This is a genomic window from Streptosporangium sp. NPDC023615, from assembly GCF_040640155.1.
Lineage (GTDB): Bacteria > Actinomycetota > Actinomycetes > Streptosporangiales > Streptosporangiaceae > Streptosporangium.
Map to the genome: position 1 here is coordinate 19,698 of NZ_JBFABE010000032.1, position 55,536 is coordinate 75,233.

The 55,536-nt window shown below is 72.4% G+C and carries 54 protein-coding genes (1 of these 54 cut by a window edge); 14 read left to right on the plus strand and 40 right to left on the minus strand.

From position 1 onward, the window contains the following. Positions 1 to 358 precede the first annotated feature (358 nt). Together AB0G16_RS22120 and AB0G16_RS22125 are read left to right on the plus strand one after the other, a co-directional pair. Positions 359 to 1,363 (plus strand): sensor histidine kinase, encoded by a 1,005-nt coding sequence (locus tag AB0G16_RS22120; RefSeq protein ID WP_362807824.1) that lies wholly within the window; start codon positions 359 to 361, stop codon positions 1,361 to 1,363. Further along, positions 1,360 to 2,043 (plus strand): response regulator transcription factor, encoded by a 684-nt coding sequence (locus AB0G16_RS22125; RefSeq protein ID WP_362807826.1) that lies wholly within the window; start codon positions 1,360 to 1,362, stop codon positions 2,041 to 2,043. Before AB0G16_RS22120 ends, AB0G16_RS22125 begins: the two co-directional genes overlap by 4 nt. 150 nt (positions 2,044 to 2,193) lie before the next feature. On the opposite strand, the gene AB0G16_RS22130 is transcribed toward AB0G16_RS22125, so the two are convergent. The 8 genes from AB0G16_RS22130 to AB0G16_RS22165 all read right to left on the minus strand — a co-directional run bounded on the left by AB0G16_RS22130 (position 2,194) and on the right by AB0G16_RS22165 (position 10,101). Next, the gene (locus AB0G16_RS22130; protein ID WP_362807997.1) at positions 2,194 to 3,213 is read right to left on the minus strand and encodes a dipeptide ABC transporter ATP-binding protein; all 1,020 of its coding nucleotides are present in this window, start codon (positions 3,211 to 3,213) and stop codon (positions 2,194 to 2,196) included. A 77-nt stretch (positions 3,214 to 3,290) separates the two neighbouring features. Continuing rightward, positions 3,291 to 4,328, minus strand: coding sequence for an ABC transporter ATP-binding protein (locus AB0G16_RS22135; RefSeq protein WP_362807830.1), 1,038 nt, complete (start codon positions 4,326 to 4,328; stop codon positions 3,291 to 3,293). After that, the gene (locus AB0G16_RS22140) at positions 4,325 to 5,338 is read right to left on the minus strand and encodes an ABC transporter permease (RefSeq protein WP_362807834.1); all 1,014 of its coding nucleotides are present in this window, start codon (positions 5,336 to 5,338) and stop codon (positions 4,325 to 4,327) included. Before AB0G16_RS22140 ends, AB0G16_RS22135 begins: the two co-directional genes overlap by 4 nt. 78 nt (positions 5,339 to 5,416) lie before the next feature. Further along, positions 5,417 to 7,192 carry an ABC transporter substrate-binding protein gene (locus AB0G16_RS22145; RefSeq protein ID WP_362807837.1) on the minus strand — a complete coding sequence of 592 codons (1,776 nt, stop codon included), beginning with the start codon at positions 7,190 to 7,192 and terminating at the stop codon, positions 5,417 to 5,419. Positions 7,193 to 7,242: 50 nt separating this feature from the next. After that, a complete protein-coding gene (locus tag AB0G16_RS22150) occupies positions 7,243 to 8,244 on the minus strand; it encodes an ABC transporter permease (protein ID WP_362807840.1) in 1,002 nt (333 codons plus the stop codon). A gap of 264 nt (positions 8,245 to 8,508) precedes the next feature. Continuing rightward, positions 8,509 to 9,096 carry a cellulose synthase gene (locus AB0G16_RS22155; protein ID WP_362807843.1) on the minus strand — a complete coding sequence of 196 codons (588 nt, stop codon included), beginning with the start codon at positions 9,094 to 9,096 and terminating at the stop codon, positions 8,509 to 8,511. A 133-nt stretch (positions 9,097 to 9,229) separates the two neighbouring features. After that, positions 9,230 to 9,907, minus strand: a complete 678-nt coding sequence (locus AB0G16_RS22160; protein WP_362807845.1) for an HAD family phosphatase — start codon at positions 9,905 to 9,907, stop codon at positions 9,230 to 9,232. Continuing rightward, the gene (locus AB0G16_RS22165; RefSeq protein WP_362807848.1) at positions 9,904 to 10,101 is read right to left on the minus strand and encodes a hypothetical protein; all 198 of its coding nucleotides are present in this window, start codon (positions 10,099 to 10,101) and stop codon (positions 9,904 to 9,906) included. The genes AB0G16_RS22160 and AB0G16_RS22165 overlap by 4 nt, the downstream gene beginning before the upstream one ends. A gap of 96 nt (positions 10,102 to 10,197) precedes the next feature. Between AB0G16_RS22165 and AB0G16_RS22170 the strand changes: the two genes are divergently transcribed. Then, the gene (locus tag AB0G16_RS22170) at positions 10,198 to 10,656 is read left to right on the plus strand and encodes a universal stress protein (RefSeq protein WP_362807851.1); all 459 of its coding nucleotides are present in this window, start codon (positions 10,198 to 10,200) and stop codon (positions 10,654 to 10,656) included. Between the two features lie 64 nt (positions 10,657 to 10,720). After that, positions 10,721 to 11,575, plus strand: coding sequence for a PAC2 family protein (locus tag AB0G16_RS22175; protein ID WP_362807854.1), 855 nt, complete (start codon positions 10,721 to 10,723; stop codon positions 11,573 to 11,575). A gap of 60 nt (positions 11,576 to 11,635) precedes the next feature. On the opposite strand, the gene AB0G16_RS22180 is transcribed toward AB0G16_RS22175, so the two are convergent. From AB0G16_RS22180 to AB0G16_RS22210, 7 genes are all read right to left on the minus strand, one after another. Further along, positions 11,636 to 12,370 carry a CbiX/SirB N-terminal domain-containing protein gene (locus AB0G16_RS22180; RefSeq protein WP_362807857.1) on the minus strand — a complete coding sequence of 245 codons (735 nt, stop codon included), beginning with the start codon at positions 12,368 to 12,370 and terminating at the stop codon, positions 11,636 to 11,638. Next, positions 12,367 to 13,536 (minus strand): uroporphyrinogen-III synthase, encoded by a 1,170-nt coding sequence (locus AB0G16_RS22185; RefSeq protein ID WP_362807859.1) that lies wholly within the window; start codon positions 13,534 to 13,536, stop codon positions 12,367 to 12,369. Before AB0G16_RS22185 ends, AB0G16_RS22180 begins: the two co-directional genes overlap by 4 nt. A 66-nt stretch (positions 13,537 to 13,602) precedes the next feature. Next, positions 13,603 to 13,956 carry a nitrite reductase small subunit NirD gene (nirD, locus tag AB0G16_RS22190; RefSeq protein ID WP_362807862.1) on the minus strand — a complete coding sequence of 118 codons (354 nt, stop codon included), beginning with the start codon at positions 13,954 to 13,956 and terminating at the stop codon, positions 13,603 to 13,605. 133 nt (positions 13,957 to 14,089) lie between these two features. Then, on the minus strand, positions 14,090 to 16,537 hold the full coding sequence (gene nirB, locus AB0G16_RS22195; RefSeq protein WP_362808000.1) for a nitrite reductase large subunit NirB: 2,448 nt from the start codon (positions 16,535 to 16,537) through the stop codon (positions 14,090 to 14,092). A gap of 89 nt (positions 16,538 to 16,626) precedes the next feature. Then, a complete protein-coding gene (locus AB0G16_RS22200; protein ID WP_362807865.1) occupies positions 16,627 to 18,030 on the minus strand; it encodes an FAD-dependent oxidoreductase in 1,404 nt (467 codons plus the stop codon). Beyond that, positions 18,027 to 20,099, minus strand: a complete 2,073-nt coding sequence (locus AB0G16_RS22205) for a molybdopterin-dependent oxidoreductase (RefSeq protein WP_362807868.1) — start codon at positions 20,097 to 20,099, stop codon at positions 18,027 to 18,029. Before AB0G16_RS22205 ends, AB0G16_RS22200 begins: the two co-directional genes overlap by 4 nt. A gap of 158 nt (positions 20,100 to 20,257) precedes the next feature. Beyond that, entirely contained in the window at positions 20,258 to 21,580 is a 1,323-nt protein-coding gene (locus AB0G16_RS22210) for an MFS transporter (RefSeq protein WP_362807871.1), read from the minus strand. A gap of 235 nt (positions 21,581 to 21,815) precedes the next feature. On the opposite strand from AB0G16_RS22210, the gene def reads away from it, so the two are divergent. Both def and AB0G16_RS22220 read left to right on the plus strand, forming a co-directional pair. Then, complete coding sequence (gene def, locus AB0G16_RS22215; protein WP_362807874.1) at positions 21,816 to 22,292, plus strand: peptide deformylase; 477 nt, start codon at positions 21,816 to 21,818, stop codon at positions 22,290 to 22,292. Between the two features lie 214 nt (positions 22,293 to 22,506). Further along, complete coding sequence (locus AB0G16_RS22220; RefSeq protein WP_344903117.1) at positions 22,507 to 22,710, plus strand: cold-shock protein; 204 nt, start codon at positions 22,507 to 22,509, stop codon at positions 22,708 to 22,710. 352 nt (positions 22,711 to 23,062) lie between these two features. On the opposite strand, the gene mshC is transcribed toward AB0G16_RS22220, so the two are convergent. The 5 genes from mshC to AB0G16_RS22245 all read right to left on the minus strand — a co-directional run bounded on the left by mshC (position 23,063) and on the right by AB0G16_RS22245 (position 27,438). After that, on the minus strand, positions 23,063 to 24,286 hold the full coding sequence (gene mshC / locus AB0G16_RS22225; RefSeq protein ID WP_362807877.1) for a cysteine--1-D-myo-inosityl 2-amino-2-deoxy-alpha-D-glucopyranoside ligase: 1,224 nt from the start codon (positions 24,284 to 24,286) through the stop codon (positions 23,063 to 23,065). Between the two features lie 219 nt (positions 24,287 to 24,505). Next, positions 24,506 to 25,234: an NRDE family protein gene (locus AB0G16_RS22230; protein ID WP_362807880.1), complete on the minus strand. Its 729-nt coding sequence runs from the start codon at positions 25,232 to 25,234 to the stop codon at positions 24,506 to 24,508. A 162-nt stretch (positions 25,235 to 25,396) separates the two neighbouring features. Beyond that, positions 25,397 to 26,158 (minus strand): SCO1664 family protein, encoded by a 762-nt coding sequence (locus AB0G16_RS22235; RefSeq protein ID WP_362807883.1) that lies wholly within the window; start codon positions 26,156 to 26,158, stop codon positions 25,397 to 25,399. Next, positions 26,155 to 26,730: a DUF3090 domain-containing protein gene (locus AB0G16_RS22240; protein WP_362807886.1), complete on the minus strand. Its 576-nt coding sequence runs from the start codon at positions 26,728 to 26,730 to the stop codon at positions 26,155 to 26,157. Before AB0G16_RS22240 ends, AB0G16_RS22235 begins: the two co-directional genes overlap by 4 nt. Before the next feature lie 9 nt (positions 26,731 to 26,739). Next, the gene (locus AB0G16_RS22245) at positions 26,740 to 27,438 is read right to left on the minus strand and encodes a histidine phosphatase family protein (RefSeq protein ID WP_362807889.1); all 699 of its coding nucleotides are present in this window, start codon (positions 27,436 to 27,438) and stop codon (positions 26,740 to 26,742) included. A 65-nt stretch (positions 27,439 to 27,503) separates the two neighbouring features. On the opposite strand from AB0G16_RS22245, the gene AB0G16_RS22250 reads away from it, so the two are divergent. Beyond that, positions 27,504 to 28,448 (plus strand): aldo/keto reductase, encoded by a 945-nt coding sequence (locus AB0G16_RS22250; RefSeq protein ID WP_362807892.1) that lies wholly within the window; start codon positions 27,504 to 27,506, stop codon positions 28,446 to 28,448. 297 nt (positions 28,449 to 28,745) lie between these two features. Beyond that, positions 28,746 to 29,960, plus strand: coding sequence for a hypothetical protein (locus tag AB0G16_RS22255; protein WP_362807895.1), 1,215 nt, complete (start codon positions 28,746 to 28,748; stop codon positions 29,958 to 29,960). A 106-nt stretch (positions 29,961 to 30,066) separates the two neighbouring features. Here the strand turns inward: AB0G16_RS22255 and fabI are convergent, their stop codons facing one another. Then, complete coding sequence (gene fabI, locus AB0G16_RS22260; RefSeq protein WP_362807898.1) at positions 30,067 to 30,831, minus strand: enoyl-ACP reductase FabI; 765 nt, start codon at positions 30,829 to 30,831, stop codon at positions 30,067 to 30,069. A gap of 1 nt (position 30,832) precedes the next feature. After that, entirely contained in the window at positions 30,833 to 31,537 is a 705-nt protein-coding gene (locus AB0G16_RS22265; protein ID WP_362807901.1) for a beta-ketoacyl-ACP reductase, read from the minus strand. 76 nt (positions 31,538 to 31,613) lie between these two features. Here AB0G16_RS22265 and AB0G16_RS22270 point away from each other — a divergent pair, with 76 nt between their 5' ends. After that, positions 31,614 to 33,113: a TldD/PmbA family protein gene (locus AB0G16_RS22270; RefSeq protein WP_362807904.1), complete on the plus strand. Its 1,500-nt coding sequence runs from the start codon at positions 31,614 to 31,616 to the stop codon at positions 33,111 to 33,113. Between the two features lie 67 nt (positions 33,114 to 33,180). Next, positions 33,181 to 34,548, plus strand: coding sequence for a TldD/PmbA family protein (locus tag AB0G16_RS22275; protein WP_362807908.1), 1,368 nt, complete (start codon positions 33,181 to 33,183; stop codon positions 34,546 to 34,548). 64 nt (positions 34,549 to 34,612) lie between these two features. On the opposite strand, the gene AB0G16_RS22280 is transcribed toward AB0G16_RS22275, so the two are convergent. Both AB0G16_RS22280 and AB0G16_RS22285 read right to left on the minus strand, forming a co-directional pair. After that, entirely contained in the window at positions 34,613 to 35,440 is an 828-nt protein-coding gene (locus AB0G16_RS22280; RefSeq protein ID WP_362807911.1) for a linear amide C-N hydrolase, read from the minus strand. Positions 35,441 to 35,968: 528 nt separating this feature from the next. Continuing rightward, a complete protein-coding gene (locus tag AB0G16_RS22285) occupies positions 35,969 to 36,190 on the minus strand; it encodes a dodecin (protein ID WP_362807914.1) in 222 nt (73 codons plus the stop codon). Positions 36,191 to 36,301: 111 nt separating this feature from the next. On the opposite strand from AB0G16_RS22285, the gene AB0G16_RS22290 reads away from it, so the two are divergent. Next, complete coding sequence (locus AB0G16_RS22290; protein WP_362807917.1) at positions 36,302 to 36,577, plus strand: DUF3099 domain-containing protein; 276 nt, start codon at positions 36,302 to 36,304, stop codon at positions 36,575 to 36,577. Between the two features lie 192 nt (positions 36,578 to 36,769). Here AB0G16_RS22290 and AB0G16_RS22295 read toward each other — a convergent pair whose 3' ends face one another. Genes AB0G16_RS22295 through moaA form a run of 3 tightly spaced genes read right to left on the minus strand, consistent with a single transcriptional unit; the run spans position 36,770 to position 38,750 of the window. Beyond that, entirely contained in the window at positions 36,770 to 37,021 is a 252-nt protein-coding gene (locus AB0G16_RS22295) for a DUF6457 domain-containing protein (RefSeq protein ID WP_362808003.1), read from the minus strand. 26 nt (positions 37,022 to 37,047) lie between these two features. Then, the gene (locus AB0G16_RS22300) at positions 37,048 to 37,764 is read right to left on the minus strand and encodes an NTP transferase domain-containing protein (RefSeq protein ID WP_362807920.1); all 717 of its coding nucleotides are present in this window, start codon (positions 37,762 to 37,764) and stop codon (positions 37,048 to 37,050) included. Then, complete coding sequence (gene moaA / locus AB0G16_RS22305; RefSeq protein WP_362807923.1) at positions 37,761 to 38,750, minus strand: GTP 3',8-cyclase MoaA; 990 nt, start codon at positions 38,748 to 38,750, stop codon at positions 37,761 to 37,763. The genes AB0G16_RS22300 and moaA overlap by 4 nt, the downstream gene beginning before the upstream one ends. Positions 38,751 to 39,024: 274 nt before the next feature. Here moaA and AB0G16_RS22310 point away from each other — a divergent pair, with 274 nt between their 5' ends. Continuing rightward, positions 39,025 to 40,179, plus strand: a complete 1,155-nt coding sequence (locus tag AB0G16_RS22310) for an RtcB family protein (RefSeq protein ID WP_362807926.1) — start codon at positions 39,025 to 39,027, stop codon at positions 40,177 to 40,179. Between the two features lie 105 nt (positions 40,180 to 40,284). Here the strand turns inward: AB0G16_RS22310 and AB0G16_RS22315 are convergent, their stop codons facing one another. The 10 genes from AB0G16_RS22315 to AB0G16_RS22360 all read right to left on the minus strand — a co-directional run bounded on the left by AB0G16_RS22315 (position 40,285) and on the right by AB0G16_RS22360 (position 50,304). Further along, positions 40,285 to 41,148 carry an aspartate/glutamate racemase family protein gene (locus AB0G16_RS22315; RefSeq protein ID WP_362807930.1) on the minus strand — a complete coding sequence of 288 codons (864 nt, stop codon included), beginning with the start codon at positions 41,146 to 41,148 and terminating at the stop codon, positions 40,285 to 40,287. A 106-nt stretch (positions 41,149 to 41,254) separates the two neighbouring features. Then, entirely contained in the window at positions 41,255 to 42,577 is a 1,323-nt protein-coding gene (locus tag AB0G16_RS22320) for an FAD-dependent oxidoreductase (RefSeq protein WP_362807933.1), read from the minus strand. A gap of 33 nt (positions 42,578 to 42,610) precedes the next feature. Continuing rightward, positions 42,611 to 43,492 carry a family 3 encapsulin nanocompartment shell protein gene (locus AB0G16_RS22325; RefSeq protein WP_362807936.1) on the minus strand — a complete coding sequence of 294 codons (882 nt, stop codon included), beginning with the start codon at positions 43,490 to 43,492 and terminating at the stop codon, positions 42,611 to 42,613. Positions 43,493 to 43,559: 67 nt separating this feature from the next. After that, positions 43,560 to 44,411 (minus strand): methyltransferase domain-containing protein, encoded by an 852-nt coding sequence (locus AB0G16_RS22330; protein ID WP_362807939.1) that lies wholly within the window; start codon positions 44,409 to 44,411, stop codon positions 43,560 to 43,562. 155 nt (positions 44,412 to 44,566) lie between these two features. Next, on the minus strand, positions 44,567 to 45,397 hold the full coding sequence (locus AB0G16_RS22335; RefSeq protein WP_362807942.1) for an SDR family oxidoreductase: 831 nt from the start codon (positions 45,395 to 45,397) through the stop codon (positions 44,567 to 44,569). 42 nt (positions 45,398 to 45,439) lie between these two features. Then, positions 45,440 to 46,396 (minus strand): sulfotransferase, encoded by a 957-nt coding sequence (locus tag AB0G16_RS22340; protein WP_362807945.1) that lies wholly within the window; start codon positions 46,394 to 46,396, stop codon positions 45,440 to 45,442. Further along, positions 46,393 to 47,691 carry an MFS transporter gene (locus AB0G16_RS22345; protein WP_362807947.1) on the minus strand — a complete coding sequence of 433 codons (1,299 nt, stop codon included), beginning with the start codon at positions 47,689 to 47,691 and terminating at the stop codon, positions 46,393 to 46,395. The genes AB0G16_RS22340 and AB0G16_RS22345 overlap by 4 nt, the downstream gene beginning before the upstream one ends. A 2-nt stretch (positions 47,692 to 47,693) precedes the next feature. After that, on the minus strand, positions 47,694 to 49,031 hold the full coding sequence (locus tag AB0G16_RS22350; protein WP_362807950.1) for an aminotransferase class I/II-fold pyridoxal phosphate-dependent enzyme: 1,338 nt from the start codon (positions 49,029 to 49,031) through the stop codon (positions 47,694 to 47,696). 85 nt (positions 49,032 to 49,116) lie between these two features. After that, the gene (locus AB0G16_RS22355; protein ID WP_362807953.1) at positions 49,117 to 49,317 is read right to left on the minus strand and encodes a hypothetical protein; all 201 of its coding nucleotides are present in this window, start codon (positions 49,315 to 49,317) and stop codon (positions 49,117 to 49,119) included. Positions 49,318 to 49,734: 417 nt separating this feature from the next. Beyond that, positions 49,735 to 50,304 (minus strand): PadR family transcriptional regulator, encoded by a 570-nt coding sequence (locus AB0G16_RS22360; RefSeq protein WP_362807956.1) that lies wholly within the window; start codon positions 50,302 to 50,304, stop codon positions 49,735 to 49,737. A gap of 52 nt (positions 50,305 to 50,356) precedes the next feature. Between AB0G16_RS22360 and AB0G16_RS22365 the strand changes: the two genes are divergently transcribed. Next, positions 50,357 to 51,538, plus strand: coding sequence for an FAD-dependent monooxygenase (locus AB0G16_RS22365; RefSeq protein WP_362807959.1), 1,182 nt, complete (start codon positions 50,357 to 50,359; stop codon positions 51,536 to 51,538). Between the two features lie 356 nt (positions 51,539 to 51,894). Continuing rightward, positions 51,895 to 52,113, plus strand: a complete 219-nt coding sequence (locus tag AB0G16_RS22370; RefSeq protein WP_362807962.1) for a hypothetical protein — start codon at positions 51,895 to 51,897, stop codon at positions 52,111 to 52,113. 39 nt (positions 52,114 to 52,152) lie between these two features. On the opposite strand, the gene AB0G16_RS22375 is transcribed toward AB0G16_RS22370, so the two are convergent. The 3 genes from AB0G16_RS22375 to AB0G16_RS22385 all read right to left on the minus strand — a co-directional run. Further along, on the minus strand, positions 52,153 to 53,382 hold the full coding sequence (locus AB0G16_RS22375) for a cation:proton antiporter (protein WP_362807965.1): 1,230 nt from the start codon (positions 53,380 to 53,382) through the stop codon (positions 52,153 to 52,155). 210 nt (positions 53,383 to 53,592) lie between these two features. Then, complete coding sequence (locus tag AB0G16_RS22380) at positions 53,593 to 54,633, minus strand: PP2C family protein-serine/threonine phosphatase (protein ID WP_362807968.1); 1,041 nt, start codon at positions 54,631 to 54,633, stop codon at positions 53,593 to 53,595. 156 nt (positions 54,634 to 54,789) lie between these two features. Next, positions 54,790 to 55,536: the 3' portion of a UbiA family prenyltransferase gene (locus AB0G16_RS22385; RefSeq protein WP_362807971.1), read on the minus strand. 123 nt of this gene lie beyond the right edge of the window; 747 of the gene's 870 nt are visible here — the last part of the coding sequence; the start codon falls outside the window, past its right edge; the stop codon is at positions 54,790 to 54,792.

Sequence of the window (55,536 nt, forward strand, 5' to 3'; positions counted from 1 at the left end):
CGGAGGCCGCGCCGGGGACTGGACCGAGGAGCGCCGTGAGGCCGCGCCGGGGACTGGACCGAGGAGCGCCGTGAGGCCGCGCCGGGGACTGGACTGAGGAGCGAAGGAGCGGAGCGGATGAGTGACGAGGGAAGGAGCCGGATTCGAGCGGCCTCACCACGACGCGACAGCGTCGCAGATAAGCAGGAGCGGAGCGGATGAGTGACGAGGGAAGGAGCCGGGTTCGAGCGGCCTCACCGCGACGCGACAGCGTCGCAGATAAGCAGGAGCGGAGCGGATGAGTGACGAGGGAAGGAGCCGGATTCGAGCGGCCTCACCGCGACGCGACAGCGTCGCCACCGACACAGCGTCACCATTGATGCGTCCGTCTCTCCTTCTTTTTCTGGTCTGTCTGGGGCAGGTGGGGCTGGCCGCGGCGGGGCCGGTCGCGGCGGGGTGGGCCTCGTGGCCGCTCCTGGGGGTGGCCCTGGCGCTGGTCTACGTGATCGCCTCCCGGCGGGGCCTGGCGCTCAGCCTGTTCGCGCCGGCGCTGGCGGTGACCGCCTATCTGCTGTCGTCCGTGGTGGACGGCGGGACCGGCCGGTGGAGCACCCACCTGCTGGTGGTCGTCCTCGCCGCCTCGCTCTGGGTGGCCGGGCGGAGCGTGCGGCTGCGCCGGGCCTACCAGGCGGAGCTGGGTGACCGGGACCGGCGGATGGAACGCGCCCGCGAGGCCGACACCCGGGCCGCCAGGGCCGAGGAGCGCTCCCGCATCGCCCGCGAGCTGCACGACGTGGTCGCCCACCACGTGAGCGTGATGACCGTGCAGGCCGCGGCGGCGCGGCGGGTGCTGGCCAGCGACCCCGACGGGGCCCGGGAGGCCCTGTCCGCGATCGAGCAGCTCGGCAGGACCGCGATGGCGGAGATGCGGAGCATCGTGGGGGTGCTGAGGACCGACGCCACCCCGGCCGAGCGCGGACCCCAGCCCGGGGTACGGGAGATCCCCGCACTGATCGTCCAGATGCGCGAGGCCGGGCTGCGGACGCAGCTGTCGATCGAGGGCGAGCGGGAGACGCTCTCCCCCGGGGTGGACCTGGCGGCCTACCGGCTGGTCCAGGAGGCCCTCACCAACAGCCTGCGCCACGCCGGGCCGCGGGCGCGGGCCTGGGTGACGGTGCGCCACGAACCGGACGCCCTGGCCGTCTCCGTCGCCGACGACGGCCTCGGCCCGGGGGCGGGCGGCGACGACGAGGAGGTGACCGGTCACGGACTGGCGGGCATCCGCGAGCGGGTCGCCCTCTATGGTGGACTCCTGAGGATCGGCCCGCGGCCCGGGGGCGGATTCGAGGTCGATGCCCGGTTTCCTCTCAAGGACACGCGATGACGATCCGAGTGCTGCTGGTGGACGACCAGCCGCTGTTGCGCACCGGTTTCCGGCTGATCCTGGAGGCCGAGGCCGACCTGACCGTGGTCGGCGAGGCCGGGGACGGCAAGGCGGCCCAGGACCAGTCGCGGGCGCTGCTGCCGGACGTGGTGCTGATGGACATCCGGATGCCCGGGGTGGACGGCATCGAGGCGACCCGCAGGATCGTGCGCGAGGCCGTCGGCGGCGCGCACGTGCCGCGGGTGCTGGTGCTGACGACCTTCGATCTCGACGAGTACATCGTGGAGGCGCTGCGCGCCGGTGCCAGCGGTTTCCTGCTGAAGGACGTGCCGCCCGAGGAGCTGGTCCAGGCGATCCGGGTGGTGGCGGCCGGTGACGCCATCGTCGCGCCGAGCGTCACCAGGCGCCTGCTGGACAGGTTCGGCGCCCACCTGCCCTCGGCCCACCGGCAGTCCACCCCGGCGCGTCTGGACCGGCTGACCGAGCGGGAGCTGGAGGTGCTCCGCCTGATCGCCAGGGGCATGTCCAATGCGGAGATCGCCGCCGAGCTGGTGGTGAGCGAGACGACCGTCAAGACGCACGTCGGCAACGTGCTCACCAAGCTGGGCCTGCGTGACCGTGTCCAGGCCGTCGTGCTCGCGTACGAGACCGGGTTGATCACGCCGGGCGCGCTGCCCTGAGGAGCCGGGCGCGAACGGGCCCGCGGGGTCGCGGGGGCCGTGGGGCTCGCGGGACCGAGGACCCGCGGGGCCCGCGAGCTCGCGGAGCTCGCGGGGCGCCCGCGGGTCGCCCCCGGTCCTTGAGACGCCTCACCGGCGCGACGGGGAGCCTCAGTCGGCGGCGAGGGGCCGCGCGAGGCCCTGCCCGTCGACGGACCCGGCGGGGGCGTTCTCCGGGAAGTGGCAGGCGACCTGGTGGCGGGGGGCCAGCTCGGCCAGGGGCGGCTCCACCGTCCTGCAGACCTCCTGCGCCTTCCAGCACCGGGTGTGGAACCGGCAGGCGGGCGGAGGGCTGAGCGGGCTGGGCACGTCGCCCTGCAGCCGGATGCGCTCGCGGTCGTTGCGCCGCTTGACGTCCGGGATGGGGACGGCGGACATCAGCGCGGTGGTGTACGGGTGCATGGGCGACTCGTACAGGTCCTTGCGGTCGGCCAGCTCGACGATCTTGCCGAGGTACATGACCGCCACCCGGTCGCTGATGTGCCGGACCACCGAAAGGTCGTGCGCGATGACCACGTATGTCAGGTCGAGCTCGTTCTGCAGGTCCTCCAGCAGGTTGACCACCTGGGCCTGGATGGACACGTCCAGGGCCGAGACCGGCTCGTCGGCGACGATGAGCTTGGGCTTGAGCGCGAGCGTGCGGGCGATGCCGATGCGCTGGCGCTGCCCGCCGGAGAACTCGTGGGGGTAGCGGTTGTAGTGCTCGGGGTTGAGCCCGACCAGGGCCAGGATGTCCTGGACCTCTTTCTTGACCCCCTTCTCGGTCTTGACCCCCTGGATGCGGAACGGCGCGCCGACGATGGCGCCGACCGTGTGGCGGGGGTTGAGCGAGGAGTAGGGGTCCTGGAAGATGATCTGCACGTCGCGGCGGAGCGGCCGGATCTTCGCCTGCGACATGTGGGTGATGTCGTGGCCCTCGAAGATGACCTTCCCGCCGGTCGGCTCGATGAGCCTGGTGATCATACGTCCGGTCGTGGTCTTGCCGCAGCCGGACTCGCCCACCAGGCCGAGCGTCTCGCCCTTGCGGACGTCGAAGCTGATCCCGTCGACCGCCTTGACCGCGCCGACCTGACGCTTGAGCAGCCCCTTGGTGACGGGGAAGTGCTTCTCCAGCCCCTGCACCGACAGCAGCGGCTCGCTCTCGGGCCCCTGGCGCTCCGGCCGTGCCGCCGAGGTGACCGGGGTGACGGGGTTGTCTGCTCGCTCGCTCACGAGGACTCCAGGTTCGCTTTGATCTCGTTCTCCCAGATGTCCAGCCTGACCTCGCGGGGCATGTGGCACCGGACCAGGTGACCGCCCTCGCTCTCCAGCAGTTCGGGCACCTCGGTGCTCGACCTCTGCCCGTTGCGGCCGGCGAAGGCGCAGCGCGGGTGGAAGGCGCACCCCGGGGGCACGTTGATCAGGGAGGGCGGCGCACCCTTGATCGGCATCAGCCGTTCGGTCCGCTCGCGGTCGAGGCGTGGCATCGACCCCAGCAAACCCCATGTGTAGGGGTGCTCGGGCCGCTCGAAGATGTCCTCGGCCGTGCCGTACTCGATGCCCTTGCCCGCGTACATCACCAGGATGTCGTCCGACAGCTCGGCGACGACGCCCAGGTCGTGGGTGATGACGATCAGCGCGGCGTTGAAGTCGCGCTGCAGGTCGCGCATCAGGTCCAGGATCTGGGCCTGGACGGTCACGTCGAGGGCCGTGGTGGGCTCGTCGGCGATCAGCAGCTCCGGGTCGCAGGAGAGGGCCATCGCGATCATCGCGCGCTGCCGCATGCCGCCGGAGAACTCGTGCGGGTAGCTGTCGACGCGCCTGTCCGGCTGGGGGATGCCCACCCGGCCCAGCATGTCGACGGCGTGCTTGCGCGCGACCTTCTTGCTGACCTGGTTGTGGATGCGGTACGCCTCCACGATCTGCGCGCCCACGGTGTAGAAGGGGTGCATCGACGACAGCGGATCCTGGAAGATCATCGCCATCTTCTTGCCCCGCAGCAGCCGGACGTGCTCGGCGGAGGCCGCGACCAGCTCCTCGCCGTCCAGCCAGATCTCGCCGGAGATCCTGGCGCGGCCGCCCTTGTGCAGCCCGAGGATGCCCAGCGAGGTGACGCTCTTGCCGGAGCCGGACTCGCCGACGATGCCGAGCGTCTTGCCCCGCTCCAGCTGGAACGACAGCCCGTCGACGGACCGGACCAGCCCGTCGTCGGTCGGGAAGTGGATCCGCAGGTCTCTCAGTTCGAGGAAGCTCGTCGGAGCGTTCATCCCAGCCTCACCCTCGGGTCGACCACCGCGTACAGCAGGTCGACGATCAGACTGGCCACCACCACGAAGAGCGCGGCGACCATGGTGACGCCCATGATCTTCGGAAGGTCGTTGGACACGATCGCCTGGACCGCGTAGTCGCCGATGCCCTTCAGCGAGAACGTGCTCTCGGTGAGCACCGCGCCGCCCAGCAGCAGGCCCAGGTCGAGACCGAAGATCGTCAGGATGGGGGTCAGCGCGGCGCGCAGGCCGTGCTTGACGACCACGCTGGACTCCTTCATGCCCTTGGCCCGCGCCGTGCGGATGTAGTCCTCCCCCATGGTCTCCAGCATTCCCGCCCGGGTCAGCCGCGCGTAGGACGCGGCGTAGAGGAAGGCGAGCGTGATCCACGGCAGCAGGAGGTTGTAGGCCCACTGCGCCGGGTTCTCCTGAAGGGGCGTGAAGCTTCCGCCCGGCGCGGTGATGCCGAGCCCGTAGCTGAAGACCACCAGGGAGACGATGCCGGTGAAGAAGATCGGCAGGGAGACCCCGGCGAGCGCGACGCTCATCGCCGCCCGGTCGAAGATCGAGCCTCTGCGCAGCGCGGACAGCACGCCGACCGAGACCCCGCCGAGCAGCCAGATCACCGAGGCGCCGGCGGCCAGGGACATGGTCACCGGGATGCGGTCGACCAGTTCCGGCCAGACCGGCTGTCTCTTGATGAAGGAGTAGCCGAAACAGGGGGCGGGGCACTGCTCGATGGCGGCGCCGGTGTCGAACTCGGAGCCGACGAAGACACCGCTGATCCAGCGTCCGTACTGCACGGGGATGGGGTCGTTGAACCCCAGCTTCTCCGCCGTGACCGAGATCATCTCCGAGCTGGCGGCCCTGCCCATGTACCTGCTGGCGAAGTCCTCCGACGTGGCGCCCGCGAGGCGGGGAACGACGAAGAAGATCGAGAACGTGACCATGCTCACGATGATGAGCATGAGCAGGGCGCCGATCAGGCGCCGGATGATGTAAGTGACCACAGTCCCCCCGGCTCCGGGGACCGGCCTCGTGAGCCGGTCCCCTCAAGCCTCTTCCTTGCTGAACAGGATCGCCGACGGTTACTGGACACCCAGGTTCAGGTAGTCGTACATGTCGAACGCGCCGGTGACGAAGACGTTGGTCGCGCCCTGGGGACGGACGAGGACGCTCTTGGACCAGACGCCGGGCAGCACGTAGGCCTGCTCCATGACCCTCTGGTCGATCTCGCCCCAGAGCGCGTCGCGCTCGGCGACCTCGGTCTTCGTGAAGATCTCGTCGATCTTCGCGTCGATCTCCTTGTCCTTGATGCTGAGGTTGTAGTTACCGCCCGACTCGCGGATGGTGCGGCTGTCGACGATCTGCGACATGAAGCCGAAGCCGTCGTTCCAGTCGGCGCCCCAGCCGTTGGTGGCCAGGCCGATGCCGTTCTTCTTCACGAAGTCCGGCTTGCCGGCGTAGAGCGAGAAGTAGTCACCGGTGGGGTAGCCCTTGAGGGTCAGCTTGATGCCGACCTTGGCCAGCGACTGCTGCAGCGACTCGGCGGTCGCCTTCTCCTTGGGACGGTCGGCGCGGTAGGCCATGATCGTCTCGAAGCCGTCGGGCTTGCCGCAGGCGGTGAGGGCCTCCTTGGCCTTGGCCGCGTCGCCGGTGCCGGTCGGGTAGAGGTCCAGCTTCTTCCAGCCGCCGAGGGTCGGGGGCATCAGGCCGGTCGCGATGTCGCCGCCGGCGAACTCGCCGCCGTAGGCGTTCTGCAGGCCCACCCGGTCCGCGCCGTAGATGATGGCCTTGCGGCAGTCGACGTTGTCGAGCGGGGGCACGTCACCGATGATCGAGGTGTACCAGGTCCGGGTGGCGGTGGGGTTGTCCGACCGGGCCTTCAGGGCCGGGTCGCTCAGCACGCGGCCGAGCGCGGCCGGCTGGACACCGGTGCCGGCGAGGTCGATGTGCAGGTCGCCGGAGAGGATCCGGTTGTCGAGGTCGTCGGCGTTGACGCCGAGGGAGATCTCGTAGCCGTCCGGCAGCGCCTTGCGGATCGGGTCGGTCGCGGGGTCCCAGTTCTCGTTGCGGACCAGCGTGTAGCGCTTGCCGGCCTCGACCTTGTCGAACTTGTACGGGCCCGAGGCGATCACGTGCTCGCGGTACTTGACGCCGGTGTCCTTGTCCTTGGGGATCGGGATCGTGCCGGGCAGGGCCGCGAAGTTGTCGAAGCCTCCGTAGGCCTTCTTCAGGTGGAAGACGATCGTCTGGTCGTCGGGCGTCTCGATCGCGGAGTCGGTGTTGACGTCCGGGGTCTTGTAGACGCTCTTGAAGTCCTTCGGCAGGTCCAGCCAGTCGTTGAAGTACGTCGGGCCGTTGACGAAGGTCTCCTTGTCCATGGACCGCAGGACGGCGTACTTCACGTCCTTGGACGTGATCGGCGTGCCGTCCTCGAACTTCAGGCCCGTGCGGAGCTTGTAGGTCCAGGTCTTGCCGCCGTCGCTCGCCTCGCCCAGGCTCTCGGCCAGGTCGGGGGCGAGCTTGCGGCCCTCGGCGCCGGGGGCCGGGGTGTAGGTCACCAGCGAGCGGCCGTAGATGCGGATCAGGTTCCAGGAGAGGCCGTAGTAGGTGTCACCCGGGTCGACCGAGTCCCAGTCCTCGGAGATGGCCATCTTCAGGATGCCACCCTTCTTGTCGGAAGGGTTGAACACCTTCTCCAGGCCGGCGTTGAAGGCGTCGGCGGCGGCGGGGGCACCCGAGCCGGAGGCGCCGCCACCGGCGGGGGTCGTCGGCGAGCTGCTGGTACCACCACAGGCGGCGAGCCCGAGGGAGAGAGCGGCACCCGTGGCCGCGAAGGCCAGTGCGGATCGCTTGTTCATTTACTGCACCCCTTGATGGGTAGGGACAACGGGAGACGGAAGATCGGAGATCAGCGGGACGACTTCGGGTCGAGCGCGTCGCGCAACCCGTCGCCGAAGAGGTTGAAGGCCAGCACCGTGATGAAGATCGCCATGCCGGGGAAGAACATGAAGTGCGGCACGTTGTAGAACTTGACCGCCTGCGAGAGCATGCCGCCCCAGGTCGCCGTGGGCGCCTGGATGCCGACCCCGAGGAACGACAGCGCCGCCTCGAAGAGGACGTTGGTGGGGATGAGCAGCGTCGCGTAGACGAGGATCGGGGCGATCAGGTTCGGCAGGATCTCGCGGAACAGGATGTACGGGCCGCGGGCGCCCAGGCTCCGGGCGGCGTCGACGAACTCCCGCTCCCGCAGTGACAGGGTCTGGCCCCGGATGATCCTGCCGATGTACGGCCAGTTGAAGAAGCCGATCACGAAGATCAGCAGACCGATGCGCAGCGTGTCCCCCGAGACCCCGAGGCTCTGCTCGAACTGCCCGAGGACCCCGACCAGCGCCATGGCGAAGACGAGGAGGGGGAAGGCGAGGAAGACGTCCATCGCGCGGCTGATCAGGGTGTCGACCCAGCCGCCGAAGTAGCCCGCCACCACGCCCATGACGGTGCCGATGACGACGGAGAGGAAGGTGGCGAGGACCGCGATCAGCAGTGAGATGCGCGCCCCGTAGATCACCCTGCTGAAGAGGTCACGGCCGTTGACCGGCTCCACGCCGAAGAGGAACTCCCCCCCGATGCCCGTGCCGCCCTTGGGCGTCATGGTGGAGGTGTCGATCATCTCCTGGTGGAACTCGTTCGGCGGGTGGCCGAAGACGCTGACGATCAGAGGCGCGAAGATCGCGGTGAGGATCAACAGGACGACCACGCCCGCACCGATGAGCGCGACCTTGTCGCGCTTCAGGTGCATCCACGCGATCTGTCCGAGCGAGCGGCCTTGGATGGCCTTGGCGTCCGACCCGGCGAGCACTGCCTCCGGCGGGACCTCGGCGGGCTTGCCGGGTGCGTCGAGCGGTGCGGTCATACAGGTGGCCCCCTGGATCCCAGACGACATTGTCCGTCGGCTCGCCGCCGGGTTCGGACGACGAGCCGTGAGTCTGTGGGCCAGTTTTCTTGGTCCCGTGCGCAGAATCTACGGGCTGAACTGCGATGACCAGTCCCCTGAGGCGCTATGTGGCTTAACTGTGATTCACGCGAAATTCATTTGTTTTGATCCCGCGAAAAATGTCCGGGCGCCGTTCCGCTTCTGTCTCGGAACCGTGACATTGAAACGGGCCGTCACCGTACGTCATCCGATTCCGCGGCGCTTGAGGATGTCCTCGATATCGGAGAAATCGTCGTCGGCGGCGGGCTTGCCGGCGGCGCGGGGCGTGCCGGGCCGGGCCGCGGGGGCCTGGGCGGGCGCGGCCTGGTCCCTGGGGGTGCGCTTGGGCAGCGGCTGGGTGGGGGCCGTCGCGCCGGGCAGCCCGGCCCGTTCCCGCCCGGCCGTGGCCGCCGCGGCCGAGGTTCCGGAAGTGGCCTGGGCGGCAGACGCCGACCGCCCGGAGGAGGCCCCCGACGCCGCGGCCTTGAGCCGCCGGCCGCGCAGGAACCCCGAGATCAGGAAGAGCAGCACGGACAGCCCGGCCACCCCCACCCCGGCCCACACCACGGGGTTGAGCGCCAGGCCGGTGACGAATCCGACGATCGCCGTGCCGATCTGCCACAGGGTGGGCAGCGCCCCGGTCAGGTAGGCCGCGACCGGCAGCAGCGACCAGGCCATCGCGCGCAGCCCGGCGGCGGCCCCCCGGCGCCGCATCAGCAGGAAACTCAGCACCAGCCCCACCCCGGTGATCCCGGCGCAGAGCGGCAACCATGCGATCTGTCCGAACGACATAGCGAACCCCCTCGTATCGGCGTACCCGTCCTCCATCCTGGCACGTGGAATCGGGACGGGGTCTCCTTCCCAAGGAGGGATCACCCCTTAGGGGATGGGACCGCCGTCGCGCCCCGCCTCAGGGAGATCCCCCTCAGGGACGGGTGGCCGACAGCGCGCGCAGGGCCGCCACGTCGACCTCCAGCAGCGAGCCGACCACCAGCCGTCCCGGCGCCCCGGGGATCGGCAGCACGCTCGGCACCGCCACCACCCGGCATCCGGCCGCGGTCGCCGCCGTCACCCCGTTCGGGGAGTCCTCCAGAGCGACGCAGCGGGACGGCTCGGCGCCCAGCAGCCCGGCGGCGGTCAGGTAGGGCTCGGGGTCGGGTTTGTGCCTGGTCACGTCGTCGCCGGTGACGATCCGGTCGAAGTGGTGGGCGCCGATGCCGCGCAGGCACGCCTCGGCGATCGGCCGGGCCGAGGAGGTGACCAGGGCGGTGGCCAGGCCCTCCCGGCGCACCTCGGCCAGCAGGGCGGCGGCGCCGGGCATCATCTCCACCCCGCCCGACAGGCGGGTGATCATGCCGTCCACCATCCAGGTGGCCACCTGTTCCGGTGCGGCGCCGGAGCCGGAGACGCGGAGCATGTAGGCCACGCTGGAGGCCATGGAGCCGCCCACCAGGTTCTCCTGGTCGGCGGGCGTCCAGCCGGCGCCGAGCCGCTCCATCACCTCGGCCTCGACCTGGAACCAGATCTTCTCGCTGTCCACGAGGAGCCCGTCCATGTCGAACAGGACCGCCTGCATCGTCTCGTCCCCCCGATCGCCGGTCATGCGCCGGGACGTCCGGCCTCGGGGCGGTGGACGGCCCGCGCCGCCCCGGCGGCGCCCGCCGCCCGTCGGGCCGGGACGTCGCGAAGGGACGGCGTGAACGGCGTGACCGGGACGGACGGGGTGGTCAGGGTGGTCAGGGTGGTCAGGGTGGTCAGGGTGGTCAGGGTGGACGGCATGCGCGGGGTGCTCGTCATGGGGGCAAGGGTACCGGGGCCGGTCCGGGGGGTTATCGTTCGTGAAGGCAATTGAACGTCGCGTCCAATTACTCTCGTGACCCGTGTGAGGTAACGATGACGACCTACGGCACCATCCTCGTCGGCACCGACGGCTCCCCCTCCTCCTTCGGCGCGGTCTCCTCGGCCGCCTCCCTGGCCGCCGCCACCGGCGCCGTCCTCGTGCTGGCGTGCGCCTACGCCCCGATGCGCGAGCGCGAGCGGACCGCCGCGGCCGACGCCCTCGGCGATCTCTCCTACAAGGTCACCGGCTCCACCCCGGCCGACGACGCCCTGCGGGCCGCCCGGGAGCACGCGGTCGCCGCGGGCGCCCGGACGATCGAGCTTGCCGCCGAGGAGGGCGACGCCGTGGACGTGCTGGTCTCGCTCGCGGACAGGCTCGGGGCCGATCTGGTGGTCGTCGGCAACCGGGGGCTCAACAGCCTGGCCGGGCGCCTGCTGGGCTCGGTGCCGTCCGCCGTGTCGCAGCGTGCGGGCCGCGACGTCCTGATCGTCCACACCACCTCGGGTAGGTGACGTGAGGCCCCCCTCACCGCATAGGCTTAGCCGGATAGGACGGTAAGGCGAAAAGGAGGGGCGCGTGATCGAAATCGAAGGTCTGCCCGAGCTCGTCGACCCGGTGATGATCGCCGCGTTCGAGGGGTGGAACGACGCGGGCGAGGCCTCGAGCGGCGTGATCGCGCACCTGGAGGACGAGTGGAAGGCCACTCCCCTGGTCGCCCTGGACCCCGAGGACTACTACGACTTCCAGGTGACCCGCCCGATCGTCGAGATGGGTGAGGGCCTGACCCGCTCCATCACCTGGCCCACCACCAAGCTCTCGGTGGCCAGGCCCCCCGGCGTCGACCGCGACGTGGTGCTGCTGCGCGGCATCGAGCCCAACATGCGCTGGCGGGCGTTCTGCGAGGAGATCGTGGTCGTCTGCCGTGAGCTGGGGGTCGAGCTGGCCGTCCTGCTCGGCGCGCTGCTCAACGACTCGCCGCACACCCGCCCGGTGCCGATCGTGGGATCGGCGACCGACGAGGGCCTGGCCAGGGCGATCAACCTGGAGCTGAGCCGCTACGAGGGCCCGACCGGCATCGTCGGCGTGCTGCAGCACTCCCTGGGCGCCGCCGGCGTGCACGCCGTCTCGCTGTGGGCCTCGGTGCCGCACTACGTGGCCCAGCCGCCCAACCCGAAGGCCACCATGGCGCTGCTCAGCCGGATGGAGGACCTGCTCGACATCCCGATGCCGCTGGGCGAGCTGGCCGAGGAGTCCCGGGCCTGGGAGCACGGCGTGGACGAGCTGGCCTCCCAGGACAGCGAGGTCGCCGAGTACGTCAAGGAGCTCGAGGAGCGCAAGGACGCCGCCGAGCTGCCCGAGGCGAGCGGCGACGCCATCGCGGCCGAGTTCGAGCGCTACCTGCGCCGCCGCGACCGCGACTCCGACGGCTGAGGCCTCACAGGCGCCGGCGGCCCGGGCCGGTGGCGCCGAGGCCCCGGGAAGACGCCCGGCTCAGGCCGGGCGCGGCATCTCCCGCAGGCTCCGCCGCGCCCGGCCGGCACCGGCGGCCGCCGCCGTGCGGCGGGCCTGGTCGAAGCGGGTCCAGATCAGCGCGGCCAGGTCGGCGTCCACCCCCAGGGGCTGGGAGACCAGATCGGCTCCGGCCGCCTCCAGACGGCCCTGGAAGAACCCGGGCGCCAGCAGGTAGGAGGCCAGCGCGACCCTCGGCGCGGGTCCCGAGCGCGACCGCTCCAGGGTCTCGGCGACCGTGGGGGTGCCGGCGGCGGCGAAGGCCGCGCTGACCGGGCGGGCGAGCCGGACCGACAGCAGCCGGGCCGCCGCCCGTACGTCGGCGAGGGCCGCGGGGTCGGAGGAGCCCGCCGCCCCCAGGATCACCGAGTCCGCCGTCCGCAGGCCGGCGGCGGCCAGGCGCCGGGCCAGGACGGCGGCCAGCAGCGGATGCGGTCCCAGCGGGGCCGCGACCACGGCGTCCGGCCTGGCCGCGGCCACCACCGAGGGCAGGTCGACGTGTACGTGGTAGCCGCCCGCCAGCAGCAGCGGGACCACCACGACGGGACCGGTCAGGCCGGCGAGGACATCGGCCAGCAGGGGCGAGCTGATCTCCAGGAACGCCTGCTCGACCCGCGTCCCCGGCCGTCCGGCGCGCACCAGGTCGCACAGTCCGGCCACGGTCTCCTCCCCCCTGGCACTGCGCGTCCCGTGCCCGGCCAGGACCAGCGTCGTCAAAGGCCCTCACCGCGGTCGCAGGCCAGCCGGTAGCCGCGCTTGACGACCGTCTCCACGATCCCCGAGGGGCCGAGGGCGCGGCGCAGGCGGGTGATGGCCATCTCGACCGCGTGCTCGGCCGAGTCCCGAGAGGGTCCTCCCGGGAGCACGACGCGAAGGTCGGAGCGGGCCACCACGTGTCCCGGCTTGTCGGCCAGGCGCTTGAGGACCGCCATCGGCGCCGGCGGCAGCGGCTTCAGCTCCCCGTCCACGGCGACGGCGTGGCCGCGGATCTCCAGGCGGTGACCGCCGGCGGTCAGCCGGGTGACGCTGTGCTCGGGCAGGTGCCGGGCGAGCGTGCGGGCCAGGGTGCCCAGCCGGGAGCGTTCGGGCTGCACGGTGCGCACCCCCCGGGCCTCCAGGGGGGCCGCGGTGACCGGGCCCACGCAGGCGGCCACGACCGGGCCGGCGAACGCGGCGATCAGCGCGTCCTCCAGCCCCTCGGCGCGGGCGGAGTTGAGCATGGCCAGCACGGCCGGGGCGCTGGTGAACGCCACGGCGTCCACCCCTCCGGAGATCGCCTGGCTGACCAGGCGGCGCAGCGGCGACACGTCGCGGTAGGGCAGCCACCGGTAGACCGGCACCTCGATGACCTCCGCCCCGGCCTCGCGCAGCGCGGCCACGAAGCCGGTCAGCGGCTCCCCGTGCAGTTGCACGGCGATGCGGCGCCCGCGCAGGTCCTGGGCCAGCAGGTACTGCTTGACCTCCTCGCACGACTCGGTGGGCGGGGTCCAGTGGTCGGTCAGGCCCGCGGCCCTGACCGCGCCGCGCGCCTTGGGCCCGCGGGTCAGCAGCCGGGCGGCGGCCAGGTGCCCGGCGAGCTCGCCCGACAGGCCCCAGCCCTCCGCCGCGGCCATCCAGCCCCGGAAGCCCACGCCGGTGGTGACCACCACGTCGTCGACGGGGGCGGCCAGGCTGGTGCGGGTGGCGGCCAGCAGTTCGGCGTCCTCGGCCAGGGGCACCAGCCGGATCGCCGGGGCGCGCACCACCCTGGCGCCCCGGCGTTCCAGCAGCGCGCAGAACTCCTCGCGCCGGCGGGTGGCGGTGACCCCGATCGTGAACCCGGCCAGCGCGTCGGGCGCGGTCTCCGGAGAGCCGAGGTGGTCGTCGGCGGCGGTGATGCTCATCTGTCGTTCACCACTCCTTCGTGGACGTCCGGCCGGGAGGGCGGTCGGGGCGAGCCCCGCGCGTGCTCACGCCGCGCTCACCTCGACCGCCCCGCCGGCCAGCCGGACCGGGTAGATCGGCACGGCCACCGGCTCCTCGTCCAGGCACGCCCCGGTGACCAGGGAGAAGGCCTGCTTGTGCATGGGAGAGACGACGATGGGCTCGCCCGCCCGGGTGCCCACGATCCCCCGGGAGAGGACCTGGGCGCCGCTGAACGGGTCGCGGTTGCCGATCGCGTACAGGGCACCGTCGAAGGTGCGGAACAGCGCGATCTGGTGGCCGCCGACGAGCGCGCAGGCTCCGCGCTCGGGCAGCAGGTCGGTGTAGGAGCAGACCGGCGTCCAGACGGTCGTCTCCAGGTCTTCGCGTACGGCGGTCATCGGCGCGGGCCTTTCTGCTCGGACTGCTCGGGTCATGCGGGTCATGCGGGTCGTTCGCGTCATGCGGGTCGCTCGGTGCGGCGGTCCGGGCGGTCGTGCCGGTCGTGCCGGTCGTGCCGGTCGGGGGCCCGGCTCAGGAGCGGACCACCTCCAGCGGGATCAGGACCGGCTTGACCTGGTCGCGTTCGGTCTCGAAGGCGATCGAGGGGTCGGGCGTCCCCGGGGCGTTGACGAACGAGACGAACCGGCGCAGCTTCTCGGGGTCCTCGATCGTGGCGCGCCACTCGTCGGCGTATCCGGCCACGTGCCGCGCCATCTGGGCCTCCAGGTCGGAGCAGATCCCGAGGGAGTCCTCCAGGACCACCTCCTTGACGTAGTCCAGCCCCTGGTTCTCCAGCCAGACCGAGGTGCGCTGGAGGCGGTCGGCGGTGCGGATGTAGAACATCAGGAACCGGTCGATGACGCGGATCAGCTCCTCGGTGCCCAGGTCGGAGGCGAACAGGTCGGCGTGGCGCGGGGTGAAGCCGCCGTTGCCGCCCACGTAGAGGTTCCAGCCCAGCTCGGTGGCGATGATGCCGAAGTCCTTGCCCCTGGCCTCGGCGCACTCGCGGGCGCAGCCGGACACGGCCGACTTGAGCTTGTGCGGCGAGCGCAGTCCCCGGTAGCGCAGCTCCAGCGCCACCGCCAGGCCGACCGCGTCCTGCACGCCGTAGCGGCACCAGGTGGAGCCCACGCACGACTTCACCGTGCGCAGCGCCTTGCCGTAGGCGTGGCCGGACTCGAAGCCGGCGTCCACCAGGCGCTTCCAGATGAGCGGGAGCTGCTCCACCCGGGCCCCGAACAGGTCGATCCGCTGCCCACCGGTGATCTTGGTGTAGAGGTCGAAGTCCCGGGCCACCTCGCCGATCACGATCAGCTTCTCGGGGGTGATCTCCCCGCCGGGGATGCGCGGCACCACCGAGTAGGTCCCGTTGCGCTGGATGTTGGCCAGGAAGTGGTCGTTGGTGTCCTGCAGCGCGGCCTGCTCGCCGTCGAGGATGTGGCCGTTGCCGAGCGAGGCGAGGATCGAGGCGACGACGGGCTTGCACACGTCGCAGCCGCGCCCGGCGCCGTGCTCGGCGATGATCTGCGAGAACGTGGTGAGCCCGCGGACCCTGACGATGTCGAACAGCTCGGCCCTGCTCTGCTCGAAGTGCTCGCACAGGGCCTTGGAGACCTCGACGCCCGAGGAGACGAGGATCCGCTTGAGCATCGGGACGCAGCTGCCGCAGGTGGTGCCCGCCCGCGTGCACGCCTTGATCCCGGGCACGTCGGTGAGGCCGTGGTCGGCGATGGCCGAGCACACCTGCCCCTTGGTGACGTTGTTGCAGGAGCAGACCTGGGCGTCGTCGGGCAGTTCCACGCTCGCCGGGCCGCCGGTGAACAACAGCTCGCTCGGCGACCCGGGCAGCTCGCGGCCGACGAACGGCTTGAGGGTGTTGTACGGGGTGGCGTCGCCCACGCAGATCCCGCCCAGCAGCGTGCGGGCGTCGTCGCTGACGAAGAGCTTCTGGTAGACGCCGCCCACCGGGTCCATGAACGTCACGTCCAGCGCGCCGTCCATGGCGCCGAACTGGGCGACCTCCACGCCGAGCAGCTTGAGCTTGGTGGACAGGTCGGCGCGGGCGAAGACCGCCTCGCCGCCGCAGACGCGGTCGGCGGCGACCTCGGCCATCGTGAAGCACGGGCCGACCAGCCCGTAGACCATGCCGTCGTGCAGGGCGCACTCGCCGACCGCGTAGATCGCCGGGTCGCTCGTGCGCATCCCGTCGTCCACCGCGATCCCGCCGCGCGCGCCGACCTCCAGCCCGGCCTGACGGGCCAGCTCGTCGCGGGGCCTGACCCCCGCCGAGAAGATCACGATCTGCGCCTCGACGGTCTCCCCGTCGGGCTTGACCAGTCCGGCGACCCGCCCGTCCGGGCCGGCGACGATCTCCTTGGCGCCGGCGTCGGTGTGCACGGTCAGGCCGAGGGCCTCGACGTGGCCGCGGAGCACGGAGCCGCCGCCCTCGTCGACCTGGCGGGGCATGAGCCAGCCGCCCATCTCCACCACGTGCGTGTCCATGCCCAGGCCGCGCAGCGCGTCGGCGGCCTCCAGGCCCAGCAGCCCGCCGCCGATCACCACGCCGGCGGTGGCGTCCTCGGCGGCCCGCCTGATCGCGTCGAGGTCGTCGATCGTGCGGTAGACGAAGCAGCCCTCCAGCTCCCTGCCGGGCACCGGCGGCACGAACGGGCTGGACCCGGTGGCCAGCACCAGCGTGTCGTAGGGCTCCCGGTGGCCGTCGGCGGTGACGACCTCCCGCCCCCGCCGGTCGATCTCGACGACCCGTGACGAGAGCCGCAGCACGACCCCCTCCGGCACCGGGTAGCTGAGGTCCTCCACGCTCTTCCCGGTCAGGTACGAGGTCAGCGCCACCCGGTCGTACGCCGATCGGGGCTCCTCCCCCAGCACGGTGATCCGGCCCGCGAAACCCTTGGCGATCAGGGCCTCGACCAGGCGGTGCGATGTCGGTCCGTGTCCTACCACGACAAGCCGTGACATGGTCGTCCTGCCCTTCTCGTCCTTCTCGTCCGTCGCGTCCGTCCGCCCCGCGCCCGTCGCGCCGGGTCGTCCCGCGTGGGGTCCGCCGGTCACGCCGAGACCCCTTCCTGCTCGCAGAGCCAGTCCACGATGCCCTCCACCGCGTCGTGGCAGCCGCCGCAGCCGGTGGTGGCCCGGGTCGCGGCGGCGACGGCCGCGACGTCCCTGGCGCCGGACTCCCAGCAGGCCCTGATCTGGCCCTTGGTCACGTTGTTGCACTGGCAGACCCTGGCGGCGTCGGGCATCCTGACCGGGCTCTCGGCGACCGTGCCGCCGGACAGGCCGGGGAACAGCAGGCCCGCCCGGTCGCCCGGCAGCGGCCCGCCCCGGTCGAAGAGCTGGGTGAGGTTGCCCACCGTGGAGGTCTCGCCCAGCAGGATCACGCCCACCAGGCGACCGTCCCGGATGACCAGCTTGCGGTAGGTGCCGGTGGCCCGGTGGCTGAACCGCACGACCTCGGCGTCGTCCTCGGTCAGGTGGGTCTCGCCCATCGCGGCCAGCTCCACGCTGCTGGCCTTGAGCCGGGTCACCAGCCGCGACCCCCGGTAGCGGGCGGTCTTGTCGGTGCCGGTGACGAGGTCGGCGACCACCGCGGCCTGCTCCCAGGCGGGGGCGACCAGGCCGTACACCCGGCCCCGGTGCTCGGCGCACTCGCCGATCGCGAAGATCGAGGGGTCGTCGGTGCGCATCTCGTCGTCGACGACGATCCCGCGCGCCACCTCCAGCCCCGCGTCCCCGGCCAGGGAGGTCACCGGGCGGATGCCGCAGGCCAGCACCACCAGGTCGGCCTCGACCGTCTCGTCCCCGGTGAGCCGTACGCCGTCGGCGGTGATCTCCTCGATGACGACGCCGGTCCTGATGTCCACGCCCAGTCCGCCCAGGGTCTGGCCCAGCACGAGCCCGGCCTCGGCGTCGAGCTGCCGCTCCATCAGGTGGTCGGCCAGGTGCAGCAGCGTCACCGGCAGCCCCCGCCCGGCCAGGCCCCGGGCCGCCTCGATGCCGAGCAGCCCGCCGCCGACCACCACGGCGCGCCGCGCCGACCGGGCCGCCCGCAGGATCGCGTGGCAGTCGTCCATGGTGCGGAACGTCACGGCCCGCTCGGCGCCCGGGATCGGCGGCACCACGGCCTCGCTGCCGGTGGCGAGCACCAGCACGTCGTACGGCTCGCGCCGGCCGCCGGCGGTGATGACGGCCTGGGTGTCCCGGTCCACCGCGACCACCTCGACGCCGGGCACGGCCGTCACCGCGTGGTCGGCGTACCAGGCCGGGTCCAGCAGCCGCACCCGCTCGGGGGGCATCGTCCCGGCCACCACGTTCGACAGCAGCACCCGGTTGTAGGGCTGGCCGTGCTCGGCGCCGAACACGGTCAGTCCCACGTGCCGGTCGCGGGCGCGGATCTCGCTCACCAGGCGGGCGCCGGCCATGCCGTTGCCCACCACCACGATCCGGGTCATCGGGCACGCTCCACTCTGACCGCGCACACCTTGAACTCCGGCATCCGCGACACCGGGTCCAGGGCGGGGTTGGTGAGGAGGTTGACGCCGGGCCAGTGGAAGGGCATGAACACGGTGTCGGGACGGATGGACGCGCTGACCTTCGCCGGGGCCTCGGTCGCGCCGCGCCGGCCGACCACCCGCAGCCTCTCGCCGTGCGTCACGCCCAGCCGTTCGGCCAGGTCGGGGTGCAGTTCCACGAAGCCCTCCGGTGCCGCCGCGTTGAGCGCGGCGATCCGCCGCGTCTGCGCGCCGCTCTGGTAGTGGGCGAGCACCCGCCCGGTCGTGAGGTAGAGGGGGTACTCGGCGTCGACGTCCTCGTCGGGCGGGCGGTGCTCGACCGGTATGAAGCGGGCGCGCCCGTCGGGGGTGGGGAAGCGGTCCAGGAACGGCCGGGGGGTGCCGGGGTGGTCCTCGTCCGGGCACGGCCAGAACACGCCGGTCTCGGCCGCGATCCGCTCGTAGGTGATGCCCGCGTAGTCGGCGATCCCGCCGGCCGAGGCGCGGCGCAGCTCGTCGAAGACCTCGCGGGGGTCGGCGGAGAAGCCGTCCGTCCCGCGCAGCCGCGCGGCCAGGCCGCGCAGGATCTCCAGGTCGCTGCGCACCCCCTCCGGCGCGTCGAGCGCCCGGCGGCGCAGCAGGACCCGGCCCTCCAGGTTGGTCATGGTGCCGCTCTCCTCGGCCCACTGGGTGGTGGGCAGTACCACGTCGGCCGTGGCGGCCGTCTCCGACAGGACCAGGTCCGAGACCACCAGCAGGTCCAGCGCGCCCAGGCGCTCGGCCACCCGCCCGGCGTGCGGCGCCGAGACCAGCGGGTTGGAGCCGAACAGCAGCAGCGCACGGGGACCGGTGGGGGTGCCGAGCGCGTCCAGCAGCTCGTAGGCCGAGCGGCCGGGGCCGGGCAGGTCGGCGGGGTCGACGCCCCAGACGGCGGCGACGTGCGCGCGGGCGGCCGGGTCGTCGATCTTCCGGTAGCCGGGGAGCTGGTCGGCCTTCTGGCCGTGCTCGCGGCCTCCCTGGCCGTTGCCCTGCCCGGTGACGCAGCCGTACCCCGACCCCTCCCGGCCGGGCAGGCCGAGGGCCAGGGCGAGGTTGACGAACGCGCCGACCGTGTCGGTTCCCTTGGCGTGCTGCTCGGCGCCGCGCCCGGTGAGGATCGCGGCCCGGCCGGCCGCGGCCAGGATCGCCACCGCGGCGCGCATCCGGGCGACCGGCACGCCGGTGACGCGCTCCACCCGCTCGGGCCACCAGGCCGCGACCGAGGTGCGGACCGCCTCGAAGCCGGTGGTGCGGGCGGCCACGTAGTCCTCGTCCACGTCGCCCTGGGCGACGACGATGTGCAGCAGGCCCAGCGCCAGCGCCAGGTCGGTGCCGGGGGTGGGCTGCAGGTGCAGGTCGGCCTGGCGGGCGGTCGGGGTGACGCGGGGGTCGATGACGATCAGCCGCCCGCCGGTCTCGCGCATCGCGGCCAGGTGGCGGACGAAGGGCGGCATGGTCTCGGCCACGTTCCCGCCCGCCAGCAGCACCGCGTCGGCGCGGGCCAGGTCGGTGATCGGGAACGGCAGGCCGCGGTCCATGCCGAAGGCGCGGCCGGTGGCCGCCGCGGCCGAGGACATGCAGAACCGGCCGTTGTAGTCGATCTGGCTGGTCCGCAGCACCACCCGGGCGAACTTGCCGAGCTGGTAGGCCTTCTCGTTGGTCAGCCCGCCGCCGCCGAACACGGCCACCCCGTCGGGGCCGTGGGCGGCCTGGACGGCGCGGAGGCGGTCGGCGACGAAGTCGAGCGCCTCGTCCCAGCCGACCTCCTCGCCGTGCAGCAGGGGGGTGGTGAGCCGCTCGCCGGTGAGGAGCTCACCGGCGGTCCAGCCCTTCTGGCACAGTCCTCCCGCGTTGGCGGGGATGTCGTGGCGCGGGGTGATGGTGACCGTCTCACCCGCCGCGACGTTCATGCCGCACTGCAGGGCGCAGTACGGGCAGTGCGTCGCCGTCCCGGCCTTCACAGGCGGCGGGGCGGGCAGTGAGATCGGCATGGATCCGATGGTGCTTTCAGGCGGTTTCACCGCGAGGTCTCCCCTGTTACCGATGTGCTACAAGCCGCTAACCGCGTTCACACGCGCGGTGAGGCGGGTGTGAGCCGTCCGCCGGCCGGGCCGGCGCCGCGTGCCGGGCGTGCCGGGCGTGCCGGCGGTCACACGCGGGCCGCCGCCAGGCTGGGCACGGGACCCGCGGTACGCAGGTAGCAGGCCCAGGTGAGGACCGCGCACACCACGTAGAAGGCGGCGAACGACCCCAGCGCGGCCCCGGCCCCGCCGGTCGCGGCGATGGAGCTGCCGAACCCGCGGTTGATGAAGAAGCCGCCGAACGCGCCGATCGCGGAGATGATCCCGACCGCCGCGGAGGAGTCCCGCCTGCCGACCGCCAGCGCCGCCTCGTGGGCCGCCGTGCCCGGGGCCAGACCCGCGACGGCCTTGGCCCGGAAGATCGCCGGGATCATCCGGTAGGTGGAGCCGTTGCCGATGCCGGTGGCGGCGACCAGGAGCATGTACGCGCCGAAGAAGAGCGCGAAGGCGTGCTGGGCCAGGCCCTGCCAGACCAGCGCCGCCGCGCCCGCCATGGCGCCGAAGTTGACCAGCGTCACCCGGGCCCCGCCGAGCCGGTCCGACAGCCAGCCCCCGGCCGGGCGGATCAGGGAGCCGACCAGCGGGCCGAGGAAGGCCAGCCCGACCAGGGAGGCCTGCTCGGGGAACTGGCTCTTGATGAGCAGCGGGAACGCCGTGGCGTAGCCGATGAACGAGCCGAACGTGCCGATGTACAGCAGCGACATGATCCAGGTCTGGGCGCGGCCGGCGACCTTGAGCTGGTCGGCGGGGCTGGCCTTGGCGGAGGTCAGGTTGTCCATGAAGAGGTAGGCGCCGAGCGCGGCGGCCAGGATGAACGGGATCCAGAACAATCCGGCCGCGGCCAGCCCGAACGCGCCGATCACCAGGGGCATGACGAGCTGCACGGAGCTGACCCCGATGTTGCCGCCCGCCGCGTTGAGGCCGAGCGCCGTCCCCTGCCTGCCCTGGGGGTAGAAGTGGGTGATGTTGGCCATGCTGGAGGCGAAGTTGCCGCCGCCCAGGCCCGCGGTGGCCGCGATGACCAGGAACATCCAGTACGGGGTGTTCGGGTCGCCGACCGCGAACGCCAGCAGCACCGCGGGCACCAGCAGCAGCAGGGCGCTGACCACCGTGAAGTTCCGGCCGCCGAACCTGGCCGGGGCGAAGGTGTAGGGGATGCGCAGGGCCGACCCGACCAGGTTGGGCAGGGAGACGATCCAGAAGAGCTGGTCGGTGGAGAAGTCGTAGGAGCCCATCTGCACGGCCACGATGCTCCACACGGTCCACAGCGTGAACCCCAGGTGCTCGGCGAAGATGGAGAAGATCAGGTTCCGCCGGGCCACCCTTCTGCCCCGCCCCTGCCAGAAGTCCGGGTCGTCGGGCCGCCAGTCACTGATCCAGGGCTTCGCCATCGTTCCTCCTGCGCGTGTTCGGGGGCTTCGGTCCGAAACCTACGAGGGGGCCGTTACGCACATTCACTGTCTGTGATGGTGCGCCGGTTACGTGTGACTAACCGTGGAAATACGCAATGCACACGCCGCACCCCGGCAACATGACCGAAACATCGAGGTCGGGGAGGTGACGATTGAGCGGGGGCGGCGACGGGAACCGTCCTCGGTGCCGATTCGACCTCTGCGGGGAGTGTGCGTGGCCGTCCAGCCGATCCGACCCTTCACCGATCCCGTCCTGCGGACGGTCGCCGAGCCGGTGACCGTCTTCGACAGGGAACTGCGCGTCCTGGTCAAGTCGCTCCAGGCGACGATGCGGGCGGGGGCCGGCCGCGCGGGCCTGGCCGCCCCGCAGATCGGCGTGCCGCTCCGGGTGGTCGTCTACGACCTGGACGGCAGGTCCGGTCACCTGGTCAATCCCCGCCTGGAGCTGTCCGACCGCCGGATCACGGCCGACGAGGCCTGCCTGTCGGCCCCCGGCCGCTGGTGGCCCCTGGAACGCTCCTACATGGTCACCGCGCGTGGCCGCGACATGTTCGGCAAGCCCGTCACGGTCCGGGCGCTGGGGATGCTCGCCCGGGTGCTGCAGCACGAGGCCGACCACCTCGACGGAACCCTGTTCGTGGACCGCCTCCCCGCCGAGGAACGGGAGCGGTTCCTTTCCTCGATCACGTGAGTTGTGCGTCGCGATGCGGGGCGATAGAGTTGAGTGGTTGCAGTCGTAATTCTCAGTTCAGCCTTATCATCTCAAGTGCTTATGAGAGTCCGCCGACAGCGGACGTTACAGGTTTCTCCGGATTGGTTTCCGCGGGTGCATGGTAGGGTCCGCAACGCAGCCCCGTGCCGCCGACCTGGCGGTTCGGTGAGGCTCCCAATGAGGAGAAGTAGTTTTGTCTGAGGGCACCGTTAAGTGGTTCAACGCCGAAAAGGGCTTCGGATTCATCGCACCGGATGACGGCACCGCCGATGTCTTCGTGCACTACTCGGCCATCAACTCCGGCGGCTACCGCAGCCTGGAGGAGAACCAGCGTGTCAGCTTCGTCACCACCCAGGGCCAGAAGGGCCCGCAGGCCGACCAGGTCCAGGTCATCTGACCTGAGTTTGACCCAAGGCTTCAGGTAGAGCCCGTCCCGCGCGAGCGGGGCGGGCTCTACCGTTTTCCCCGCCCGCCTCTTCTCCTCTGTCTCTTTCCCCCGCCCCCTCTTCTTCCCTGCCTCGTCCCCTGTCGCGGGGACAGGGCGGAAGCCCTTTCCCGTCCCGGGTTCAAGGGGGAGGCCGGCCGTCAGGTGCCGGCCCCCGCCCGCCCGCGTGCGACGGGCTGCCGGAGCCGGGCTCGGGCCCCGGATCCCGGCCCCCTGCCCACGGCCCACGGCCCACGGCCCACGGCTCGAAGATCCGGGACCGGGGCCTCGGCGGGACCCCGGAACCGGGATCCCGGCCGGATGGTCAGAGCGCGACCCCGAGCAGCGCGTCCACGGTCCGGCCGACCAGCGCCGGGGCGTCCGGGTCCGTCCCGCCCTGGGACAGTGCCCGCTCGGCCCAGTCGTCGACGGCCGCCAGCGCGCCGGGGGCGTCCAGGTCGTCGGCCAGCCGGGCGCGTACCCGCTCCAGCAGGGCTGTGGCGTCAGGGCCCGCCTCCAGGCCCGCGGCCGAACGCCAGCGCGCCAGCCGCACCTCGGCCGAGGCCAGCAGGCCGGGCGTCCACTCCCAGTCCGAGCGGTAGTGGTGGGCCAGCAGGGCCAGCCTGATGGCCATCGGGTCGCTCTCGCGGCGCAGGCGGGAGACGAAGACCAGGTTGCCCTTGGACTTGGACATCTTCTCGCCGTCGAGGGCGACCATGCCCGCGTGGACGTAGGCCCTGGCGAAGGGCCACTCCCCGGAGGCCACGTGGCCCTCGTGGGCCCCGCACTCGTGGTGCGGGAAGATCAGGTCGGAGCCGCCGCCGGCGACGTCGAAGCCGCAGGACAGGTTCGCCAGCGCGATCGCGGTGCACTCGATGTGCCAGCCCGGCCTGCCCGGCCCGAACGCCGAGGGCCAGGACGGCTCGCCCGGACGCTCCGCGCGCCAGAGCAGCCAGTCCAGGGGGTGCTTCTTGCCCTGCCGGCCGGGATCTCCCCCGCGTTCGCCGAACAGGGCAAGCATCCGCTCCTCGGGGTAGCCCGAGACGGCGCCGAACTTGGGGGCCGCGGACACGTCGAAGTAGACGTCCCCGTCGAGCTCGTAGGTGGCGCCCTTGTCGCGCAGCACCTCCACCAGGTCCGCCACCTGGTCGATCACCTCGGTCACGGCCACGTAGTCGCGCGGCGGGAGGATGCGCAGCGCCTCCATGTCGGTCCGGAACAGCTCGATCTCACGTTCGGCCAGGTCGCGCCAGTCGATACCGGTCCGCTCCGCGCGCTCCAGCAGGGGGTCGTCGACGTCGGTGGCGTTCTGGGTGAAGTGAACCTCGTGGCCGGCGTCCCGCCAGGCCCGGTTGACCAGGTCGAAGGCGAGATAGGTGTTCGCGTGGCCCAGATGGGTGGCGTCGTAGGGCGTGATGCCGCAGACGTACATCCGTGCCGTGGCACCCGGCCGTGTGGTGCCGACCTCGCGCGCGGCCGTGTCGAACAGCCGCAGCGGGACACCGGCACCGGGCAGCCCGGGAACCGTCGGCGCCGACCACGATCTCATTACATACCTCCAGCGTGGGGACCCCGGATTCTAGCCCCGGGAGGAACGGCCGCGCGGACCGCGCGATGTCGGCGGGGGACCCGGCCCGTGGGGGGCCGGGGGGCGCGGCTCCGGCCTGGGAATGGCGTCAGAAAAGGAGCCTATCCAGCGGACGGACCATCCCGGTCACCCCGGGGTGGTGGATATAGGACATTCACCTCAACCTCGGCGACTCCACGATCATTCCGGCAGGACCCCGTGGAAGGCCGCCGGGTCGCGGGGGTCTGCGGTGAACTCGTAGCGGACGCCGCCGGGCGCCAGGGCCAGCAGGGTGACCGAGACCGACCCGAAGAGCCCGGTCCCGGGCACCTCCTGACTGACGATCATGGCCCTGGGGTCCTCGGAGGGGATTCCGGCACCGGTGGCGAGCTCGCGCCACCTCTCCCAGGGGCCGTCCAGCCCCGGGGGGTGTCCGGCGGCCGCGAACAACGGCCGGAAGAACGCGACGCGCTCGTTCCGCTCGCCGCGCTCCCAGCCGCTGTTGACGATCATGTGGGTCCCCGGCGGGAGGTCCTCCCGGCTCAGCGCGACGCCGTCCCAGTGCCACAGGCGGGCACCGGTGAGGTCGGCCCGCAGCAGGTGGAAGGGGTCGTAGCGGCCGACGTCGCCCTCGGGCGGGCTCTGCCCGGCCGCCGCGAGCAGCGGCAGATCGCCCCGCGAGCGGCGCGTCCCGTCCGGGGCCGGCGGGCCGTGCCCGTTGAGGACGGCTCCGACCCGTCTGCCCGCGGGATCGACCGCCAGCCAGGTGCCGCCGCCCCGCAGGTCGCGCCCGCCGATCAGGCCGGGACGGTCCCGCGGCCAGTGCTCGCCCGGGGGGACCCACGGCCGCTCGGTGAACTCATCGCGCACCCCGACCACGATCAGGGGGATCTCGGCGCTCGGATCGATGCTGACGACTACCGTGCACATGCCCGGAGGTTACGCCCCGGCCGGGCACGGCCTCGTGGCGGGGTCCCGCACGGTACCCGTCCCGGCCTCGCCCTCGCGTCCTCCCCGGCGTGATCGTCCCTCAGGCGGCACGGCCGTCTCGCGCGGCCCCCGGGGGCCGCCCGGCGGGCGGCGAACGACGGCTCAGATGGGCGGCCACGGGATGGCGGGCCAGTCCTTGGAGGGCAGCGGGTGCAGGCCGGTGTCGAGAAGCCTGCGGACCCGGGTCCAGGTGGCCTCGACCTCGTGGGGGGTGAGGAGCTCGCGCAGGCGGCTCCGGAGCCTCCCCTGCTCCAGATCGCGTTCGAGACGGGTCAGGACGTTCATGGCCTCGCGCGAGAGCGGCTTTCCGCGCCACTGCCAGAGCACGGTGCGCAGCTTGTCCTCGGCGGAGAAGGAGACCCCGTGGTCGACGCCGTAGACGTGCCCGTCGGCGAGCGGCAGCAGGTGCCCGCCCTTGCGGTCGGCGTTGTTGACGACGGCGTCGAAGACCGCCATCCGCCGCAGCGAGGGGTGACGGCTGCGGATCAGCGCCATCAGGTCGATCTCGGGGTCGGTGTCGACCCAGAGCTGGCACATGCCCGGGCCGAACGGGCCGTCACGGTAGACGGTGGGCGGCACGATCCGCCAGCCGATGGCCGTCGACACCTCGTAGGCGGCGACCTCGCGGGCGGCCAGGGTGCCGTCGGGGAAGTCCCAGAGCGGGCGTTCCCCCCGCACGGGCTTGTACACGCAGGCCGCCGAGAGCCCGGCGAGCCGGATCGAACAGTAGAGCGTCATGTTGGTCGCCTCGACCAGGCGGCCCGCCACCTCCAGGTGCCCGTTCCGGAGCAGACGCGTCGCGGTCTCCTCGTCGAGCTCGTTGGCCGGCGCCGCGGCCGGCGTCGGCTCGCTCTCGGCACTCATTCGCCTCCTCCAGCAGATGAAGCGCTATTACCCCGGTAACCGTTGAGCCGCACGCATATGTGCCCCTCGGGATCGAGAGGCTGGGCGCAGAGCGGGCAGGGCGGGCGCCCGGCGGCGACGAGCGCCGTGGCCCTCCTGCTGAAGGCCCGTGCGACGCCGGGGCTGATGTGCACGCGCAGCACCGTGGGCTCGCCGAGGACCGAGGGGTCGAACTCCTCCTCCTCCTCGGCGACGGCCTCCTGGGCCTCGATGACCACCTGGGCCGCCTCGGAGTCCCACGCCAGCGCCATGGTGCCGACGCGGAAGTCCTCGCTGATCGGCACGTCCAGGGGGGCGTTGTCCGCCGGTGCGGCCTGGGCGGCGGGGATCGGGACGTCGTCCCCGGCCCGGCGCAGCACCTCGTCGAGCAGCTCGTCGAGACGGTCGGCCAACGCCGCGACCTGGAACTTCTCCAGCGCCACGGTGGTCAGCCTGCCCTGGCCCCGAGCCTGCAGGAAGAAGGTTCGTGATCCCGGTTGCCCCACGGCACCGGCCACGAATCTCTCGGGTGGATCGTAGTCGAAGACCGGCATAGCCCGACCTTACGTGGTCCCGGATCCGCCGCCGACTGCGGCATCGCTCCCGGTGGAATTTTCTCCCCCGTCCTCGCCGTCCGAACCCTTCTTCGGGCGCAATCCGGTCACATCGCCGCCGATGTCGTTGAGCCTGAGCACGAAGGGACGCAGGGGGGTGTAGCGAATGGCGGTGAGCGAGGCCGGGTCGGCCGTGATCCGCTGGAACTGGTCCAGATGAAGCCCCAGGGCGTCGGCCACGATCGCCTTGATCACGTCTCCGTGGCTGCAGACGAGATAGATCGCGTCCGGTCCCAGGCGCTCGTTCCAGTCCCTGACGGCGCTCACGGCGCGGTACTGCATGGCCGGTATCGACTCCCCGCCCGGGAACGTCACCGCGCTCGGGTGGGCCTGGACGACCGGCCAGAGCGGCTCCTTGACGAGCTCGGCGATCGGGCGGCCCGTCCAGTCCCCGTAGCGGCACTCGCCGAAGCGCTCGTCGGTCAGCACCTCGGCCCCCCGCCCCTCCGCGACCGCCTGCGCGGTCTCCCGGCAGCGTTCCAGCGGGCTGGAGACGATCGCGTCGAGCTCCAGGCCGGTCATCCGGTCGGCGAGCGCCCGCGCCTGGGCCCGTCCCGCGTCGCTGAGGTGGACCTCGGGGGTCCAGCCGGCGAGCACCGGGCCGGTGAGGTGGGTAAGGCCGTGTCTGGCCAGCAGCAAGGTCGTCACGCGGGCAAGTCTTGCAGCCCTCGCTCCACTACTTTTAAGTGGCCGGGCGGTAACCTGGCCGGATCATGGAGCAGCGCTATGTGGGCCGGAGCGGCCTGTCGGTGTCCCGCCTGGGCCTCGGCACGATGACGTGGGGGCGTGACACCGGAGCCGAGGAGGCCGCGGCCCAGCTCCGCACGTTCGCCGAGGCGGGCGGGACGCTCATCGACACCGCCGACGTCTACACGGGCGGTGACGCCGAACGGCTGCTCGGCCGGCTGCTGCGCGACTCGGTGCCGCGCTCGGAGCTGGTGCTCTCCACCAAGGCCGTGCTCACCCCGACCGGCCGCCGCCCCCGCGACGCCTCCAGGAGACATCTGATCGCCGCGATCGACGCCTCCCTGACCCGCCTGGGCGTCAACGAGGTCGACCTGTGGCAACTGCACGCCTTCGATCCCGACGTCCCGCTGGAGGAGACCCTGGCCGCCGTGGACGCCATCGTGTCCTCGGGACGCGCCGCCTACGCCGGGGTCTGCGACTACGCGGGCTGGCAGCTCGCCGCCGCCGCGGTGGGACAGCGCTCCGTCCCCGGCCGGGTGCCGATCGTCGCGGCCCAGGTGGAGTACTCGCTGCTGGCCCGGGAGGCCGAACGCGAGCTGATCGCCGCCGCCGAGCACGTGGGCGCGGGCGTGCTGGCCTGGTCGCCGCTCGGGCGCGGGGTCCTCACCGGCAAGTACCGCACCGGGATCCCCGCCGACTCGCGGGCCGCGACCCCGCACTTCGCCGACTTCGTCACGCCCTACCTCGACGAGCGGTGCCGGCGCGTGGTGGAATCGGTGACGACCGCGGCCGAGGGGCTGGGCGTCTCGCCGCTGTCGGTGGCCCTGTCGTGGGTACGCGACCAGCCGGGGGTGACCTCCGCCATCGTCGGCGCCCGCACGCACGCACAGCTCTCCGGGGTGCTCCAGGCCGAGGATCTCACTCTGCCCGTGGAGATCAGGGAGGCGCTGGACGACGTGTCGGCCGACTGAGACGCGACGCGGACCGTGACACGAGCCGTGACGCAGGGTGCGACGCCGGGTACCACGAGGGGCGCCGCGCGGGGCACGACGGGGGTCGCGGTGCCGGACGTTCCCCCCGGTCACGGCGCCGGCGCGTCATTGAGAGAACCGAATGAGAATGCGTCTCACGTATCACTAGTCGATACCGAATGGCGACTTTCCGTGGAAAAAGCGAGCCCCCCTACAAAACTGTCTGACAGGTGGGCGGGGGACGCCCGGACATCGGCGAGGTGCCACGGCCGATGCGGGCCCGGGGGAAGGAGACGAGTGCGAGCTGCGATGTCCGCGGGCATCTTGACGCTGGCGCTGGGGAGCGGGATCCCGGCGGTCGCGCTCGCGCCCGCGAGCGCCGCACAGGCCCTCGTCACACCCTCGGACCTCACGTCCGCGAACGCCACGCCCGCGGACCTCACCCGATCCGCCGCACGGGACGACGCCCTGAACGACGGCGCCGTGAAGGGACGTGACCGCAGAAGCGGTGACGTGTCGTCCGATGCCGTGTCGCACGACGCCGGGTCGTCCGGCGGCGAGTCGTCCCGCACCTGGTGGGGCGACGTGTCCGGGTGGGACGACGACTGTGATCACGACGGGTTGCTGGGCGCCGTGACCGGCGGTGTCTGCCGGGCGGTGGGAGGTGTCGTGGGCGGGCTCGCCCGGGAGGTCTCCCCGTCCCCGCTCCTGTCCACCCCCTTCTCGCTCGCCACGCCGCCTCCCTCGTCGCCCTCCGACGACCGCCCCAAGGACAACGGCCAGGGCCAGGGACGCGGTCAAGGGCAGGGGCAGGGGCAGGGGCAGGGGCAGGGCAAGGAGAAGCGGAACGACGCCGAGGAGGCCCCCCCGCCGGTGGAGCAGGAAAGGCCCGCGGAACAGGAGACGCCGGCACCGGTCACCCCGAGCACGAAGGCCCCCGCTCCCGCGGAGCGGCAGGACGCCTCCGGTCACGACCAGGCGTCCAGGACGTCGAACCCGCCCAAGACCCTCGACGCCCCCTGCCGGGTCGCGGGCTCCCCCGGATGCCCCGCCCCGACGGCCGACTCCCCGGCGGAGAGGACGGCCTCGCCGCAGGCGTCGCCGACTCCCTCGCCGAGCCCGAAGCCCTCCCGGACCCCGAGCCCCACCCCCACCCGCAGGACCCCGGCACCCGCGACGACCTGGCAGGCGCCGCCGCGGTCGCCGGAGACGCAACCGCTCGTCGTCGACCACGGCCGCAGGCCGTCTCCCCGGCCGTCACCCGTGGTCGACGCCGAGGCCCCTCGCGTGGAGCTGCTCTGGCCGGCCCCGCTGATGCAGGAGCTCCAGCGGCAGATGAAGAACGAGCGGCCGGTGACGCCGAGCAAGTCGTCCGACACGGCCGGCACCGTGCTCACCACGGTGGTGCTCGTCGGGGCGATCCTCGCGGTCCGCCTGCTGTACAGCAGGCGGACCGTCAAGGAGTCGATACCGTTCGAACCGGTCCCTCCGGGACATCACCGGGTGGCCTAGCCGACGGGACGCCGCCGGAAGGACGGCCCGCGCCGCCGCAAGGACGTCGCGCCGTCGTGTACCGCGTCGCGCCGTCGTGTACCGCAGGGAAGCCGCGGGGAAGGTGTCACGCCCCGATGGCGTGCACACCGCCGTCGACGTGGACGATCTCGCCGGTCGTCGCGGGGAACCAGTCCGACAGCAGGGCCACGCACGCCTTGGCCGCCGGGCCCGGGTCGTTGACGTCCCAGCCGAGCGGCGCCTTGGCGGGCCAGCTGTCCTCGAACTCGACGAAGCCGGGAATGCTCCTGGCCGCCATCGTCCGGATCGGGCCCGCCGCGACCAGGTTGACCCGGATGCCCCGCTTGCCGAGGTCGCGGGCCAGGTAGCGGGAGCAGGACTCCAGGCCGGCCTTGGCCACGCCCATCCAGTCGTAGACCGGCCACGCCTTGGTCGCGTCGAAGTCCAGGCCGACGATCGCGCCGCCCTCCTTCATGAGCGGGAGCGCGGCCACCGCGAGCGACTTGAACGAGTACGTGGAGACCTGCACGGCGGTCGCCACGTCCTCCCACGAGGTGTTCAGGAAGTTGCCGCCCAGGGCGGTCTGCGGGGCGAAGCCGATGGCGTGCACCACCCCGTCCAGCCCGCCGAGGTGTTCGCCGACCCGGTCGGCCAGCGAGCCGAGGTGCTCCTCGTCGGTGACGTCGAGCTCCAGCACCGGGGGCGGCTCGGGCAGCCGCTTGGCGATGCGCTCGACCAGGCTGAGCCGGCCGAAGCCGGTGAGCACGATCTGCGCGCCCTCCTGCTGGGCCAGCTTGGCCACGGAGAAGGCGATGGAGGCGTCGGTGAGGACGCCGGTGATCAGAAGTCGCTTGCCCTCGAGGATTCCCATGTCAGTGCCCCATTCCCAGACCGCCGTCCACGGGGATGACGGCCCCCGTGATGTAGGCGGCGTCCTCGCCGGCCACGAACCTGACCACGCGTGCGATCTCCTCCGCGCTGGCGTAGCGGCCCAGCGGGATGTTCTTCCTGATCTGCTCCTGGTACACCTCGTCCAGCTCGGCCGTCATGTCGGTCTCCACGAAACCGGGGGCGACCACGTTGACGGTGATGTTGCGCGAGCCGAGTTCCCTGGCCGCCGACCGGGCGAAACCGATCATGCCCGCCTTGGAGGCGGCGTAGTTGCTCTGCCCGGCGGAGCCGAGCATGGCCACCACCGAGGAGATCAGCACGATGCGTCCCCGCTTGAGCCGGAGCATGCCGCGGGTGGCGCGCTTGGCGACCCGGTAGGCGCCGGTGAGGTTGGCGTCGATGACCTCGGTGAAGGTCTCCTCCTTCATCATCGGCAGCAACGTGTCCCGGGTGATGCCCGCGTTGGCCACGAGCACCTCGACCGGGCCGTACTCGGCCTCGACCTTCGCGAACGCGGCGTCCACGTCCGCCGTGCTGGTGACGTCACAGCGCACGCCGAACAGGCCCTCGGGGGGCTGTCCGGATCGGTAGGTCACGGCGACGTCGTCGCCTGCCTGAGCGAGTTCGCGGGCGATCGCGAGGCCGATGCCGCGATTGCCGCCGGTTACGAGAACAGAGCGAGCCATGGTCAGACGGTATCGGCTACCGGGGGGTAACCCTCTTGTCCGGGGCGGACAAGATCACGGCGCTAGGATCGTCGACATGCGCCAGATCGACGCCGACTTCCTCGCCCTGCCGCTGCGGCGGCTGGCGGACGCGGCCCTGCAGCGCGCCCGTGACCTGGGCGTCGAGCACGCCGACTTCCGGCTGGAGCGGATCCGCGGCCAGACCGTGCGCCTGTCCGACACCTCGCTCGAGGGGGCCATCGACGCCGACACGCTCGGGTACGCCGTGCGGGTGGTCAAGGACGGCACGTGGGGGTTCGCCGGGGGCATCGAGCTCACCGCGGAGGCCGCCGTCGCGGTCGCCGAGCAGGCGGTGGAGGTGGCGGTCGTCTGCGCGGCGGTCAACCGCGAGCCCGTGGAGCTGGCCCCCGAGCCGGTGCACGCCGACGTCACCTGGGTCTCCTCCTACGAGGTCGACCCGTTCGAGGTGCCGATGGGCGACAAGGCGGCGCTGCTGGCCGACTGGTCGGGCGGCCTGTTGCGCGATCCCGGCGTGGACCACACGCAGGCGTCGCTGATGCAGGTCAAGGAGCAGAAGTTCTACGCCGACACGGCCGGGACGACCACCACCCAGCAGCGGGTGCGCGTCCATCCCCGGGTGCAGGCGATGCGGGTGCTCCAGGGCCGCTTCGACTCGATGCGGACGCTCGCCCCGCCGGTCGGCCGGGGGTACGAGTACCTCACCGGCACCGGCTGGGACTTCCCGGCCGAGCTCGCCCGCATCCCGGAGCTGCTCGCCGAGAAGCTGCGGGCCCCCTCGGTCGAGGCGGGGCCGTACGACCTGGTGATCGATCCGTCGAACCTGTGGCTGACGATCCACGAGTCCGTGGGGCACGCCACCGAGCTGGACCGCGCCCTGGGGTACGAGGCGGCGTACGCCGGGACGAGTTTCGCGACCTTCGACCGGCTCGGCGAGCTGGTGTACGGCTCCGAGGCGATGAACGTGACCGGTGACCGCACCGTCGAGCACGGCCTGTCGACCATCGGCTACGACGACGAGGGCGTCGCCACCCGGGAGTTCGACATCGTCTCCGACGGCGTGCTGGTCGGCTACCAGCTCGACCGGCGGACGGCGCTGCTGAAGGGGCTGGGCGCCTCCAACGGCTGCGCCTTCGCCGACTCCCCCGGCCACACCCCGATCCAGCGGATGGCCAACGTCTCGCTCCGCCCGGCGCCGGACGGCCCCTCCACCGAGGAGCTGATCTCCGGTGTCGACCGGGGCATCTACGTGGTGGGCGACAGGAGCTGGTCCATCGACATGCAGCGCCGCAACTTCCAGTTCACCGCGGAGCGCTTCCATCTGATCGAGAACGGCCGGCTCGCGGGCCAGCTCCGCGACGTCGCCTACCAGGCCACCACGACCGACTTCTGGAGGTCGCTGGCGGCGCTCGGCGGGCCGCGGACGTACGTGCTGGGCGGGGCCTTCAACTGCGGCAAGGGTCAGCCGGGGCAGATCGCCCCGGTCAGCCACGGCTGCCCGTCGGCGCTCTTCCGCGGCGTGCGCGTGCTCAACACCGTCCAGGAGAGTGGCGCTTGAACGCATGCGGCGGAGGGACCGGAGAGCACGGTGACACGGTGAACACGGTGGCCGGGAGAGGAGCGGGATGAGCCCCCAGGAGATGGTCGAGAGGGCGCTGGACCTCTCCACGGCCGACGACACCGTCGTGATCGTGGAGGAGGGGTCGGGCGCCAACCTGCGCTTCGCGGGCAACACCCTGACCACCAACGGCGTGTCGCGCTCGTCCCAGCTCACCGTGATCTCCATCGTGGGCCGGGGTGTGGGCGTGGTGTCGCGCGCGGCGGTCGGGCCTGACGGGCTCGACGACGTGGTGGCCGCCGCCGACCACGCCGCCGAGGACGCGCGGCCGTCCGAGGACGCCCGGCCGCTGCCGGAGGGCAGCCGCTCCGGCGACTGGGACGACCCGGCCGAGCCGACCTCGATCGGGGTCTTCGGATCCTTCGCCCCCGCCCTGGGAGAGGCCTTCGCCACGGCCGAGGCGGGCGGGCGCAGGCTGTACGGGTTCGCCGAGCACAAGGTCACGACGACCTTCGTGGGCACCTCGGCCGGTGCCCGGCTCCGGCACGTCCAGCCCACCGGCCGCCTGGAGCTCAACGCCAAGTCCCCCGACATGAGGCGCTCGGCCTGGGCGGGGGTCTCCACCCGCGACTTCGCCGACGTCGACGTGGCGGCCCTGGACGCCGGGCTGGCCCGGCGCCTGAGGTGGGCCGAGAACCGGGTGGACCTGCCCGCGGGCCGCTACGAGACGCTGCTGCCGCCGTCGGCCGTGGCGGATCTGATGATCTACCTGTACTGGTCGGCCGGAGCCCGCAACGCCCTGGAGGGGCGCACGGTCTTCTCCCGGCCGGGCGGCGGCACCCGCGTCGGCGACGTGCTGTCCCCGCTGCCGATCCGGTTGTACGCCGACCCCGGGGCGGCCGGGGTGGAGTGCCCGCCGTTCGTGGTGGCGCACGCCTCCGGGCGGCAGACCTCGGTGTTCGACAACGGGCTGCCGCTGGCGCCCACCGACTGGATCTCCGACGGCAGGCTGGCCGGCCTGTTGCAGACCCGGCACACGGCCGAGCTGACCGGCCTGCCGGTGACCCCGGCCATCGACAACCTGATCATGCGGGGGCCCGAGGGTGGCCCGTCGATGGAGGAGATGATCGCCTCCACCGAGCGCGGCCTGCTGCTGACCTGCCTGTGGTACATCCGCGAGGTCGATCCGCAGACGCTGCTGCTGACCGGGCTGACCCGGGACGGCGTCTACCTGGTGGAGAAGGGCGAGGTCGTGGGCGAGGTGAACAACTTCCGCTTCAACGAGAGCCCGGTGGACCTGTTGCGCCGCCTGACCGAGGTGGGCGTCTCGGAGCGGACCCTGCCGCGCGAGTGGAGCGACTACTTCAACCGCGCGGTCATGCCCGCGATCCGGGTGCCCGACTTCAACATGTCGACGGTCAGCCAGGCCAGTTAGACCGGTCACGCCGGTCACGCCCGTCACGCCGGCGGGACCGGCGACGCCGGCCGTCACCGCCCGTTCAGCGCTGGACCAGCGGGACGGTGTGCACCCGTTCCCAGCGCTGGCCCGTCACCACCCGGGCGGTGGCGTCGGTGAGGTCGTAGACGACCGACCAGCGGGTGTGGGTCTGGGCCACGCTTCGGAGCAGGCCCATGGCGTCGCGCCAGTCCCTGGCGGCGGGCAGCCCGCGGGCGAGCGTGCCGTAGCGGCCGTCGGTCCTGCGCTGGGCGGCCGAGGTGCCGGTCATGGTGAAGTTGGTGAGCATCCGGTCGTCGATGACGTTGAGCCTGCCCCGGGCGTACTCCACGACGACCGACCTGCCGGTGGCGTCGGCGATCAGGTAGTGGACCTGCGGCCCGATGGTGAAGTCCACGTCGTAGCGGCGCATGATCGCCACCGCCTCGTCCACGGTCGCCGCCTCGTCGAGCATCATCCGGATGACGCGCACGCTGCCGAGCTCGGGACGGTCGGGAGAGCGCCGGGGCAGCCCGCCCTCGGGCGCCGTGGCCATCCCGATCGCCAGGCCCTTCTCGTTGACGCCGTCGAACGGGGCGAGCACCGCGTGGGCCATCCTGCGGCGGTCGGAGGCGGAGGCCGGGTCCGGCGGGGTCGAGCGGCCCAGCAGGTGGAACAGGTCCACGACGGAGACCGAGGCGTGGCCGTCGGGCGGGTCGGAGTGAACGATCAGCGCCGGGTTGGGGTCCCAGTCGAAGTTCCGGCCGAACAGCGGCCGGTCACCGTCGAGGGCGAACAGCGAGCAGGCCCAGCCGTCCGCGGGGGCGGCCAGTTCCTCCTCGCCGAGGGGGGCCTCCCGGTCGTAGGAGCCGTGGAAGGTCATCTCGTACATCGGGAGATCGTCGATCTTCCGGAGGCTGCGGATCGTCCGCGCGACCTCGGTGGCGCTCTGGCGCAGCAGTGGTTCCCCTCCTGTCCCCGGCCGCGGGGCCGTCGCGGGCCGCGGCGACGTGCCGGGCCGCGGCGTCGTACCGGATCGCGGCGTCGTACCGGATCGCGGCGTCGTACCGGATCCCGGTGATGTCACGGACCGCGGCGTCGCGGCGGGCCCCGGGGCCGTTCCCGGGCCCTGGGCGGCGACGGCGGCGGACCCGCCCGACCCGGCGGGCGAGCCGTCCGCCGGGGCCGCGCAGCCGGTCAGCAGGATCAGCGCCGCGGCCAGCGTGATCCGCGCGCCCCGCGATCCCCACGGCCCGCGTGCTCCGTGAGCGGCACGGAGCCCGCGCGCGTCGCACGACCCGCGCGGTCTCGGCGTCCGTTCCCTCCAGGCTCGCCCGGTCCGTCTCTCGTCCACCCCGGCAGTCTGCGCCACCGGAGGGCCCGGCGTACAGGCTCACCGGAGGGCCCGGCGTGTACGGGATCAGCCGTCCTCGTCGTCCTCCAGGCGGAATCCGACCTTCATCGAGACCTGGAAGTGGCCGACCTCCCCCTCCTCGATGTGCCCCCTGATCTCGGTCACCTCGAACCAGTCGAGGTGGCGCAGGGTCTGGGCGGCGCGGCGGACGCCGTTGCGCACGGCGGCCTCGACGCTCTCCCCCGACGTTCCGACCACTTCGGTCACCCGGTACGTTCGATCTGTCATCTCATGCTTGTTCCCAGAAAGCGGTGACCGCATGACCGTTCACAGCCGGCCGCTATGAGGCCCAGATGGGGAAGGGTGAACGGACGGCGCGGCCGCCCGGTGGTCCACCAGGTGACCGACGCCCAGCCTTCCCTGAGCGATGACATCGGCAAGCGCGAGAAGAGCTACTTCATCAAGATGGGGATCAGATTGCTCTGCCTGATCCTCGCCTTCACCGTGCCCGCCCCGATGCCCGTCAGGCTCCTGCTCTTCGCCGGAGCGATCTTTTTACCATACGTTGCCGTGATCGGGGCCAACGCACCGCCGCGAGGGCCGTCCGGCGCCCCTGACTTGGGGGATTACACACAGAGCGAGATCCCGCTCCATCGACGCGAGATCGGGTCGTGACTAAGTCTTGACGCATCCCAAGGGTAGTAGGTGTACGCTTTAACCAAGTGCCCTGGTCCCCCGTCGGGGCACTGTTGCCGGCGTTCCGGGCCCCCGTCGGAACGCCGATGAAGCGACGCCGGGTGGTTTGCCCCCGTAACCACCCGGCGTCGCCCTTTTATAAGACTTTTGCTTACTGGTCTTCTGACTTTGTTATTCGTCGCCCGTTGTCTCGGCCGTCGCCCGCTCCCAGTCGCGCGCCAGCGCGGTCAGCCGCTCCACCGTGCCGGGCGGCGCCGTCCCCGCCCCCTGGGCCAGACCGAGCAGGTATGCCGTCAGGGGCGCGGCCGGTCGGGTCACCCCGTGCGCGACCTCCTTGGTCAGGTCCAGAAGCTCGTCACGGTCGACCGTCGCGGGATCGATGCCCAGTTCCCGGCAGACCAGCGCGGTCCACTCCGCCAGCACGTTCAACTCTCACTCCTCGTTCTCGGTCACGCCGGTCCCCGGTGCCGTGTCCCCGGGGCCGTGTCCCCGCCGGGGGACGCGCTCGCGTCTCCGCCGCCGGAGCCCGGCCCCGCCTCGCGGGCCCTGCGCAGATCGTCCATGGTGTCGCAATCGAACCACGGCCTGCCGGCCAGGCGAAGGACGACCGGGGAGAGCGGGGCCAGCAGGCCGTGCAGCGACCGGCCCTCGTAGCGGGTGAGCGCCCGCGTCAGGCTCTCCGTCCGCCAGACCCCGGCGAGCCACTGCTCGCGCCCGTCGTCGTCGGCGAGCACCGCCCCGGCCGGTGTCCCGGCCGCCGATGCCCGTACCGGCGCCCGCCTCCCGGCCGCCGGCCCCGCGGCCGGCTCCTGTGCTCCGGCCGGTTCACCTCCCCCGGCCGCCTCCAGCAGGGCAACGACGTGCCCGGCCGCCAGGAACGGCAGGTCGGCGGCGAGGAGCGCCACCCACGGGGCGGTCACCTCGGTCATCCCCGCCCGGAGGGCCGGGACCGGGCCGCCTCCCGGCGGGTCCTCGCGGCGGAAGATCGCGCGCGGCAGTCCGGGACGTGACGGCCCGACGATCACCAGCCTGTCCGCGCCGGCCACGGCGGCGGCCACCGACTCGACCAGCGGGCGGCCGGACACGCTCATGCCCGGCTTGTCGCGGCCACCGAGCCGCCTCGCGAGGCCGCCCGCCAGGACGCAGGCGTCGTACCGGGCCGTCATCCGCCGATGGCGGACATCGGGCGGGACGGCTGCAGGAAGGAGGGGTCGTCGATGCCGTGACCGGCCTTCTTGATCCTGACCGCGGACCGCCACCGCTCGGCGATCTCGTCGTCATCGGCGCCGGAGCGCATCGCGGCCCGCAGGTCCGACTCGTCGGTGGCGAACAGGCAGTTGCGGATCTGACCGTCGGCGGTGAGCCGCACCCGGTCGCACGCGCCGCAGAACGGGCGGGTGACCGAGCCGATGACGCCGACCCTGGCCGGTCCGCCGTCGACGAGGAAGCCCTCGGCCGGGGCGCTGCCGCGCTCCACCGGATCGTCGTCGGTCAGCCGGAAGTCCTCCCTGAGCCGGGCGAGGATCTCGTCGGCCGTGATCATGTTCTCCCGCGTCCAGCCGTGCTGGGCGTCCAGCGGCATCTGCTCGATGAACCGGAGCTCGTATCCCCGCTCCAGGCAGTAGCGCAGCAGCGGCACGGCCTCGTGGTCGTTGATCCCGCGCATCAGCACCGTGTTGATCTTGACCGGGCGCAGCCCGGCGGCGTCGGCGGCCTCCAGGCCCCGCAGGACGTCGTTCAGCCGGTCGCGGTGGGCGAGCCTCTTGAAGGTCTCGCGGTCGAGGGTGTCGAGGGAGACGTTGACCCGGCTCAGACCGGCGGCGGCCAGCGAGGCGGCCGTCCGGCTCAGGCCGATCCCGTTGGTCGTCAGCGAGACCTGCGGGGCGGGGGCCAGGGAGGCGGTGCGGGACACGATGTCGGTCAGCTCGCGGCGGAGCAGTGGCTCGCCCCCGGTGTAGCGGACCTCGGTGATGCCCAGCCGCTCCACCCCGATGGTGACCAGCCGGACGATCTCGTCGGCGGTCAGCAACTCGGGTTTGGGCAGCCACTCCAGCCCCTCGGGGGGCATGCAGTAGGAACAGCGCAGGTTGCAGCGGTCCGTGAGGGACACCCGCAGATCGGTCGCCACACGCCCGAACGAGTCCTGCAACACGGAGTGCCACCTTCCGGTCGGTCGCCTGTGTGCGAACAGGGGACCAGCCTACGGCCTACCACCCGCCCGGCCCCGGACGGGCCGTCACCGGTTCAACATCACCCCGGGGTGGTTGATTCCTCGAACGCCGTTCCCGCCCCGTTCCCGGCTCCCTCTCCGGCCTCGTCCCCCGGTGAGGGCCGGCGTCGCGGGCCGGTCACGCGGCGGCGGATAAAATGGGTGGGATCTCACGCCGTGGGTGGGCAGACTGACTCTCGCAACGAAGGAGATCATCATGCCGAACAAGCCCGCACCGAACCTGGTGTCGTGGGCCAGCGAGATCGACGAGGGTACGATCGAGCAGGCCGCGCGCGCCGCCCGCCTGCCGTTCGTCTCCGGTCACGTCGCCCTCATGCCCGACGCGCACATCGGTATCGGCGCGACGGTCGGATCGGTGATCCCCACCGAGGGAGCGATCATTCCCGCCGCCGTGGGCGTCGACATCGGCTGCGGCATGGTCGCGACCGAGACCACGCTCACCGCCGCCGACCTGCCCGACACCCTCGCCGCGCTGATGCCGCTGGTGGAGAGGCGCATCCCGGCCGGTGTCGGCAAGGGGCACGACGACCCGTCGCTGGACCGCGCGCTGAGCGACCTCGGCCGCCCGCACACCGGCCTGACCCCCCAGCAGGAGAAGAAGGTCTCGCTGCAGTTCGGCACCCTCGGCTCCGGCAACCACTTCGTCGAGGTCTGCCTGGACGAGCGTGACCGGGTCTGGACGGTGCTGCACTCGGGGTCGCGCGGCATCGGCAACCAGCTCGCCACCAAGCACATCGTCGACGCCAAGAAGCTGATGAAGAAGCAGGCGGTGGGCCTGGAGGATCCGGACCTGGCCTACCTGGTGCAGAACACGCCGGAGTTCACCGCCTACATCGAGGACATGCTCTGGTCGCAGGCGTACGCCATGGCCTCGCGCGCCCGGATGGACACGGTGCTGAGCGAGGCCCTGTTCCGCGTCGTCGGCAAGGGCGGGCGGATCAGGACGATCAACTGCCATCACAACTTCACCCAGCGGGAGAGCCACGACGGCAAGGATCTGTGGATCACCCGCAAGGGGGCCATCAAGGCCGACACCGGTGACGAGGGCGTGATCCCGGGATCGATGGGGACGCGCTCGTACATCGTGCGCGGCCTCGGCAACCCGATGTCGTACAACTCCTGCTCCCACGGGGCGGGGCGCAGGATGTCGCGCACCAAGGCCAGGCGGGAGCTGTCGGCGGCGTCGCTGACCGAGGCGATGCGCGGCCGCACCTGGAACGCGAACCGGGCGGCGGCCCTGGTGGACGAGCACCCGGAGGCGTACAAGCCGATCGACCAGGTGATGAACGACCAGAAGGACCTGGTCGCGGTCCAGCACACCCTGCGCCAGGTGTTCAACTACAAGGGGTGAGCCCACGGTCCTCGTGCCCGGGACACCGTCTCGGGCACGAGGACGCGGCAGGACGCTAGGGGGACGCGGCGTCCGTTCACGCGCGGCCCGGCCGGTGCGCCTGATTCACCGGGCGGCCCCCCGCCCGGCGGGCGCCGGGGCGCCGTAGGAGCGGCGGGTGAGGCCCTGGTGGACCATCTCGGTGAGCGTCACGATGTCGAAGACCGGCAGGCCGATCCGTTCCTGGACGGCGTGCGCGTACGGCACCAGGTCGGTGCACTCGATGACGAGCGCTCCCATGTCGGGGTTCTCCCGGGCCAGCCGCCCGGCCTGCCCGAGCACCTCGCGGCCCAGGCGGGCGGCGTCGAGATCGGGGCGCCGGGCCTCCAGCATGACCTCGCGGAACTCCGGCTGTTCCTCCATGCCCGCCACGCAGACCGGGACGTCCTCGGCCCCCACGCCCGCCAGGTGGCGCCGGGTGAGGGAGCGTTCGTCGGCCACCAGCAGGCCGACCTTCTGGTCGGAGCGGATCATGCGGGCGACCATGGGCACCTGGATCAGGCTGGAGGAGTAGAGCGGCACCGTGACCGCGTCGGCCAGCTCCCTCTGGAAGACGGCGAGGAAGCCGCAGCCGCTGGTGACGGCCGCCGCGCCCCGCGCCTGGAGGTCCCGGGCCGCGTCGACGAACGGGCCGAGCAGGCCGGGGTCGGCCCGGGTCACCACGCGTTCGGCGGTCGCGCCCTCCACGACCCGGTAGAGGACGGGGAAGCCGAAGGTGGCCGGGTTGCGGATGTGCCCCGGGATCTTGGTGAACGAGGTGTCCATGCAGATGACGCCGATGACGGCGTCACGTCCTCTCCCCGTCCGGGCCCCGGCACGGGACTCCGCCCCGGGCTCCACCCCGGGCTCCGCGCCGGGTTCGGTGCGGGACTCGGGCCCGGGTTCGATCCCGGTCCTGGTGCCGGCATCGGTCTCGGTCTCGGCTTTCATCGCGGTCCTCTCCCCTTCTGGGACTGTGTCACGGTGAACGCCCCGCCCACGGGCGGGGCAGGGCCCCGGCGGCGGGTCGCGGGGCGGATCTCGGGGCGGGTCGCGTTCAGCGCCGGAGCCGCCGGCGCGGGAACCGGCCGCCGTAGCGTCCGGGCCGCAGCGGCGTGAGATCCATCTCGGGTCGCTCCCCGGTGACGATCTGGGCGATCAGCCTGCCGCTGACCGGTGCGAGGCCCATGCCGATGTGGCCGTGGCCGCACGCGACGGAGAGGTTGCGGTGGGAACCGGCCCGCCCCAGGAAGGGCAGCCCGTCCGGGCTGCAGGGCCGGAAGCCGCTCCAGGTCTCCAGGATCTGGGTGCGTTCCATCCCCGGCAGGTAGGTGTGGACGGTGCGCAGGATGCCGTCCACCCGGCGGCGGGAGACCGTGGCGTCCATGCCCGACAGCTCCAGGGTCCCGCCGAAGCGCAGGCGGTCGCCGAGCGGTACGAGCGCGACCTTCCCCTCGCCGAACAGGACCGGCAGCCGGGGGGCGCCCGCCGGTGCCTCGACCGTGATCGAGTACCCCTTGGCGGGCTGCAGGTCGAGGCCGACGCCGAGCTCTCCGGCGCACTCCGCCGACCACGTCCCGGCGGCGACGACCGTCTCGGCGGGGGTGAAGTCGCCACGCGTGGTCCTGACCCGCCTGACCTCCCCTCCCCCGGCGGCGAAGCCGACGACCTCCGTCCCCTCGTGGATCTCGACTCCCATCTCCCGCAGCCGGCGGGCCAGCCCGGTGACGAACTCGGGGACGCGCAGGTAGGCGCCCTCCTCGTTGTACAGGGCGCCGTGGACGTCGAACTCGACGTCCGGTTCGAGCTCGCGCAGCTCCCCCGGCTCCAGCACCCGCAGCGGTACGCCGCCGGCCACCGTCGCGGGCACCGATCGGCACGCCTTCTCGAATCCCTGCGGGGTCCGGTAGGTCAGCAGCATGCCCTGGGCGGTGAAGGCCGGGGCGAGGTCGCCGGCGGAGCAGAGCTCGCGGAGGATGTCCAGGCTGCGCTTCTTCATGTCGACCAGCACCCGGAAACCCGCCCTCGCGTCCCGCTCGTTGCAGGCCCGGCGGAAGTGCCAGAGCCAGCGCAGCAGGGCGGGATCCGGGCGGGGTCTGATGTGGAAGGGGCTCTCCGGGTCGAGCAGCCAGCGCAGTCCCTGGGCCATCACGCCGGGTTCGGCCAGCGGGAGCGCGCCCTGGGTCCCGACGAAGCCCGTGTTGCCGTACGAGCAGGACTGCGGGCCGCCGATCGGCCCGCGTTCGACGACGGTCACGTGCAGGCCGGCGCGGCGCAGGTGGTAGGCGCAGAACAGGCCGACGACGCCGCCGCCGACGACGAGGACGTCCGGGTCGTACCGGAAGGGCTGGGGGGTCTTCGGGGCGGGCATCGCCGGCATGGCGCCGTCCTTCCTCTGCGGGCCTCTACCGGGTCACGGTGAAAGGGTCACGATGAAGACGTTGGTCAGCAGGTTGACCACGACCCGCTCGTAGATCTCGGCCTTGAGCGCGATGCCGGGCTCGGCGAAGGTGCCCGGCGGCGGCTCGTCGAAGCGGATCACCGAGCGCCCGGCGTCGAAGAGCTGGGCGCCGTGCCCGAAGTCGCCGACGATGGCGGTCCCCGGGTCGACCAGGCGCGTCCGGACGATGAAGACGCCGTTCCTCTCCAGGTCGTCCATCAGGCGGCCCTGTCCCATGAACCGGTAGTAGTCGACGGGGTTGATGATGAGCCCGTCGGCCGTGCCCCCCATCTGCTCCGCCTCGTTGCAGGCCGCCAGGATCGTCGAGGTGAACGGCCCCTTCGACGTCATGCGCGGGATGCCCGGGATGTTCAGCAGCCCGCCCTCGCCGCGGATGATCGTGTGGTTCTCGGCCGTGCCGAGGCGGACGATCAGCCGGTAGTTGATGAAGGACTCGAACGTCTCGGGGTCCTCCCACAACTCCGGCGGGACCTGCACCCACGCGGTGGTCGTGCACAGCTCGGGGATCGGCGACCGGTGGAAACGGTTGGCCGCCTCCCGCCTCAGGTCGGCCTCGTCGACCTCGGGGTCGCCCGGCCGGGGAGGGCTCTCGTGCCAGTAGAAGCGCCGGGGGTCGCGGGACAGGTCGACGACCTTGAGCATGTTGCGCGCCGGGTAGCGGGGCTTCCTGCGTGAGCTGGTCAGCGAGTCGGTGATCGTCACGTCGTACTCGACGGAGGCCTCCAGTCCCTTGGCGGCGCAGGCCTCCACGAACATCCGGCCCGGTGACATCTCGTTCTTCCGTTGGGCGACGACTTCCGCCATCGTCCGCTTCACGCCTTCGTCGCGCTGCATGACTTCCTCACTCACTGGTGGTTCGGGCGCCGTTCGGCACGGGTTCACTGGGGGGCACCGGCCGGCGCTAGGACGTGGTGGTGCGTGGCTTGCGGGCGACGAACATCCCCCAGCCGAACTCGCCGTCGTCGATGGCGATCTGGATCTCGGCGCAGGACTCGGAGAAGGCCAGCATCCAGTCGCGGGCCGCGGTGTCCGTCGTCGCCTCGGCGCGCTCGGCGGCCGTCCTGCCCAGCACGCGGTACGTCTGCCGGATGTGGCTCTCCAGGTTGCGGGCCAGGAGGATCTCGAAACCCGCCCGCTCCAGGGCCGTCTGGTAGCCGACGAACGAGTAGCCCCCGTTCCACCTCACCCGGTCGTAGACGTGCTTGCGGGCGCGCTCGCCGACCTCCTCCCGGGGCTGGAGGAAGTCGGAGAAGGCGAAGACGCCTCCGGGACGCAGGACCCGGTGGATCTCGGTGTGACTGGTCGGCTTGTCCGGCACCAGGCAGAGCGCGTCCTGGCTGACGACGTGACTGAAGGTCCCGGCCTCGTAGGGCATCCGCGTCACCGACCCCTGGCGGAACGTCAGGTCGAGCCCGTCGTGCGCGCCGAGCGCCTCCCGCGCGAACGCGACGCGCTCCGCGCTGAGGTCCAGCCCCTCTCCCCGGCAGCCGAACCGCCCGGCCAGGTGGATCAGGAAGTTGCCGCAGCCGCAGCCGACGTCCAGCACGTGGGACGAGCCGTCGATCCCGGCGTCGGCGGCCAGGATCTCCGACGTCCGCTCGGCGGCGGCGCGGTAGTCGTCGTCGGCGTCACCGGCGAAGTAGCCGGTGTGCAGGACTCCGTCGCCGTCCCAGAAGCTCAGATAGGTGCGCAGGGTCTGGTCGAAGAAGTCCTCGACGTCCCTCTCGGTGTACACGTGGCCGGTCGCTGACATCACGGGTTCCTTCCTTGTTCTCGCCGGTGCGGCGGGTCCCGGGGTCCGGCGGGGTGCCGGGGCCGTCGGGCGCGGGTGTCCTCGATCGCGGGGTCGCGGTCGGTCAGGGGGCCGCGGGGGCTCGGGTGGTGAGGCGATCGCGGGGTCTCGGGTGGTCAGGTGTAGGTGTCCTTGGCCGCGGAGGTGAGGTGGGAGGCCTCCGGCCCCACCACGCTGGCGCCGCCGTCGATCAGGTGGACCACGCCGGTGACGAAGGAGGCGCGCTCCCCCGCCAGGAACGCGGCGACGGCGGCGAACTCCTCCGGCGCCGCGATACGGCCCAGCGCGTTGTGCCGCCCCATGGCGCGCAGTTCCGCCTCGGGGTCGCCGCCGTCCCCGGCCAGCCTCGCCGCGGCCCGCTCCACCGCCGGGGTACGGGTCGCGGCGGGCGCCAGCACGTTGACGGTGACGCCGTCACGTCCGACCTCCGAGGCGAGGGACTGGGCGAAGCGCACGATGGCGGCACGCGTCATCCCCGAGAGCGCGAGCTGGGCGACGGGGACGCTCGCCGTCTCCGAGGTCACGAAGAGCAGCCGTCCCCAGCGCGCGGCCCGCAGGTGCGGCAGCGCCGCCAGGGCGAGGGTCACCGCGGGCAGCAGCACCCGGTCGACGGCTCCCCGGTACTCGGACGGCTCGAACCGCGTCGCCGCGCCGATCGGCGGGCCGCCGCCGTTGACCAGGACGATGTGGAGCGCGCCGAGGTCGGCGGCGACGCCGTCGACCCAGCGGCGGGCCGCGTTCTCGTCGGTGATGTCGACGCCGGTGGCGTGGACGCGTCCGCGCGCCACCTCCTTCAGGCGCCGTTCCGCCTCGGCGAGCCGGCCGGGATCGCGTGCGCCGATCGCGACGTGCGCGCCCTCCCGGGCCAGCTCCATGGCCGCGGCGAGACCGAGCCCGCTCGACCCTCCGGCGACGAGCGCTACCCTGTCGTCGAGTCCCAGGTCCAACCGTCCTCCTCGGTGCCGTGCGGGTGTGCGGATGTGCGGGTCTCACGGGTGTGCGGGTCTCGCGGGGGTCAGGGGGCCGCCGCGGGGGTAGCCGTAGCGCCCGAAGAGCGGCCAGGACAGCGTGGTGGCGGCCAGCCGGGCCGGCCAGGCGAGCTCGGTCGTCCAGGAGTCGTCCCGTTCCCTGATGAACGTGGGGCCGGCGTGGAAGCGGTCCGGGTTGCCGGTGACCGTGTGGTTGGGGCGCAGTTCGACCGTCCGGCCGCGCATCGGGTTGCCCGCCGGGTCGGCGCCGCAGAACCGGAGCAGTCCGTCGATCGTCCCCGCGGGGTCGGCGATGAAGTCCTCGTAGCGCAGGAACACCGACCTGTCCCTGTTGTGCCGGAGGATCGCCTGCGAGGCCACGTTGAAGCCGTGCCAGTAGGCCGTGCTCTTCGGCGACGACATGACGTAGCAGTACTCCTTCTCCCTGCTCCAGGACTGGGCGACGGCCCGCGGATCACGTACCAGGTGGACGTAGTAGGGCCGCACGCCGTCGAGGTGGGGCAGCAGGGCCGCCTCACCGGGGATCTTGGTGGTGTCCACGATCACGCGCGCGCCCGTCAGCCCGGCGACGGCGTGGTAGGTCCGCGTCATCAGCCCGGCGTGCTCGCGGACGTCGTCGCGGTGGAGGCCCCGGCGCAGGACGCGCCAGGTGTGCCGGGTCCGCACGCACGACAGCTGGCGGCGGCGGACGACGGCGGCGTGCGTCTCCGCCGAGAGCCCGGCGGGCCGGACGGCCCGCAGGACCTCCGACCAGATCCGGCACTCCGTGAGCGGCCTGCCGCAGCCGCAGGAGCTGTTCGAGCCCTTCCCCACGGCGTTCATCCACAGGAAGTGCAGCTCGCCGGCGTGGAAGACCCCCGGGACCTCGTTGAGGATGTTGCCGATGATGGTGCTGCCGTTGCGGCACCATCCGGTGACGCACAGGATCGTGAGCGGGGACCGGTCCGATGTGTTCAAGGCGTGCTCCTGACTCGACTCGACGCCGCCGGCTCCGCGTCCGGCCGGCGGACGCTCAGCGCCACCGCCACGGCCGCCGCCGCGCAGCAGGCCCCGGCGACGAAGACGGCGGGATAACCGAGACCCGCCGCGACCACTCCGAGCAGCGGCCCCCACACGCTCAGGCCCAGGTCCCAGAAGGAGGTGTAGGCCCCGAGCGCCGCCCCCTGCCGGGAGGGATCGGTGCGGTCCATCACCATCAGGGCCAGCGAGGGGTGCAGCAGCGAGAACCCGACCCCCATGACCACGCTGCCGATCACGGCGACGGGCAGGTTCGGCGCCAGGGCGATGATCAGAAGGCCCACGGCCTCCCCGGCGCCGGACCAGGTCGCGACCCGGCGCGCCCCGAGCCGGTCCGGCAGGTGGCCGATGACCAGCCGCGTACCGGCGTAGACGGCGCTGAAGACGCTGAGCGCGACGACGCCCGAACCCGTGCCCCTGGCCTGCAGGTGCAGGACGACGAAGGCGGCGACGCCGGCGTACCCGGCGGCGGCGAGCGCGAGCGCCAGGCCGGGCAGCAGGGCGGGGCGCGGCAGCAGCCTCTGCCACCTGCCCGGCCGTCCCCGGTCCGGCGGTCCCGTGACCGGCGCCGCCGCCGGTTCCGTGAGAGCTGGTTCCGCGGCCCGCGGCTCCGTCGGCGCCGGTTCCGCGAGCTGTGGTTCCGCGACCGGACGTGCGGCGCGGGACGCCTCCGGAACGGAGACGATCAGCAGCAGACCGAGGAGGGCCGCGGCGGCGTTGAAGCCCCAGACCGCGCCGTAGCCGAGGTCCAGCAGCACGGCGCCGAGGAGGGTCCCCGCCGAGATCCCGCCCCACATGCTGACGCCGTAGAGCCCGATGAGCTGCCCGCGCCGCTCGTGGGGCGCGAGCGACACGACCCAGACGGCTCCCGCGGTGAAGAGCGCCGCCTCGCCGACCCCGAGCAGCAGGCGGACGGCCACGAGACCGCCCAGGCCGAGCGGCGGGAAGTAGAGCAGGCCTCCGACGGCGACGAGCAGCGCGCCCGCCTGCATGACGCGCCGGTGGCCGTAGGTGTCGGCCAGGTGGCCGGAGACGGGACGCACCAGCAGCGCGGTGAGCGCCGTCGCCGTGACCACCAGCCCGACCGCGAGGTCCCCGGCGCCGAAGCGTTCCCTGACGAAGCCCGGCAGCACCGGGATCGCCGAGGTGAGCCCCAGGTAGCCGCAGAACAGGCCGCCGAAGACCCCGAGGAGGGCGCGGCGCGGGATGCGGCTCCCCGGTGCGGAGGCTCCCACCCCTACTGCCCGACGGCGGTGGTGCCGGCCAGCGCGGGGTGGCCGGACCCGAGCGCGCCCACGACCTTGCGGACCGCGCTGATCAGGTGGTCGCAGTCCTCGGTGGAGAGGCTGGAGGAGAGCGGGACGTCGATCGCCTCCTCCAGGTGGCGGGTGGTCGCCGGCAGCAACGCCTTGATCTCCTCGACGTGCCGGGAACCGAACAGGAACCGCCAGTTCCAGAAGACCCGCACGTTGGTGTCCTCGTCGGAGCCGAGGTTGCGCGCGTCCACGCCCTCGCAGCACAGCGCGCGGGCGAACCACTTCGCGTCCACGCCGGGGACCCGGAAGATGAACGCCTCGCCCAGGTAGGCGCCGGGTGCCACGGGCCGCCGGATGGCGATCCCGGGGAGGTCGGCGAGCGCCCGGGCCACGTAGGCGTAGTTGCTCCGGAAGCGTTCCAGGCGGATCGGCAGCCGTTTCATCTCCGCGCGCAGCAGGGCGGCGCGGATCTCGTCCATCCGGAAGCTGAGCAGCGGCAGGTCCAGGTCGGTGGCGATCGGTGGCTCGCCGTCCGGGAAGTGCCTGCGGAAACGCCCCTCGTACGCGCCGGAGAGCACCACCGCGCGGGCGAAGAGCACGCTGTCGTCCGTGGCCAGGAAACCGCCCTCGCCGCAGTTGAGCGACTTGTCGGACTGGGTGCTGAAGGCGCCCGCGAGGCCGAAGGTGCCGAGCTTGCGGCCTCCCAGCTCGGCGCCGAAGGCCGGGACGGCGTCCTCGAACAGCGGCACGCCCATCTCGGCGGCGAAGCGCGTCAGCGTCTCCACGTCGGCGGCGAAGCCGCGCATGTGGACGACCAGGATCCCCCTGATCTCGGGTCTCCAGCGGCGGCGCAGGTCCTCGACGTCCATCTGCAGGTTCTCGTCGACCTCCACCAGCAGCGGGGTGCATCCGGCGAGCACGATGGCGCTGGGTGTGGCGACGAAGGTGAAGCCGGGACAGGCGATCAGGGAGCCCGGCGGGACGCCCGCCGCCATGATGGCGAGCGCGATCGCGGTGGTGCCGCTCGACACGGCCAGCGCGTGCCTGCTGCCGAGGTAGCGGCAGAGGTCCTCCTCGAACCTGCCGCACTCGGTGTCGCGCTGGGCCCGGTAGTCGTACCGGAAGTACAGGTGGCTGCGGATGGCGCGCAGCGCCGCCTCCTCGTCCTCGGGGTGGACGAAGACGGCCCCCTTGTCGTAGGTCGGCCAGGGGGTGCGGCGGACGGGTTCGCCCCCGTGCAGGGCCAGGGAGTCCCTTCCCGTCTGCGGCGTCTCCGACGGCGGCCGGATCGGCGCCGCCCCCTCCTTCTCTGTGTTCACCGTCGAACTCCTTGGTGCTGGGCCGGCTGGTCTTCTCGTCGGGGGCGTTCGGGCAGGCGTGGTCACACCGCCGGCGCGGTCGTGGTCACGCGGTGCCGGTGGCGTCGAGATCGGCGTCGAAGGTGGCGGCGGTGAAGGGGAGGGCGCCCGCTGCGGGCACGGGACGCGGACGGGGCGGAAATGACGCCGCACCGGCCGAAAAAGTAAGGCGAATCATCCTGAAACCCGCCTGGAGGGCCCGGCGGGCTTTTCGATCATGTTGGAGGCGAATGAAAACCTTCTGCATATTCCCTAAATGTCCAGAAGGTGTCAATGGGGGGAAATGCCATTGGTCTGAGGTGTACGAGCGGTTCCCGGGACGCGCGCGATCGCCCGCGCCCCGCCCGCCGCCCACGGGAGGTTCGCGCCTCGGAGCGGCCCCGATACCCGTCCCGGCGGTCACCGGAGGGACGCGGCCCTTCGCCGGGGCGCCGAGCCCGCCACGAAAACCCACAAAACAACCAAGAAAAGCGGAAAATGTCGAGAAAATGCATTCGCGGTGGAGGGAGATGGGCGCTTCCTGCCGTTGACCCGCTGTTTCGGTCATTCCTTTAAAGCGGTTTCAGAAAAAAGCTTCCCGGGCCGCCGGGAGCTCGCCGGCCCGCTTTTGTTTCCGGCCGGGCGACGGCCGGGCGATCATCGGGAACACCCCTGCGGGAACGCCCTACAGCGGGCAGGTCCAGGTGATCCGCCCGGAGCGCAGGTCGTCGGCCAGGTCGCGGACGTAGTCGAACTCGGCCCTGAGCACGGCGCGCTGGTACTCCGACTCCACCAGGAACACCCGCGACAGGAAGGCCGCGCCCCCGGCCAGGTCGCTCTCCAGCGTCGCCAGCCGCGCCGCGAGGGACTCCAGGCGCTCGTCGAGCGCGGCGCGGACCTCCTCGGGCGGCAGCACGGGCAGGAAGGCGAGCGCGGCGGGGAACTCCGGGAACTCCCGGGCCGGGGTGGAGAGCATCGTGCGCATCCAGGCCCGCAGCGTCTCCAGGCCCGGCCCGGTGGGCTCGTAGACCGTCCGCTCGGGGCGGTTCTCCTCGCGCGAGGTCTCGCGGACCGCGATGAGGCCCTCGCGGAGCAGCCGGTCGATGGTCTGGTACACGCTGTTGCGCTGCGCGACGTTGACCACGTCGTCCTTGTGCCGCTCCTTGATCAGCTGCTGCATCCGGTAGGCGTGCATCGGCGCCTCGGCGACCAGCGAGAGCAGCGCCATTGCCAGGGGTGATCGCCTCGGGGACATGACGCCATCGTACGACGTGGCAGTTGATAGTCATCTTATGTATAGTCATTTTATGACTAAAAAAGTTCTGGTCATCGGCGGCGGCATCGCCGGCCCGGTGACGGCCATGGCGTTGCAGCGCGCCGGCCTCGACGTGGAGGTCTTCGAGGCCTACGACCGCGGCTCCGAGGGCGTGGGCGCCTTCCTCACCATCGCGATCAACGGGCTCGAGGCGCTGCGCGTCCTCGGCCTGCGCGAGCAGGTCGCCTCCCTGGGCATGGACTCGCCCCGCATGGAGATCCGCAACGGCCGCGGAAAACGGCTCGCCACCCTCACGCAGCCCAGCCGGACGCTGAAGCGCTCCGACCTCTACCGGACGCTGCGCGACGAGGCCGTACGGCGCGGCGTGCGGATCACCTACGGCAAACGCCTCACCGACGCCTCGATCACCCGCGACGGGGTGCGGGCGGTCTTCGCCGACGGCGGCGAGGCCCGGGGCGACCTGCTGGTCGGCGCCGACGGGCTGCGCTCGCGCACCCGTACGCTCATCGACCCCGGCGCCCCCCGCGCCCGGCACGTCGGGCTGCTGAACACCGGCGGCTTCGCGACGGGCGTCACGGTGCCGGGCGAGCCCGGGACGAGCCACTTCATCTTCGGCAGGAGGTGCTTCTTCGGCTACCTGATCCACCCCGACGGCCAGGTGTGGTGGTTCGCCAACCCGCCGAGCCCGCGGGAGCCGACCCGCGAGGAGCTCGCGGCGATCACCCCGGCGCAGTGGCGCGCCCGGCTGGGGGAGCTCTTCCGGGACGACACCGGGCCGATGCTCGACATCATCCGCGCGACCGACGACATCCCTCCCGCCTGGAACACCTACGACTTCCCGTCCGTGCCGCGCTGGTTCAACGAGCGCATGGTGATCGTGGGCGACGCCGCGCACGCGACCTCGCCCTCGTCGGGCCAGGGAGCCTCCATGGCGATCGAGGACGCGGTGACGCTGGGCAGGTGCCTGCGCGACGTCCCCGTCACCCGGGAGGCGTTCGCCGCCTTCGAGCGCCTGCGCCGGGAGCGGGTGGAGCGGGTCGTGGCGCAGGGCAGGCGGAACGGGAGCGGCAAGGCCCCGGGCGTCGCGGGCGCCTTCGTCCGCGACCTCGTGCTCCCGGTGATCATGCGGTACGCGGCGAAGGGCGACGCGACGGCCTGGATGTACGACCACCGCGTCTCCTGGGACGACCCGGTGCCCGCGCCGGCGCGCTGACCGCTCCTGGGCCGTCCCGGTCTCCCCGGCCCTCCCGGACGGCCCCGCGGTGAAGCACGGCGGACGTGAACGCAGGCAGGGGCGGCGCGTCGTGGATATCCCCGGTGGCGTCACCGGCGGGGAGGGGAGACAGGGACGGTCTTCGACTCGTGGAACGGCCCCGTCCGCGTCGTCGTCGCCGTGGTGGCCTACGCCGTGCTGGCCGTTGCCTGGCCGCTCGCCGGGGGAACGGCCGGGCTGGACCGGCGGGAGGCCGAGGTCCTTTCGCGGAGCGTGGCGGACGCGATCCGGATCGGCTTCGAACGCACCGCCGCGTCCTGTCCCGGCCCCGCCGCTACGGTGCCGCCGACCCCGGCGTGCTCGGACGGCTGTTCACGCTGCTGGGCGAGGTCGCCTGGCGCACCGGCCGGCCCGAGGACCGCGCGGCGGTGCACGACCAGCTTCTCAGGCTTCGCGCCACCGCCGACCGCCAGAACTACGATCACGCCGAGCGAGCACGGATGGAGGACCTGACCCGGTCGGTGCGGGCGGCCCTGACCGGTCGCTGGACGCATGACGTGTCCCGCCGCCCGTAGGAGACCCGGAGAAGTCGTCGGCGGAGACCGTGTCGGTGCTCACGAGGTCGGCTCCCGGCGCATCCGGTCGCGCAGGCGGCGGGCGGTGCCGTGCCAGGCCGGGACGTCGCGCTCGTCGTCGAACCAGCGGGCCACGACGATGTCGGTCGACGAGTGCAGCAGGATCGACAGCACGATGGTGACCGCGATCAGCTGGAACTCCTGACTGGCCGCGGCGATGCCGGACGACAGCACGATCAGGCCGTAGACCACCGACGCGAACCCCTTGGGTCCGAACCACGCCACAGCGGCCTGTTCACGCATCGACAGACCGGAGCCCAGGAAGGAGATCCAGATGGCGATCGGCCGGGCCGCCACCAGCGCCAGAACGGCGAACGTCCAGCCGGTCCAGCCGACCGCGCCCAGCAGGGCCGGAGTGATGAGCGCGCCGAACACGAGCAGGGCCGCCAGCTTGAACAGCTCCGCGATCAGCTCGCCGAAGTGCTCGAACGACTCGCGCTGCCGCTCACCGAAGGTGGCGACCGTGATGCCCGCGGCGAAGGCGGCCAGGAACAGGTTGCCGTGGGTGGCCTTGCCCAGCGCCAGCACGAGCAGTCCGATCGCCAGCGCGTTGAGCGGCTCGTAGGCGGTGGAGGCGGAGAACCAGCGGGTCCGCTCCAGCCTGATCGCCAGCCACGGCACGGCCACCCCGATGACCAGGCCCAGCCCGAGCTCCAGCCCGAGCTCACCCAGGTGCAGATTGCGCGAGCCGGCGGCCAGCGCCAGGAAGACCATCACGAACGGCAGCGCCAGGCCGTCGTTGATGCCGGACTCGACGTTGAGCAGCTGGCGCAGCCGGGGCGGCACCTTCTCGTTGCCGACCAGAGCTGCGGCGAAGACAGGATCGGTGGGAGCCAGGACCGCGCCGATCAGCAGGGACTCGACCCAGCCCAGGCCGATCAGGTAGTGCGCGATCAACGCGGTGATCACCAGGGTGAGCGGCAGCCCCCAGCCGAGCGCACGGCCCGGTAGCCGCCAGGCGCTGCGCAGGTCGGCCCAGCCGACCCGCATGCCGTCGGTGAACAGGACCGCGAACAGCGCCAGCTCGGCCAGCGTGCCGACGACCTCGTCCTCGGCGGTTATCGACACCACGCCCAGGACACCGTCGCCGAGCACGAATCCGGCGGCCAGGAACAGCACCGCCGTGGACAGGATCGTGCGGTGGGCCAGGCTCGAGACGAGGACCGCCAGCAACAGCACACCGGCGAAGGCCGTCAGCAGCGTGCTCATGGGCGGTGCGTCCCGTGCGAGCAGAACCCGCCGAACGGTCGATCGATCGCACGCCGCGTCATCGGTACCTCCGTCACAGCCGACACGAAAAACGTCGTTGCCGACCAGACTTCCCGGCGCACCGTGCCCCACCGTAACAGCAGGGCTCCGGCAGCGGGTGCGGGACCCCGCCCCGTCGCCGGAGCGGGCCGGCTCACGCGGACCGGAGGGTCAACCGGCCTGCCTGCGGATCAGCAGCATCGCGGCGTCGTCGAGCAGCGGTCCCCCCAGGTGGTCCAGCAGGTCCGAGCGCAGCGCGTCCAGAGCGCTCTGCGGATCGGCCACCGCCAGCAGGTGAGCGCGTTCGGTCAGCGGGTAGAAGACCCCGGCCTGGTCCCGGGCCTCGATGACGCCGTCGGTGTAGAAAAGGATCTGGTCTCCCTCACCGAACGGGAAGCGCCGCGGCCCGGGCAGGGGCGGACCCAGCGACGCCAGGCCGAGCGGCACCCCTTCCTCGTGCGGTTCCAGCAGGCGGGACCGGCCGTCGCGGCCGACGAACAGGGGTGGCGGGTGACCGCGGTTGAGCAGCGCTATCTCGTCGTCGGCGACCTCGGCGAGGATCGCGGTGACGAAGCGCTCCCCGCCCAGGTGCCGGTCCAGGCTGGCCTCCAGCCGCTCGGCCACCCGGTGCAGGTCGGCCTCGTCGTAGACGGCCTCGCGGAAGGCGCCCAGCACCCAGGCCGCCGTCTCCACCGCCTCCAGGCCCTTGCCCTGCACGTCGCCGATGAGCAGGCGCACACCGTACGGGGTCGTGGCGACCTCGTACAGGTCGCCGCCGATGCGCGCCTCGGCCGCGGCCGAGGTGTAGGACAGCGCCACCTGGAGGTCGCCCGCTTTGCGCGGGACGGGACGGAGCAGCACCCGCTGGGCCGCCTCGGCGACCAGCCGCACGTTGGCCAGCTCACGCTCGCGCCCGATGCGCAGGTGGCCGGCCAGCATGCTGGCCGCGGTGATGGCGATGATGGTGACGATGGTGAGGTTGTTCTGCGTGGTGAGCAGCAGCCGGTTGTAGAAGGCCAGCGGCACGCACAGGGCCAGCGCGAGCACTCCCACCAGCGCGGTACGGCGAACGCTGCCGGAGACCGAGGCGAAGGTGGGTCCCAGCGTGAGAAGCGGCAGGAAGCCCAGGCTCGGACCGGCCATCAGGTCGATCAGGACCACCGCCGCCATGACGACGAACGGCAGTGACCGAAGAACCTGTTGAGACTTCACGCATGACTCCATCCACCGGGTGGGTGTCGGGTGCCCGTTTCTCCCAACCGGTAACCGCAGGACGGGTTTCCCGCGATCCTCCTCCGACGTCGTGTGACAGGTCGGCGACGGGTGCGACCCGGCCGCCGCCTCCACGCGGGACGTCGCCCCGCCGCATCAGGGGACGGTGAGGGCGGTGCCGCGGGCGAGGAGCAGCACGACGTCGACCGCGGCGACCGCGATCGCCGCGGCGAACGGCACGCGCGGCGAGGCGCGGCCCAGCGCCGGCCCGCCCGCGGCGAGGACGGCCGCCGCCGCCAGCGCGGCCCACTCCCCCGCCCCCGGCGGCCGTCCGGGCCCCAGGACCAGCACGGCCGTCGCCGCCAGCAGCGGCAGCGGGATCAGAGCGCGGACCCGGCCCGCGCCCAGCCGCTGCGGCCAGCCGCGGACGCCGCCCGCCAGGTCCGCGGGGATGTCGGGGAGCACGTTGGCCAGGTGCGCCCCGCAACCGAGCAGCGCCGCGGCCAGGACCACCCACCAGGCGGGCCAGGGATGTCCCGGCAGGCCCAGCGTCACGAACGCCGGCAGCGAGCCGAACCCCACCGCGTACGGCAGCCAGGAGAGCACGGTCGCCTTGAGCCCGAGGTCGTAGGCCCAGGCCGCGGCGACGCCGACGAGGTGGACGGCTCCGGCCGCCGGGCCCGAGGCCAGCGAGAGCGGCACGCACAGCGCCAGCGCGGTGAACGCGGCGGCCCACACCGCGCGCCCGCTCACCGCGCCACCGGCGACGGGCTTGTCGGTGCGGCCCGCGGCGGCGTCGCGCGCCGCGTCCACCGCGTCGTTGCACCAGCCGACCGAGAGCTGCCCGGTCAGCACGGCGGCGGCCACCAGCGCGCACCCGGCCGCGTCCCGACCGCTCGCGAC

Excerpts from the sequence above, each read along its gene's own strand:
- AB0G16_RS22120 (WP_362807824.1), top strand. The coding sequence starts at position 359 with ATGCGTCCGTCTCTCCTTCTTTTTCTGGTCTGTCTGGGGCAGGTGGGG.
- AB0G16_RS22125 (WP_362807826.1), top strand. The coding sequence starts at position 1,360 with ATGACGATCCGAGTGCTGCTGGTGGACGACCAGCCGCTGTTGCGCACC.
- AB0G16_RS22135 (WP_362807830.1), bottom strand. The coding sequence starts at position 4,328 with ATGAACGCTCCGACGAGCTTCCTCGAACTGAGAGACCTGCGGATCCAC.
- AB0G16_RS22145 (WP_362807837.1), bottom strand. The coding sequence starts at position 7,192 with ATGAACAAGCGATCCGCACTGGCCTTCGCGGCCACGGGTGCCGCTCTC.
- AB0G16_RS22150 (WP_362807840.1), bottom strand. The coding sequence starts at position 8,244 with ATGACCGCACCGCTCGACGCACCCGGCAAGCCCGCCGAGGTCCCGCCG.
- AB0G16_RS22155 (WP_362807843.1), bottom strand. The coding sequence starts at position 9,096 with ATGTCGTTCGGACAGATCGCATGGTTGCCGCTCTGCGCCGGGATCACC.
- AB0G16_RS22160 (WP_362807845.1), bottom strand. The coding sequence starts at position 9,907 with ATGACCGGCGATCGGGGGGACGAGACGATGCAGGCGGTCCTGTTCGAC.
- AB0G16_RS22165 (WP_362807848.1), bottom strand. The coding sequence starts at position 10,101 with ATGACGAGCACCCCGCGCATGCCGTCCACCCTGACCACCCTGACCACC.
- AB0G16_RS22170 (WP_362807851.1), top strand. The coding sequence starts at position 10,198 with ATGACGACCTACGGCACCATCCTCGTCGGCACCGACGGCTCCCCCTCC.
- AB0G16_RS22185 (WP_362807859.1), bottom strand. The coding sequence starts at position 13,536 with ATGAGCATCACCGCCGCCGACGACCACCTCGGCTCTCCGGAGACCGCG.
- nirD (WP_362807862.1), bottom strand. The coding sequence starts at position 13,956 with ATGACCGCCGTACGCGAAGACCTGGAGACGACCGTCTGGACGCCGGTC.
- nirB (WP_362808000.1), bottom strand. The coding sequence starts at position 16,537 with ATGTCACGGCTTGTCGTGGTAGGACACGGACCGACATCGCACCGCCTG.
- AB0G16_RS22200 (WP_362807865.1), bottom strand. The coding sequence starts at position 18,030 with ATGACCCGGATCGTGGTGGTGGGCAACGGCATGGCCGGCGCCCGCCTG.
- AB0G16_RS22205 (WP_362807868.1), bottom strand. The coding sequence starts at position 20,099 with ATGCCGATCTCACTGCCCGCCCCGCCGCCTGTGAAGGCCGGGACGGCG.
- AB0G16_RS22210 (WP_362807871.1), bottom strand. The coding sequence starts at position 21,580 with ATGGCGAAGCCCTGGATCAGTGACTGGCGGCCCGACGACCCGGACTTC.
- mshC (WP_362807877.1), bottom strand. The coding sequence starts at position 24,286 with ATGAGATCGTGGTCGGCGCCGACGGTTCCCGGGCTGCCCGGTGCCGGT.
- AB0G16_RS22230 (WP_362807880.1), bottom strand. The coding sequence starts at position 25,234 with ATGTGCACGGTAGTCGTCAGCATCGATCCGAGCGCCGAGATCCCCCTG.
- AB0G16_RS22235 (WP_362807883.1), bottom strand. The coding sequence starts at position 26,158 with ATGAGTGCCGAGAGCGAGCCGACGCCGGCCGCGGCGCCGGCCAACGAG.
- AB0G16_RS22240 (WP_362807886.1), bottom strand. The coding sequence starts at position 26,730 with ATGCCGGTCTTCGACTACGATCCACCCGAGAGATTCGTGGCCGGTGCC.
- AB0G16_RS22250 (WP_362807892.1), top strand. The coding sequence starts at position 27,504 with ATGGAGCAGCGCTATGTGGGCCGGAGCGGCCTGTCGGTGTCCCGCCTG.
- fabI (WP_362807898.1), bottom strand. The coding sequence starts at position 30,831 with ATGGGAATCCTCGAGGGCAAGCGACTTCTGATCACCGGCGTCCTCACC.
- AB0G16_RS22265 (WP_362807901.1), bottom strand. The coding sequence starts at position 31,537 with ATGGCTCGCTCTGTTCTCGTAACCGGCGGCAATCGCGGCATCGGCCTC.
- AB0G16_RS22270 (WP_362807904.1), top strand. The coding sequence starts at position 31,614 with ATGCGCCAGATCGACGCCGACTTCCTCGCCCTGCCGCTGCGGCGGCTG.
- AB0G16_RS22275 (WP_362807908.1), top strand. The coding sequence starts at position 33,181 with ATGAGCCCCCAGGAGATGGTCGAGAGGGCGCTGGACCTCTCCACGGCC.
- AB0G16_RS22280 (WP_362807911.1), bottom strand. The coding sequence starts at position 35,440 with ATGTACGAGATGACCTTCCACGGCTCCTACGACCGGGAGGCCCCCCTC.
- AB0G16_RS22285 (WP_362807914.1), bottom strand. The coding sequence starts at position 36,190 with ATGACAGATCGAACGTACCGGGTGACCGAAGTGGTCGGAACGTCGGGG.
- AB0G16_RS22300 (WP_362807920.1), bottom strand. The coding sequence starts at position 37,764 with ATGACGGCCCGGTACGACGCCTGCGTCCTGGCGGGCGGCCTCGCGAGG.
- AB0G16_RS22310 (WP_362807926.1), top strand. The coding sequence starts at position 39,025 with ATGCCGAACAAGCCCGCACCGAACCTGGTGTCGTGGGCCAGCGAGATC.
- AB0G16_RS22315 (WP_362807930.1), bottom strand. The coding sequence starts at position 41,148 with ATGAAAGCCGAGACCGAGACCGATGCCGGCACCAGGACCGGGATCGAA.
- AB0G16_RS22320 (WP_362807933.1), bottom strand. The coding sequence starts at position 42,577 with ATGCCGGCGATGCCCGCCCCGAAGACCCCCCAGCCCTTCCGGTACGAC.
- AB0G16_RS22325 (WP_362807936.1), bottom strand. The coding sequence starts at position 43,492 with ATGCAGCGCGACGAAGGCGTGAAGCGGACGATGGCGGAAGTCGTCGCC.
- AB0G16_RS22330 (WP_362807939.1), bottom strand. The coding sequence starts at position 44,411 with ATGTCAGCGACCGGCCACGTGTACACCGAGAGGGACGTCGAGGACTTC.
- AB0G16_RS22355 (WP_362807953.1), bottom strand. The coding sequence starts at position 49,317 with ATGCAGAAGGTTTTCATTCGCCTCCAACATGATCGAAAAGCCCGCCGG.
- AB0G16_RS22360 (WP_362807956.1), bottom strand. The coding sequence starts at position 50,304 with ATGTCCCCGAGGCGATCACCCCTGGCAATGGCGCTGCTCTCGCTGGTC.
- AB0G16_RS22365 (WP_362807959.1), top strand. The coding sequence starts at position 50,357 with ATGACTAAAAAAGTTCTGGTCATCGGCGGCGGCATCGCCGGCCCGGTG.
- AB0G16_RS22375 (WP_362807965.1), bottom strand. The coding sequence starts at position 53,382 with ATGAGCACGCTGCTGACGGCCTTCGCCGGTGTGCTGTTGCTGGCGGTC.